Source organism: Caulobacter sp. SRI_014 (assembly GCF_057586315.1).
In genome coordinates this window covers 1-55,868 of sequence record NZ_JBYCZQ010000003.1, presented here as the reverse complement: position 1 = coordinate 55,868, position 55,868 = coordinate 1, and the positions used below count along the sequence as shown (strand labels likewise).

52 protein-coding genes and 1 pseudogene (1 of these 53 running past the window's edge) are annotated in these 55,868 nt (G+C 68.3%); 35 read left to right on the top strand and 18 right to left on the bottom strand.

Going from position 1 to position 55,868, the window contains the following annotated elements; genetic code table 11:
- From AC2YG9_RS08860 to AC2YG9_RS08850, 3 genes are all read left to right on the top strand, one after another.
- A protein-coding gene (locus AC2YG9_RS08860; protein ID WP_487297597.1) for an acyl-CoA dehydrogenase crosses the window boundary here: on the top strand, positions 1-1,032 show its 3' portion. The gene continues 225 nt to the left of window position 1, outside the view; 1,032 of the gene's 1,257 nt are visible here — the last part of the coding sequence; the start codon falls outside the window, past its left edge; the stop codon is at positions 1,030-1,032.
- Positions 1,033-1,202: 170 nt separating this feature from the next.
- A complete protein-coding gene (locus AC2YG9_RS08855; protein WP_487297596.1) occupies positions 1,203-2,303 on the top strand; it encodes an acyl-CoA dehydrogenase family protein in 1,101 nt (366 codons plus the stop codon).
- An 11-nt stretch (positions 2,304-2,314) separates the two neighbouring features.
- Complete coding sequence (locus tag AC2YG9_RS08850; protein ID WP_487297595.1) at positions 2,315-3,508, top strand: acyl-CoA dehydrogenase family protein; 1,194 nt, start codon at positions 2,315-2,317, stop codon at positions 3,506-3,508.
- Between the two features lie 3 nt (positions 3,509-3,511).
- On the opposite strand, the gene AC2YG9_RS08845 is transcribed toward AC2YG9_RS08850, so the two are convergent.
- From AC2YG9_RS08845 to AC2YG9_RS08835, 3 genes are read right to left on the bottom strand one after another with little or no spacing between them, the layout of a single operon-like run.
- Positions 3,512-6,178: a M14 family metallopeptidase gene (locus AC2YG9_RS08845; protein ID WP_487297594.1), complete on the bottom strand. Its 2,667-nt coding sequence runs from the start codon at positions 6,176-6,178 to the stop codon at positions 3,512-3,514.
- Between the two features lie 56 nt (positions 6,179-6,234).
- Positions 6,235-8,784, bottom strand: coding sequence for a hypothetical protein (locus AC2YG9_RS08840; protein WP_487297593.1), 2,550 nt, complete (start codon positions 8,782-8,784; stop codon positions 6,235-6,237).
- Between the two features lie 24 nt (positions 8,785-8,808).
- A complete protein-coding gene (locus tag AC2YG9_RS08835; protein ID WP_487297592.1) occupies positions 8,809-11,343 on the bottom strand; it encodes a beta strand repeat-containing protein in 2,535 nt (844 codons plus the stop codon).
- Between the two features lie 302 nt (positions 11,344-11,645).
- Between AC2YG9_RS08835 and AC2YG9_RS08830 the strand changes: the two genes are divergently transcribed.
- From AC2YG9_RS08830 to AC2YG9_RS08815, 4 genes are all read left to right on the top strand, one after another.
- Positions 11,646-12,560 (top strand): hypothetical protein, encoded by a 915-nt coding sequence (locus tag AC2YG9_RS08830; RefSeq protein ID WP_487297591.1) that lies wholly within the window; start codon positions 11,646-11,648, stop codon positions 12,558-12,560.
- A 92-nt stretch (positions 12,561-12,652) separates the two neighbouring features.
- Positions 12,653-12,838 (top strand): (2Fe-2S)-binding protein, encoded by a 186-nt coding sequence (locus AC2YG9_RS08825; RefSeq protein WP_487297590.1) that lies wholly within the window; start codon positions 12,653-12,655, stop codon positions 12,836-12,838.
- A 132-nt stretch (positions 12,839-12,970) separates the two neighbouring features.
- Positions 12,971-13,459 (top strand): bacterioferritin, encoded by a 489-nt coding sequence (gene bfr / locus AC2YG9_RS08820; protein WP_487297589.1) that lies wholly within the window; start codon positions 12,971-12,973, stop codon positions 13,457-13,459.
- Positions 13,460-13,509: 50 nt separating this feature from the next.
- Positions 13,510-14,373, top strand: coding sequence for a hypothetical protein (locus tag AC2YG9_RS08815; protein ID WP_487297588.1), 864 nt, complete (start codon positions 13,510-13,512; stop codon positions 14,371-14,373).
- A 105-nt stretch (positions 14,374-14,478) separates the two neighbouring features.
- On the opposite strand, the gene AC2YG9_RS08810 is transcribed toward AC2YG9_RS08815, so the two are convergent.
- Positions 14,479-15,084 (bottom strand): TetR/AcrR family transcriptional regulator, encoded by a 606-nt coding sequence (locus tag AC2YG9_RS08810; protein ID WP_487297587.1) that lies wholly within the window; start codon positions 15,082-15,084, stop codon positions 14,479-14,481.
- 204 nt (positions 15,085-15,288) lie between these two features.
- Here AC2YG9_RS08810 and AC2YG9_RS08805 point away from each other — a divergent pair, with 204 nt between their 5' ends.
- Positions 15,289-15,858, top strand: coding sequence for a tryptophan-rich sensory protein (locus tag AC2YG9_RS08805; RefSeq protein WP_487297586.1), 570 nt, complete (start codon positions 15,289-15,291; stop codon positions 15,856-15,858).
- A 110-nt stretch (positions 15,859-15,968) separates the two neighbouring features.
- Here AC2YG9_RS08805 and AC2YG9_RS08800 read toward each other — a convergent pair whose 3' ends face one another.
- The 3 genes from AC2YG9_RS08800 to AC2YG9_RS08790 all read right to left on the bottom strand — a co-directional run bounded on the left by AC2YG9_RS08800 (position 15,969) and on the right by AC2YG9_RS08790 (position 18,917).
- Complete coding sequence (locus AC2YG9_RS08800) at positions 15,969-17,159, bottom strand: molybdopterin molybdotransferase MoeA (RefSeq protein WP_487297585.1); 1,191 nt, start codon at positions 17,157-17,159, stop codon at positions 15,969-15,971.
- A gap of 172 nt (positions 17,160-17,331) precedes the next feature.
- Positions 17,332-18,171, bottom strand: coding sequence for a ferredoxin--NADP reductase (locus tag AC2YG9_RS08795; RefSeq protein WP_487297584.1), 840 nt, complete (start codon positions 18,169-18,171; stop codon positions 17,332-17,334).
- Between the two features lie 119 nt (positions 18,172-18,290).
- A complete protein-coding gene (locus AC2YG9_RS08790) occupies positions 18,291-18,917 on the bottom strand; it encodes an HAD hydrolase-like protein (RefSeq protein ID WP_487297583.1) in 627 nt (208 codons plus the stop codon).
- Between the two features lie 105 nt (positions 18,918-19,022).
- Between AC2YG9_RS08790 and AC2YG9_RS08785 the strand changes: the two genes are divergently transcribed.
- The 6 genes from AC2YG9_RS08785 (at position 19,023) to AC2YG9_RS08760 (ending at position 25,809) form a co-directional block, all read left to right on the top strand.
- On the top strand, positions 19,023-20,633 hold the full coding sequence (locus AC2YG9_RS08785) for a phage tail sheath family protein (protein WP_487297582.1): 1,611 nt from the start codon (positions 19,023-19,025) through the stop codon (positions 20,631-20,633).
- Between the two features lie 69 nt (positions 20,634-20,702).
- Positions 20,703-20,993 (top strand): DUF1330 domain-containing protein, encoded by a 291-nt coding sequence (locus AC2YG9_RS08780; protein ID WP_487297581.1) that lies wholly within the window; start codon positions 20,703-20,705, stop codon positions 20,991-20,993.
- A gap of 288 nt (positions 20,994-21,281) precedes the next feature.
- Positions 21,282-22,055 carry a tyrosine-protein phosphatase gene (locus AC2YG9_RS08775; protein WP_487297580.1) on the top strand — a complete coding sequence of 258 codons (774 nt, stop codon included), beginning with the start codon at positions 21,282-21,284 and terminating at the stop codon, positions 22,053-22,055.
- 132 nt (positions 22,056-22,187) lie between these two features.
- Complete coding sequence (locus tag AC2YG9_RS08770) at positions 22,188-23,681, top strand: MFS transporter (RefSeq protein ID WP_487297579.1); 1,494 nt, start codon at positions 22,188-22,190, stop codon at positions 23,679-23,681.
- A 38-nt stretch (positions 23,682-23,719) separates the two neighbouring features.
- Complete coding sequence (locus AC2YG9_RS08765; RefSeq protein WP_487297578.1) at positions 23,720-25,060, top strand: anthranilate synthase component I family protein; 1,341 nt, start codon at positions 23,720-23,722, stop codon at positions 25,058-25,060.
- On the top strand, positions 25,057-25,809 hold the full coding sequence (locus tag AC2YG9_RS08760) for an aminotransferase class IV (protein WP_487297577.1): 753 nt from the start codon (positions 25,057-25,059) through the stop codon (positions 25,807-25,809). The genes AC2YG9_RS08765 and AC2YG9_RS08760 overlap by 4 nt, the downstream gene beginning before the upstream one ends.
- Here AC2YG9_RS08760 and AC2YG9_RS08755 read toward each other — a convergent pair.
- The 3 genes from AC2YG9_RS08755 to AC2YG9_RS08745 all read right to left on the bottom strand — a co-directional run bounded on the left by AC2YG9_RS08755 (position 25,793) and on the right by AC2YG9_RS08745 (position 27,388).
- Positions 25,793-26,323 (bottom strand): TadE/TadG family type IV pilus assembly protein, encoded by a 531-nt coding sequence (locus AC2YG9_RS08755; protein ID WP_487297576.1) that lies wholly within the window; start codon positions 26,321-26,323, stop codon positions 25,793-25,795. The two genes, AC2YG9_RS08760 and AC2YG9_RS08755, sit on opposite strands and share 17 nt — an antisense overlap.
- A 16-nt stretch (positions 26,324-26,339) precedes the next feature.
- The gene (locus AC2YG9_RS08750) at positions 26,340-26,915 is read right to left on the bottom strand and encodes a TadE/TadG family type IV pilus assembly protein (RefSeq protein ID WP_487297575.1); all 576 of its coding nucleotides are present in this window, start codon (positions 26,913-26,915) and stop codon (positions 26,340-26,342) included.
- Between the two features lie 80 nt (positions 26,916-26,995).
- Positions 26,996-27,388 carry a pilus assembly protein N-terminal domain-containing protein gene (locus tag AC2YG9_RS08745; RefSeq protein ID WP_487297574.1) on the bottom strand — a complete coding sequence of 131 codons (393 nt, stop codon included), beginning with the start codon at positions 27,386-27,388 and terminating at the stop codon, positions 26,996-26,998.
- 268 nt (positions 27,389-27,656) lie between these two features.
- On the opposite strand from AC2YG9_RS08745, the gene AC2YG9_RS08740 reads away from it, so the two are divergent.
- The 12 genes from AC2YG9_RS08740 (at position 27,657) to AC2YG9_RS08685 (ending at position 39,714) form a co-directional block, all read left to right on the top strand.
- Positions 27,657-27,821, top strand: a complete 165-nt coding sequence (locus AC2YG9_RS08740; protein ID WP_487297573.1) for a Flp family type IVb pilin — start codon at positions 27,657-27,659, stop codon at positions 27,819-27,821.
- A 600-nt stretch (positions 27,822-28,421) separates the two neighbouring features.
- On the top strand, positions 28,422-28,586 hold the full coding sequence (locus AC2YG9_RS08735) for a Flp family type IVb pilin (RefSeq protein ID WP_487297572.1): 165 nt from the start codon (positions 28,422-28,424) through the stop codon (positions 28,584-28,586).
- 188 nt (positions 28,587-28,774) lie between these two features.
- A complete protein-coding gene (locus AC2YG9_RS08730) occupies positions 28,775-29,296 on the top strand; it encodes an A24 family peptidase (RefSeq protein WP_487297571.1) in 522 nt (173 codons plus the stop codon).
- A 154-nt stretch (positions 29,297-29,450) separates the two neighbouring features.
- Positions 29,451-30,347, top strand: coding sequence for a Flp pilus assembly protein CpaB (gene cpaB, locus AC2YG9_RS08725; protein WP_487297570.1), 897 nt, complete (start codon positions 29,451-29,453; stop codon positions 30,345-30,347).
- Positions 30,344-31,927, top strand: a complete 1,584-nt coding sequence (locus AC2YG9_RS08720) for a type II and III secretion system protein family protein (protein ID WP_487297569.1) — start codon at positions 30,344-30,346, stop codon at positions 31,925-31,927. The genes cpaB and AC2YG9_RS08720 overlap by 4 nt, the downstream gene beginning before the upstream one ends.
- A gap of 4 nt (positions 31,928-31,931) precedes the next feature.
- A complete protein-coding gene (locus AC2YG9_RS08715) occupies positions 31,932-32,627 on the top strand; it encodes a CpaD family pilus assembly protein (RefSeq protein WP_487297568.1) in 696 nt (231 codons plus the stop codon).
- Between the two features lie 3 nt (positions 32,628-32,630).
- Complete coding sequence (locus tag AC2YG9_RS08710; RefSeq protein ID WP_487297567.1) at positions 32,631-34,178, top strand: CpaE/TadZ family protein; 1,548 nt, start codon at positions 32,631-32,633, stop codon at positions 34,176-34,178.
- The gene (locus AC2YG9_RS08705; protein WP_487297566.1) at positions 34,179-35,708 is read left to right on the top strand and encodes a TadA family conjugal transfer-associated ATPase; all 1,530 of its coding nucleotides are present in this window, start codon (positions 34,179-34,181) and stop codon (positions 35,706-35,708) included.
- Positions 35,709-35,716: 8 nt separating this feature from the next.
- Positions 35,717-36,700 (top strand): type II secretion system F family protein, encoded by a 984-nt coding sequence (locus AC2YG9_RS08700; RefSeq protein ID WP_487297983.1) that lies wholly within the window; start codon positions 35,717-35,719, stop codon positions 36,698-36,700.
- Positions 36,701-36,712: 12 nt separating this feature from the next.
- Positions 36,713-37,696: a type II secretion system F family protein gene (locus AC2YG9_RS08695; RefSeq protein ID WP_487297565.1), complete on the top strand. Its 984-nt coding sequence runs from the start codon at positions 36,713-36,715 to the stop codon at positions 37,694-37,696.
- A 67-nt stretch (positions 37,697-37,763) separates the two neighbouring features.
- On the top strand, positions 37,764-38,552 hold the full coding sequence (locus AC2YG9_RS08690; protein ID WP_487297564.1) for a helix-turn-helix domain-containing protein: 789 nt from the start codon (positions 37,764-37,766) through the stop codon (positions 38,550-38,552).
- A gap of 67 nt (positions 38,553-38,619) precedes the next feature.
- Entirely contained in the window at positions 38,620-39,714 is a 1,095-nt protein-coding gene (locus AC2YG9_RS08685; protein WP_487297563.1) for a serine hydrolase domain-containing protein, read from the top strand.
- A gap of 12 nt (positions 39,715-39,726) precedes the next feature.
- Here the strand turns inward: AC2YG9_RS08685 and AC2YG9_RS08680 are convergent, their stop codons facing one another.
- Positions 39,727-40,605 carry a tetratricopeptide repeat protein gene (locus AC2YG9_RS08680; protein ID WP_487297562.1) on the bottom strand — a complete coding sequence of 293 codons (879 nt, stop codon included), beginning with the start codon at positions 40,603-40,605 and terminating at the stop codon, positions 39,727-39,729.
- Between the two features lie 105 nt (positions 40,606-40,710).
- On the opposite strand from AC2YG9_RS08680, the gene AC2YG9_RS08675 reads away from it, so the two are divergent.
- The gene (locus tag AC2YG9_RS08675) at positions 40,711-42,099 is read left to right on the top strand and encodes a leucyl aminopeptidase family protein (RefSeq protein ID WP_487297561.1); all 1,389 of its coding nucleotides are present in this window, start codon (positions 40,711-40,713) and stop codon (positions 42,097-42,099) included.
- Entirely contained in the window at positions 42,096-42,932 is an 837-nt protein-coding gene (locus AC2YG9_RS08670) for a C40 family peptidase (RefSeq protein ID WP_487297560.1), read from the top strand. The genes AC2YG9_RS08675 and AC2YG9_RS08670 overlap by 4 nt, the downstream gene beginning before the upstream one ends.
- Here AC2YG9_RS08670 and AC2YG9_RS08665 read toward each other — a convergent pair.
- The 3 genes from AC2YG9_RS08665 to AC2YG9_RS08655 form a co-directional block, all read right to left on the bottom strand.
- On the bottom strand, positions 42,917-43,645 hold the full coding sequence (locus AC2YG9_RS08665; protein WP_487297559.1) for a DUF6498-containing protein: 729 nt from the start codon (positions 43,643-43,645) through the stop codon (positions 42,917-42,919). The two genes, AC2YG9_RS08670 and AC2YG9_RS08665, sit on opposite strands and share 16 nt — an antisense overlap.
- Positions 43,646-43,659: 14 nt before the next feature.
- The gene (locus tag AC2YG9_RS08660; RefSeq protein WP_487297558.1) at positions 43,660-44,565 is read right to left on the bottom strand and encodes a DUF4350 domain-containing protein; all 906 of its coding nucleotides are present in this window, start codon (positions 44,563-44,565) and stop codon (positions 43,660-43,662) included.
- A 99-nt stretch (positions 44,566-44,664) separates the two neighbouring features.
- A complete protein-coding gene (locus AC2YG9_RS08655) occupies positions 44,665-45,360 on the bottom strand; it encodes a c-type cytochrome (protein WP_487297557.1) in 696 nt (231 codons plus the stop codon).
- Positions 45,361-45,482: 122 nt separating this feature from the next.
- On the opposite strand from AC2YG9_RS08655, the gene AC2YG9_RS08650 reads away from it, so the two are divergent.
- The 5 genes from AC2YG9_RS08650 to clpB all read left to right on the top strand — a co-directional run bounded on the left by AC2YG9_RS08650 (position 45,483) and on the right by clpB (position 52,297).
- A complete protein-coding gene (locus AC2YG9_RS08650; RefSeq protein ID WP_487297556.1) occupies positions 45,483-46,217 on the top strand; it encodes a 3-deoxy-manno-octulosonate cytidylyltransferase in 735 nt (244 codons plus the stop codon).
- Positions 46,218-47,066 (top strand): prephenate dehydratase, encoded by an 849-nt coding sequence (locus tag AC2YG9_RS08645; protein ID WP_487297982.1) that lies wholly within the window; start codon positions 46,218-46,220, stop codon positions 47,064-47,066.
- A gap of 46 nt (positions 47,067-47,112) precedes the next feature.
- The gene (locus AC2YG9_RS08640; RefSeq protein WP_487297555.1) at positions 47,113-47,853 is read left to right on the top strand and encodes a DUF4893 domain-containing protein; all 741 of its coding nucleotides are present in this window, start codon (positions 47,113-47,115) and stop codon (positions 47,851-47,853) included.
- 62 nt (positions 47,854-47,915) lie between these two features.
- Entirely contained in the window at positions 47,916-49,340 is a 1,425-nt protein-coding gene (locus AC2YG9_RS08635; protein ID WP_487297554.1) for a M20/M25/M40 family metallo-hydrolase, read from the top strand.
- Positions 49,341-49,711: 371 nt separating this feature from the next.
- Complete coding sequence (gene clpB / locus AC2YG9_RS08630; protein ID WP_487297553.1) at positions 49,712-52,297, top strand: ATP-dependent chaperone ClpB; 2,586 nt, start codon at positions 49,712-49,714, stop codon at positions 52,295-52,297.
- A 40-nt stretch (positions 52,298-52,337) separates the two neighbouring features.
- Here the strand turns inward: clpB and AC2YG9_RS08625 are convergent, their stop codons facing one another.
- Genes AC2YG9_RS08625 through AC2YG9_RS08615 form a run of 3 tightly spaced genes read right to left on the bottom strand, consistent with a single transcriptional unit; the run spans position 52,338 to position 54,663 of the window.
- Positions 52,338-53,093 (bottom strand): GIY-YIG nuclease family protein, encoded by a 756-nt coding sequence (locus AC2YG9_RS08625; RefSeq protein ID WP_487297552.1) that lies wholly within the window; start codon positions 53,091-53,093, stop codon positions 52,338-52,340.
- On the bottom strand, positions 53,090-54,253 hold the full coding sequence (locus tag AC2YG9_RS08620) for a DNA cytosine methyltransferase (RefSeq protein ID WP_487297551.1): 1,164 nt from the start codon (positions 54,251-54,253) through the stop codon (positions 53,090-53,092). Before AC2YG9_RS08620 ends, AC2YG9_RS08625 begins: the two co-directional genes overlap by 4 nt.
- On the bottom strand, positions 54,250-54,663 hold the full coding sequence (locus tag AC2YG9_RS08615; protein ID WP_487297550.1) for a very short patch repair endonuclease: 414 nt from the start codon (positions 54,661-54,663) through the stop codon (positions 54,250-54,252). Before AC2YG9_RS08615 ends, AC2YG9_RS08620 begins: the two co-directional genes overlap by 4 nt.
- A 47-nt stretch (positions 54,664-54,710) precedes the next feature.
- Between AC2YG9_RS08615 and AC2YG9_RS08610 the strand changes: the two genes are divergently transcribed.
- Complete coding sequence (locus AC2YG9_RS08610) at positions 54,711-54,977, top strand: protein NO VEIN domain-containing protein (RefSeq protein ID WP_487297549.1); 267 nt, start codon at positions 54,711-54,713, stop codon at positions 54,975-54,977.
- On the opposite strand, the pseudogene AC2YG9_RS08605 reads toward AC2YG9_RS08610, so the two are convergent.
- Positions 54,946-55,050: pseudogene (locus AC2YG9_RS08605) on the bottom strand (hypothetical protein); the annotation flags it as partial. The gene AC2YG9_RS08610 and the pseudogene AC2YG9_RS08605 sit on opposite strands and share 32 nt — an antisense overlap.
- A 222-nt stretch (positions 55,051-55,272) precedes the next feature.
- Between AC2YG9_RS08605 and AC2YG9_RS08600 the strand changes: the two are divergent.
- Positions 55,273-55,845: a hypothetical protein gene (locus tag AC2YG9_RS08600; protein ID WP_487297548.1), complete on the top strand. Its 573-nt coding sequence runs from the start codon at positions 55,273-55,275 to the stop codon at positions 55,843-55,845.
- Positions 55,846-55,868 lie beyond the last annotated feature (23 nt).

The window sequence follows — 55,868 nt, the reverse complement described above, 5'->3', positions numbered from 1 at the left end:
GGCGCCAGCCCGATCGAACGGGTCATCTGGGGCCAGGAAGAAGGCCCCTATGGCGCCCTCAGCGGCACCTTCATCATCGGCCACGGCATGTGCGGCCCGACCCTGATGGCCTGGGCCAGCGAGGAGCACAAACGCCACCTGCTGCCGACCATGGCCAGCGGCGAACACATCTGGTGCCAGCTGTTCAGCGAACCGGCCGGCGGCTCGGACCTCGCCGGCCTGCGCACCCGCGCCGAGAAGGCGACGGATGGCTCCAACGACTGGATCATCAACGGCCAGAAGATCTGGACCAGCGGCGCCCAGCACAGCGACTACGGCATCCTGATCACCCGCACCGACCCCAATGTGCCCAAGCACAAGGGTCTGACCATGTTCTGGCTGGACATGAAGTCGCCTGGCGTCGAGGTGCGCCCTATCAAGCAGGCCAACGGGCAGTCGGGCTTCAACGAGGTCTACTTCACCGACGTCCGCATTCCCGACAACCAGCGCCTGGGCGCCGTCGGCCAGGGCTGGACGGTGTCGCTGACCACCCTGATGAACGAGCGGCTGTCGATCGGTTCGGGGATGCCGACCGGCTTCCCGGAGTTGTTCGACTACTGCATGAACCTGCAGACCATGGACGGCCCGGCTATTGACGACGCCGCCGTCCGTTCGCGCCTGGCCCAGTACGCGGTCAAGGCCAGCGGCCTGAAGTACACCGGCATGCGGGCCATCAGCGCCCTCAGCAAGGGCGAAACCCCCGGGCCGGAAAACAGCATCGGCAAGCTGGTCGCCGGGGCCACCATGCAGGAGCTGGCGATGTTCGCGCTGGACCTGCAGGGCCAGGCCGGGGTGATGAACAACCCGGGCGAGGCCGACGCCGGGGCCCGCTTCCAGCAGATGCTGCTGCGCTCGCCCGCCACCCGCGTCGAGGGCGGCACCGACGAGATCCTGCGCAATATCATCGCCGAGCGGGTGCTGGGCCTGCCCGGCGACATCCGCGTCGACAAGGATGTGGCGTTCAAGGACATCCCGACCAGCGGGCGGGCCTGACGGCTCAACCCTCGCTGGACCGTGCAGGGCGGCGTCTCCGGACGCCGCCCTGTTTCGTTGGGGCGCGAAAGCGCCCTTTCCTGTCGTCGCCGGATGACATCAGTTAGCGCACGAGCCGGCTTGCCTTCCCCGCCGGTCATTCGGTTAGGGTTCGAGTCAGGGAGAGCTGCATGATCGATTTCGACCTGACTGAAGAGCAGGCCATGATCCGCGAAAGCCTGAAGGGCTTCGCGGCCGAGGTTCTGGCGCCGCAGGCGCGGGCCATAGACGAGGCGGGCGAGATGCCGGCCGAGGTGATCCAGGCGGGCTGGGAGCTGGGCCTGATCGCCGCCTCGATCCCCGAGGAATACGGCGGCGCCGGCGGAGAGCGCTCCTGCATGACCAATGCGGTGATCCTCGAGGCGCTGGGCGGCGGCTGCGCCAGCCAGGGTGCGGCGATCATGGCGCCGGGCCAGTTCGTCAATGCCCTGATCGATTTCGGGACCGACGAGCAGAAGGCCGAGCATCTGCCGAAGTTCGCCGGCAATGATCCGGCGGCGGCCAGCCTGGCGATCCAGGAGGGGCAGTTCGGCTTCTCGGCCGAAAAGCTGCGCACGACGGCCAGGCGCAGCGGCAACGGCTTCGTCCTCAACGGCGAGAAGCGCCTCGTGCCGTTCGGCGACCGGGCCAGCCATTTCCTGGTGCTGGCGCAGGAAGAGGACGCCGCCGTCCAGGCCTACATCGTCCCCCGCGAGGCCAAGGGTCTCAGCGTGGCGGCCGAGAGCGGATCGATGGGCCTCAAGCCCGTCCCCCAGTCGAAGGTCACCCTCGACAACGTCGAACTGCCCGGCTCGGCCCGGCTCGGCGGTGACGCCGGCATCGACGCGCAGAAGCTGGTGAACCAGGCCCGCATCGGCGCCTGCGCCCTGGCCGTCGGTCTGGCGCGGCAGGCGACCGACTACGCGATCCCCTACGCCAAGGAGCGCGTCGCCTTCGGCGAGCCGATCGGCAAGAAACAGTCGATCGCCTTCATGCTAGCCGACATGCATATCGAGTGCGAGGCCATGCGCTGGATGGTCTGGAAGGCCGCCAGCCTGCTGGAGCATGACGATCCGGGGGCGGCCAAGGCCGTGGTCCTGGCCCAGGACTTCGTGCGCCGCAAGTCGATCAAGATCGCCGACGACGCCCTGCAGATCTTTGGCGGCCACGGCTTCATCCGTGACCTGCCGCTCGAGATGTGGCTGCGCAACGCCCGCACCCTGACCGTCCTCGACGGTCCGGTCTCGGTTTAGGAGAAACGACGATGGCTGACTTCCGCTTCTCCGACATCGACCAGCAGATCCTCGACAAGGTCGTCGAGGTCGGCAACTCGACCCAAGCCCACATGCGCTACTACGAGGACCACGAGCACGAGACCCCGCCGGCCCGCCTCGAGGGCGAGCGCGGTTTCGAGGAGGTCTTCCCGATGCTGGGCCAGCGCAAGCCCGACGACACCCCGATGATGACCTTCATGATGGCGGTCAGCATGGCGCGCGGCTCGGCGCGCGGCGTGGTGCGGGGCCTCGGCCTGGCCATGCCCATGGGCCGGGCCAGTGGCCTCGGCAACGCCGCCCTGCAATCGGCCGGCACACCCGAGCAGAAGGCCAAGTGGGGCGATCTGTTCCTGGCCATGTCGATCACCGAGCCGAACGTCGGCTCCGACACCAAGGCCATCCAGGCCACGGCCTACCTCGACGGCGACGAGTGGGTGATCAACGGCGACAAGATCTTCGTAACCGACGGGGTCAAGTGCGACGGGGCCATCGTCTGGGCGACCATCGACAAGTCGGCGGGGCGGGCCGGGATCAAGTCGTTCCTGGTGCTGAAGGGCGCGCCCGGCTTCGAGCTGGTGCGCCAGGAGAAGAAGCTCGGCATCCGGGCGTCTGATACGGCCGCGTATTCTTTCCGCGACTGCCGCATTCCCCGCGACAGCCTGCTGGGCGGCGACGAGACCGTGCCCAAGGACGGCGGTTCCGCCGGCTACAAGGGCGTCATGAAGACCTTCAACATGACCCGCCCCGCCGTCGCCTCGGGCGGCGTCGCCAAGGCCAAGGGGGCATTCGAGTTCGCCCGCGAGGCCCTGGCCGCCGAAGGGGTCGAGGTTGATTGGAGCAAGAGCTTCAATCAGCGCTCCGCCGTCGAGCAGAAGCTGATCGAGCTGGAGGCCGATACCGAGGCCGCCGCCCTGACCGTGCTGCACGCCGCCTGGCTCAGCGACAAGCGCCGACCCAACAACCTCGAAAGCTCGATCTGCAAGGCCAAGGGCGGCGACGTCTGCCGGACGGTCACCCAGGGGGCGATGGAGGTGCTGGGCGGCATGTCGATCAGCCACGACCACGTCATCGAGAAGTTCCTGCGCGATGGCCGCATCAGCGACATCTACGAGGGCACCGGCCAGATCCAGCGGCTGATCATCGCCCGCGAGATCCTGGGGTACTCCTCCGAAGAGCTGACCTGACCGCTACCTCATCGGCGAGGCGTGGGCGGCGCCCCGGAAGATGGCGTTGAGGAACAGCACGTCCATGCCCCGCTGGAAGCCCCGGGCGGTCGGATCCTGGGTGAAGGCGATGACCTGGCCGCGGCCCGTCTCCTGGATCATGACCAGCGGCTTGAAGGCCAGTTGCTGGCGCGTCTCCTTCCACAGGTAGCCGGCCACCAGCACATCCTCGGCCGAGGCGAAGCGGGCGACGTTGACCCCCTGGTCGAGGCGCAACGGGGTGTAGATCGTACCGCCGCCGGCCAGCACATTGACGCTCGGCGCCACGCCCGCGCCCAGCCAGTGGTCGCCGTCGACCATCGCCCTGGCGACCACGCCTGGCGAGGAGGGCGGACCGGCCTCGACGGGTCGCAGGGCCGCGTCATAGGCGCTCTCGTCCTTGATCAGGGCGCCGGGCGTGGTCGCCTTCTTGGCGTCGACGCCCTCGGGCGCCTTGCCGTCCACGGCCAGGGTTTCCTGCCGCGCGCCGATCAGGTCGACCTCCGGATCGGCAAGCAGGCCGACGGCGTCGCCGAGCGCGATCAGCACCCCGCCCTTGCGCACCCAGTCCTTGATCGCCGCCACCCCGCCGGCCCCGAGCCGCGCCCGGTAGTTGCCGCCGTCCGGCAGGATCAGCACCTGGTAGCGGGCCAGATCCGCCGCGCCCATGCGGTCGGTGCGGATGACGCTGACCGGATAGTCGAAACCCCGCTCGATCAGATAGCGGGTCGCCCCCGCCGACGGCGCATAGGTCGGCTGGTCCCAGGCCATGGCGATGCGCGGGGCGACGAAGCTGGGCGAAAACTCCGAGCCGAAGCTCGGACCAGACGTGACCCAGCTGTCCTCGATGCCCACCGCGATGGCCCCGGTGCGGGCGGTCAGGGCGTCCAGCCGCTGGCGCAGGTCGGCCGGGTTGCCGGCCACGGGAATGACCAGCGAGCCGGCGGCCCAGTTCCGGCCTCCGACGGTGAACGCCTTTTCCGGTGAGCGCACCCGCAGGTCCTGGCGCAGGGCCCCGGCCAGCAGGGCCATGGCCTGCGAGCCCGGCGCCACCACATAGGCCACCGGCCGCTCGGCCCCGGCGACATAGCCCTTGCCGATCTCGTCGGCGTTCAACATCCGGCCGGCCGCCACGCCCTTGCAGCGTTCGGCGGGGGTGTTGAACAGCGGCGGCAGGGCCCAGCCGGTGACGTCGTACATCTCCGGCGGCAGGCCCTTGGCCCGGCGCCGCTCCTGTTCGGCGATGAACTGCGGGGTCATCGACACCGTGCGGTCGAACAGCACCTGCACCAGACGCCCGTGCGGCTGGCCGCCGTCGATGACATAGGTCCCGGCATCGTATGTCTTGCCGCAGGCCTTCACCGGCGCTTCCAGCCGCCCGACCTCGATCCCCTGCCGGGCCAGCAATTGGGCCAGCCGGTCGGCGGCCCCCGGATCGGCCGCGGTGCGCGGCAGCAGCCAGGTCCCGGCGGCGCGCGCCTGCGCCATCGACGAGACCTGATAGTAGTAGAAGTCGCCCAGCAGCCGCTCGCGGTTGTCGGCGGCGGTCTGGATGGTCGAAAGCGAAATCAGGAAGTGGTTGCGCACCGCGTCGGCCAGGGTCAGCAGTTCGCCGTTCGACCGCCGCGCCGCCAGGCCCCGCACGCTGGCCTGCTCATAGGTCATGGACACCGCGCCGAAATAACTCGGCCAGTTGTCGCCATAGCCCGGATAGAAGGCGTCGTAGCTCTCGCGGGTGAAGTAGTCGACGCCCTCGCGGTCGAAGACGGCGGCGTGGTTGCGGCCGAACAGGGCCCGGCTCTTCACCTGCGCCTCGGGCAGGAGGGGATTCAGCGGATCGGCTTCCGGCGGGAAGAAGTAGGTGGCGTTGGTGCCCATCTCATGGGCGTCGGCCACCACCTGCGGATACCACTGGCGCATCAGGGCGCTGTGGCCGCGGGTCTCGGGCTGGGTCTGGGCGAACCAGTCGCGGTTGAGGTCGAAGAGGTAGTGATTGAAGCGGCCCTGAGGCCACTGCTCGGCCCGCTCGGCGGACGAGGCGTCGGTGTCCGGCTCCAGGCCGAAGGCGGCCTCATAGCCGTTGATGAAGCGGTCGCGGCCGTCGGGGTTCTGGGTCGGGACCAGGATGACGACTGTGCGCTCCAGCCACGGGGCCACCGCCGGATCGCGCGAGGCCAGCAGGTGGCGGGCGGTGGCCATCGCCGCCTCGGCCGGCGAGGTCTCGTTGCCGTGGACGCTGTAGGCCAGCCAGACGATGGCCGGTTGGTCGGCCATGATCGCCCGGGCGCGCGCGGCATCGGTGCGGCGCGGGTCGGCCAGGGCCCGGGCGTTGGCCTGGATTTCGTCCAGCCGGGCCATGTTGCGGGCCGAGGTGATCACCGCATAGGGCAGCACCCGGCCCTCCCAGGTGCGGCCGTAGTCGCCGACCCGCACGCGGTCCGGCGCCTTGGCGGCCAGGGTCTCGAAGTAGCGGCGCACATCTGCCGACAGGGTCAGCCGCTCGCCCAGCTCATGGCCGACGATGGCCTTGGGCTCGGGAATGGCGGCGTCGTAGGCCGCGCCCGCGGTCCATACCGAGCGGGGCTTCTCTTGCGCCGCAACCGGCAAGGCGACCGCCAGCGTCAACGCCAGCGCCAGAAACCCACGAACCATCGAAAGCCACCCCTGAAACCTGAGGCGCGCAATCTGCGTCGAGCCGCCGCCGGCGTCTACAGTATCCAGCCGCCGCTATCGCCGGTGACGTCGCCGTTGATCTTCATCTGGTAGTCGACCTTGGCGTCGCCGTTCACATCGAGGCGCAGGGTGGTGATGCCCGCGGCAAAGGTCAGGGTCATCTGGCCCGTCAGCTCCGGCTGTGCCGCGTCATGCTTGGTGAAGGCGCTGACCAGGCGGAAGGCCTGGTCGCCATCGACCAGGGTGTTGGCGTCGATCTGGCCCAGATTCAGGCGGTCGCCCTCGGCTGTGCTGAAGTCATAGATCTGGTCCGTCTCCAGGGTTGGGCGGGCGATGCTTTCCCCGAAGACATAGAAGACATCCCCGCCCAGGCCACCGCGCAGCAGGTCGTTGCCGCGGCCGCCGACGATCTGATCGTCACCGTCGTTGCCGTTGATGGTGTCGACGCCGTCCATGCCCCACAAGCCGTTGAAGCCGGCGTTGCCCTGCATGTTGTTGGCTCCGGCGTTGCCGAAGGCGCCGGAGTGGGTCGAGCCCTGAAACTCGATCGCCTCGACATTGTCGGCCAGCGTCAGACCGTCGATGCTTGTGCGGATGATGTCGTACCCCTCGCCCGCCAGTTCGATGACCTGATCTGCGGCGTCGTCGACGATGTAGACATCGTTGTCCGCCCCGCCCGACATGATGTCGGCGCCGAGACCCCCATCGAGATAGTCGTTGCCGGCCCCGCCGTTCAGGACATCGACATCGCTTTCGCCGTCCATGCGGTCGTTGCCAGTCCCGCCGTTCAGGAGATCGGCCCCCGTGCCGCCGAACAGCTTGTCAGCCCCGTCGCCGCCGCTCAGCTCATCGGCGCCGGCGTCGCCGTACATGATGTCGCCGCCGCCGCCGCCGATCAGGTCGTCGGCCCCATCACCGCCGAACAGCTGGTCGGAGAGATCGCCGCCGTCGAGGGTGTCGTCACCGGCCATGCCGTTAAGCACATCGTTGCCGCCGCCGCCCGACAGGCTGTCCCCAAGCGAGCCGCCGCTCTGGGTGTCGTTGCCGCCGCCGCCGACGAAGGTCACCGGCGGAGCCTGGCCCCAGATCACATAGCTGATCCCGGCGTTGTCCCGTCCGGTCGGGTCGGCGAACCGGCTGCCGATCAACAGGTCGTCGGCCCCGTCTGCGTTGAAGTCGCCGATGCTGGCGGAGGCCAGCAGCCCGGTGAAGGGCGCCCCCGGCGCGACGCCGTCGATGCGCAGTCCGGTGGCCGCGGTCAAACCCGACAGCTCAATGACGGCGTCGAAATTGCCGACCGTGGCCGTGACCTTGCCATAGACGACATAACCCGCGCCGCCATTGATCCTGCCAATGTTGTCGGCCCCCGAGGCCACGACGATCAGGTCATCGACCCCGTCGCCGTTCAGATCGCCGGCCGCGGAAACATGGGCGGCGTAGTCGTTGGCCGCCGCGCCGCTGAGCCTGAAGCCGTTGGCCCCGTTCAGGCCGGACAGGTTGACCTCGGAGGCGAAGTTCCCGGCCACGGCCGTATTGCGCCCGAACACCACATAGCTGGCGCCAGAGCCGGAACCATGCGGCGCGGCGCTGAAGGCCCCGACGATCAGGTCGCCGATGCCATCGCCGTTGACGTCGCCGGCGTTGCTGATCGTGGTTCCGAGGCGGTCGAAGGCGGCGGCGCCGTTGATCTGGAAGCCGTTGGCCCCGGTCAGGCTGGTCAGTTCGAAGGTCGCGCCGAAGCCAGTGGCCGCGCCGAAGATGACCCAGGCCCCGCCCGCATAGTTGCCGCCGGCGTCTGCGCCGGTGCCCGTCACGGCGATGTCGTCGAAGCCGTCGCCGTTGACGTCGCCGACGCCGGCGACTGCCGTGCCGGTGAAGTCGTTGGTGACCTCGCCGTTGATCTGGAACCCGTCAGCGGCGGTCAGGGTGGCCAGGATGAAGTCGGCCCCGAAGCCGCCGGCCTTGCCGTACAGAAGATAGGCGGCGCCGGATGTGTTGCCGTTGGGATCGGCGCCGGCGGCGGCGATCAGCATGTCGTCATAGCCGTCGTTGTTGAAATCTCCGGCCGAGACAATCTTGCCGGCCCGGTCGAAGTTCGCTTCGCCGCTGATCCGGAAGCCATTGGTTCCATTCAGCGACGACAGGGTTACCGTGGCGTCGAAGCCTGTCGACTTGCCGAACACCACATAGGTGGCCCCGGCGCTGGTGTAGCTGTTCGGGCTGGCCTGCACCGCCCCGATCAGCAGGTCACTGATGCCATCGCCGTTGACGTCGGCCGAAGCGACCGAATAGCCGCTGCGGTCACTCGTGTCCGAGCCCTGTATGCGGAAGCCATTGGTCCCGTTCAGGCTTGCCAGGTCGAAGTCCGCGCCGAACGGCGTGGCGCTTCCGAAGACGACATAGCTCATCCCCCGTGATGAGCCGTTGCCTGGGGCGCCGATGATCAGGTCGGCGATGCCGTCGCCGTTGACGTCGCCGGCCGCCCCGACGCTGAGGCCGCTGTTGTCACTCGCGGCCTCGCCCAGCAGGCGCAGGCCGGTCGTGGCATCGAGCGCAGCGAGGTCGAGTGTGGCTCCAAATGGCATGTGTTGCCCCCCTTTGGCCGGTGTCTAGAGAATCCAGCCGCCGCTATCGCCGGTGACGTCGCCGTTGATCTTCATCTGGTAGTCGACCTTGGCGTCGCCGTTCACATCGAGGCGCAGGGTGGTGATGCCCGCGGCAAAGGTCAGGGTCATCTGGCCCGTCAGCTCCGGGTGCGCCGCGTCATGCTTGGTGAAGGCGCTGACCAGGCGGAAGGCCTGGTCGCCATCGACCAGGGTGTTGGCGTCGATCTCGCTGAAATAGAGGAGGTCGCCCTCGGCGCTACTGAAGTCATATATCTGATCGGTCTCCAGCGTGGGGCGAGCGATGCTCTCGCTGTAGACACGGAACGTGTCAGCGCCCGTGCCCCCGCGCAGCAGATCGTTGCCGATGCCGCCGATGATATAGTCGTCGTCATCGTTGCCATTGATGGTGTCGACCCCATCCTGGCCGTACAGGAAATTGGCGCCGGCGTTGCCCTGGATGTTGTTGGCGCCGGAGTTGCCGATGCCGAGGCTGTTACCCGAACCCGTGAGTTCCAGGGCCTCGATATTGGCGGCAAGCGTCCAGGCGGTGAGGTTGGTGCGAACGATGTCATAACCCTCGGCGACCTGTTCGATGGTCTGATCCGCGGCGTCATCGACGATGTAGATGTCGTTCTCCGTTCCGCCAGACATGATGTCGACCCCCACGCCGCCATCGAGGTAGTCGTTGCCGGCTCCGCCGTTCAGAACATCATCTTCGCTCTCGCCGTTCATACGGTCGTTGCCGGCGCCGCCGTTGAGCAGATCTTCCGCCGTGCCGCCGAACAACTTGTCGGCCCCGTCGCCGCCGCTCAGATCGTCGGCTCCGGCGTCCCCGTACATGATGTCGCCGCCGCCGCCGCCGATCAGGTCGTCCGCCCCGTCGCCGCCGAACAGCTGGTCGGACAGATCGCCGCCGTCGAGGATGTCGTCGCCCCCAAGCCCGTTCAGCGTATCGTTGCCGCCCTGGCCGGAGAGACTGTCGTTCGCCCCGGCTCCGCTCTGAAGGTCGTTGCCCGCCGTGCCGGCGAAGCTGACCGGCGCCGGGCGGCCGAAGATGACATAGCTGGCGCCGGAGAGGGAACCGTTCGGGTCGGCGCCGGTAGCCCCGATGATCAGGTCGTCGATGCCATCGCCATTGACGTCGCCGGCTGAGGCGACGGACTTGCCGCTGATGTCGCCACCCACCTCGCCGTTGATCTGGAAGCCGTTGGTTCCGTCGAGGGCGGACAGGTCCAGGTTGGGCGCAAAGCCGGTGGTGCGTCCGTACACGACGTAGCTGGCCCCGGAGAAAGAGCCGTTCGGGTCAGCCCCGTAGGCTCCGATGATCAGATCATCGATGCCATCGCCGTTGACGTCGCCGGCGGAGGCGACGGAAAAGCCGCTGAAATCGTTGGCCACCTCGCCGTTGATCTGGAATCCCGTGGTTCCGTCCAGGGTGGACAGGTCCAGGCTGGCCGCAAAGCCGGTTGTGCGTCCAAACACAACGTGGCTGGCTCCGGAGTAGTTGTTGCCGTTCGGGTCGGCCCTGGCGGCGCCGATGATCAGATCGCCGATGCCGTCGCCGTTAATGTCGCCGGCCGAGGCCACGGAAATGCCGCTCTGGTCGCCAGCCAGCTCGCCGTTGATCTCGAAGCCGTTGGTTCCGTCGAGGGTGGACAGGTCCAGGTTGGCCGCAAAGCCGGATGTGCCTCCGAACACTACATAGCTGGCCCCGAAGTTGGCGCCGTTCGGGGCGGAACTGGCCCCAATGATCAGATCGTCGACGCCATCGCCATTGACGTCTCCCGCCGAAGCCACTGACCGGGCGCTCCGGTCGTTAGCCATCTCGCCGCTGATCTTGAAGCCGTTGGTTCCGTCGAGGCTGGACAGGTCCAGGTTGGCCGCAAAGCCGGTTGCGCGTCCGAACACAACATAGCTGGCTCCGGATGCGAAGCCGTTCGGGGAGGCGAATATGGCCCCTATGATCAGGTCGTCGAAGCCATCGTCGTTGATGTCCCCGGCCGAGGCGACGGACCTGCCGCTGTAGTCGCCTCCGGCCTCGCCGCTGATCTGGAAGCCGGTGGTCCCGTTGAGGCTGGACAGGTCCAGGTCGGCCGCAAAGCCCGTCGCGCTTCCAAACACAACGTAGCTGGAGCCGGCCCTGGAGCCGTAATAGCCGTGGTCGGCGCCCGGCGCCCCGAAGATCAGGTCGCCGATGCCATCGCCGTTGACGTCCCCCGCCGAGGCGACGGAATAGCCGGCGTAGTCTTCAGCCGCCTCGCCGATGATCCGGAAACCGGTGGTCCCGTCGAGGGTGGACAGGTCCAGGCTGGCCGCAAAGCCGGTTGTGCGTCCGTACACAACGTAGGTGGCTCCGGACCAGGAGCCGTTCGCATTGGCGCGCGAGGCCCCGATGATCAGGTCGTCGATGCCATCGCCGTTGACGTCGCCGGCCGAGGCGACGGAAAGGCCGCTCTGGTTGCCCGCGGCCTCACCATTGATCTGGAAGCCGGTGGTTCCGTTGAGGGCCGAAAGGTCAATCACCGCGGCAAAAGACATGATGTGAACGGGCCTTTCGGCCGCCCCCTGAGCGCATAACGATGTGAGCGAACAGTCTTCCAGAGCGCTTGTGGCGAGGGGACTGTAGTAATCCACCTCGAATCCCCGGGCGGCGCCTCACGCGAATGGCCGGCCGAAAACACCTTCAGGTGTGCAGAAATCCCCTTGGCGGCGACCACGTCACCCGGATTGAGCAATGGCTGCGGGAAATGTCGAACAATGTTCGCCGCGTGGCCTTTCTTCTTCAAAAATCAACTGTAGTAATCGATCTCTATTTTGCCTGAGGGGGGAGGGCGGAACAGATGCTCGATGATCGGTGGCTGGAAAGCGCCGAGGCGGCCGCAGCTGCGTCGAAAGACCCGCTGGCCGTGGCCAGGATCGCCGGTCACCCCGACTTCGGGCGACTGAAGCGGCCCTGGGTCGATACCTGGCGCCTGAGCGACGACGACAGCGCCATGCTGGCCCGTACGCTGCAGGACAGCGGTCGGTTCTTCATCGGTCTCTGGGCGCTCTATCTGCATTCGACGCCCGGCGGCCTGACCCGCGGCCGCCTGGCCGAGACGCTGAAGGAAAGCGGGATGTCGGGGCCGGGCCGCGCGGCCTCGGCGCTGCTGTTCATGCGCTTTATCCAGTACATCGAACCGGCCCCCAGCAGCGGGGACCAGCGCCTGCGGCGCTACGTTCCGACCGACCGCATGCTCGAGGCCTACAAGGCGCGGCTGCATCGACATCTGGCGACCCTCTGGCCGGCCGATCCCCCGCTGTTGCGCATCGCGCCGCAATTCGACCGGGAGGAGGTCCTGAGCGCCTACCTGTCGGCGATCGGCGAGGTCACGCGGTTGGCGCTGCAAGGCTACACGCCCGCGGAGGCGTCGCTGGACACCTTCTCGCACCGCTATGGCGGAATGGCGCTGCTCGCCGAGCTCATGTTCGCGGGCCCCGAGGATGGGGCCTTCCCGTCCACGGCGCCCTTCGCCATCAACCTGGCCGACCTTGCCCGCCGCTGCCGCGTCTCCCGCGCCCAGGTCCGCAGCGCTTTGACCGCAGGCCATGAAGCCGGCTTCCTTGAGCTCCTGCCCGACAACCACTGCCGCCTGCTGCCCCAGCTCGATGAACACCTCGGTGTCTTCATGGCCTCCTCGATCATCGGCTGCGCCTACGCTGGCCGGAAGGCGGCCGAGCGACTGGACGAGATCGAACAGCCGCGCCGGGCCTGACCCATTTCATGGTTACTTGCGAATGCGTTGCATCGTCGCCATTTCTGCGATAGAGAACGCGAATTGTTCGCAATCGAGTTCGGGGCCCCGCCTTGTACGTCTGCAACTGTAACGGCATTCGCGAACGCGACGTGCGCCAGGCCATCGCCGCCGGCGCCTCGCGTCCCGCCGAGGTTTTCAAGAGCCAGGGCTGCCAGGCCCAGTGCGCCAAGTGCGTCTGCGAGATGCGCCAGATGATCGACGAGAGCCGCGAAGCGCTGCGTTACGCGGCCGAATAGGGCCCGTTACTGTAGTCGCGAGGCATTCGCGAAGATTTGTCTGCTAGCGCGAAACGTTCGCACAGATTGCGGTTGCGGCCCGGCCCAAAGCGGGTTCAAGACCTCTTCAACGACACCTTGAGGAGCACCGCCATGAAGGGCGATCCGGCCATCATCCGCATTCTGAACGCGGTCCTGACCAACGAGCTCACGGCCGTGAACCAGTACTTCCTGCATGCGCGGATGTACCAGCACTGGGGCCTCAGCAAGCTGGGCCAGATCACCTACGACGAATCGATCGGCGAGATGAAGCACGCCGACAAGCTGATCAAGCGCATCCTCTTCCTCGACGGCCTGCCCAACCTGCAGGACCTGCACAAGCTGAAGATCGGTGAGACCGTGCCCGAGGGCCTGGCCGCCGACCTGGCCGTCGAGAAGGGCGGCCGCGAGACGCTGATTCCCGGCGTGAAGGCCTGCGAGGAGGCCTTCGACTACGTCTCCCGCGAACTGCTGGTCGAGATCCTGTCGGACACCGAGGACCACATCGACTTCCTCGAGACCCAGCTCGACCTCGTGCGCCAGCTCGGCGAACAGAACTATCTGCAAAGCGCCATGGGTGAGCTGCAGGGCGAGGGCCACTAGCCGCTTTTCGGGCCGGCGGACTATGCTGTCCCCGATCTGAGGGGAGAGCATTGGTCGAATCGGCGACGGACTGGGTGGCGTGGATGGCCGCGGAGGGGCCGGCGAACGTCAAGTCGCGCCCCGGCCACGCCGCCGTCATTCGCCGCCACTACGCCGCCTGGATGATTCCGCAGTCGGAACCGGCGGTCGGCCGCAGCCTGCGCCACATCTCCCACTACATCAGCGCCGTCTGGGTCTTCTATCTCCACGCCAGCCCGGGCGGCATAACCTTCAGCGCTCTCAGCGACCTCCTGGGGGCCTCCGGCATGGCGTCGGCCCGGCGGGCGCGGCCGATGCTGATCTACCTGCAGTTCATCGGCTATATCGAACCGGCGCCGGCCGGCGACGGACGGGTCAAATGCTGGCGGCCGACGGCCAGGATGGAGGCCGCCTTCCGCCGGCGCATGGCCGAGGATCTGGCCGGCATGATCAGCTTCGACGCCGACATCGACGCCCTGGCCCGCCGCTTCGACGAGGATGCGGTCTTTGCCCGCTTCATGCTGGCGATGGGCGAGGTCTCCAAAGCCTCGTTCGCCGCCTACCAGCCCGACGCCAATTCGCTCGACCTGTTCTCGCAACGCACCGCCGGCCTGGCCCTGATGGCCGAACTGCTGCTGGGCGGCGATCCGGCCGGCGAGTTTCCCCCCGTCGGTCCGGTCCGCTACAGCCTGGCGGGCCTGGCCCGGCGCAACCGGGTGTCGCGCATGCATGTCCGCCGCCTGTTGGCCGACGCCGAGAAGGCCGGCTTCCTGCGCCAGACCGGCGAGGGCGAGGCGGTCATCAACGCCAACCTGGCCCGCGCCGCCGAACACCTCTTCGCCTACACCGTGCTCAACTACAGCTATTGCGCCCGCGCCGCGCTTGAGGCCGCCTAGAGCATCCAGTCGCCGCTCTCAGCCGCAACGTCGCCGTTGATCTTCATCTGGTAGTCGGCCTTCCCGTCGCCGGTTGGCCCCGCTGTTTCCCCTGACTGGCCAGGGCTAGCGCGGCCGGTAGGCGGCCAGAAACACCCGCACCGTCTCGGCGCAGTAGGGCTGGGTGGGGTGCAGAGCCGGCGCCTCGCCCTGGACCAGGGGAATGGTCAGCGCCGAATGCTCGACCATTCCCTGGAAAAGCCGGGCGGCGATGGGCACATCGGGGATGACCAGTTCGCCGGCCTCATGGAAGCGGACCAGCAGCCGGCGCAGCGCCGCGCCCAGGGTGCGGTGCACGGTCTCATAGACCTGCCGGGCCATTTCCGGCCGGCGGACAGCCTCCATCACCACGATGCGGTAGAAGGACCGGATCTCGGGTTCGGACAGGAACTGGTAGTAGACCTCGGCCAATCGGATCAGCATCGGCTCAGGGCCGCCGTCCATCCGCTCGATCCCGTCGAACAGCCCTTCGAATGGCGATAGCGCCAGGACCGTCACCGCCTCGAACAGGCGGTCCTTGGTCTCGAAATAGATGTAGACGGTCCCCGTCGAGACCTGCGCCGCCTTGGCCACCTCATCGACCGTCGCACGGTCGAAGCTGCGGGTCAGGAAGACCTGGCGGGCAGCCTGCAGGATTTTGTCCCGCCGTTGCTGGTGAAGTTCGTCTCGCATCGGGTCCAGGCAGGAACAACTCGGATTGAGCTGCCACTTCGCCATGACATGGCCATGTCGGTCCATGATATTCGCAGATGTTCAGCCACTTTCGTTCGGGGTGATCTCTTGCGACGACCAGACCCTTCCACGCCCCGGAACCGCCTGCCGCCGGCCGGCGTTGAGCCGGAGGCTCCGGTGACGGGAGACCGAGGGAGACGACGCATGCGTTACGAGATGGGCCCCGAGGGGATGGTCGAGGTCGAAGCCAGGCCGGTGACCACCGCGGGTCATGTGCTGCTCGGCCTGTTGCTGGCCGGCGGGGCCGTCGCCCTGGCCGAGGTCATCGCCTCGCGCCGCAGCGTCGTCGAGGAACCCGACTACATGAGCGACTTCGCCGAGTCCCAGGGCCCGGTAAGCAACCCTCCCAAGGCCGCCTTCGCGGTCATCTGGCCCTCGATGTTCACCGCCCTGACCATCTCCGGCCTGCGCGTCTGGAACAGTCCGCAGGGCGCGACCCGCACCCGGGCCCTGACTCTCTGGGGCCTGGTGCAGGGCTTCTCGGCCGCCTGGATGGCGCTGGGGCCCAAGCGGGTCGGCGGCCGGGTGGCCGTCGCCGTCGCCTCGGTCGGGGCGGGCGCCGTCTATGCCTACCATGCGGTCAAGGTCCAGCCGCCGCCCGGCGCCGTGGCCGCGCCGACGGCGGGCTGGATGGGCATCGCCAACCTGCTGAAGGACCAATGGGACCGCCGCGGCCATCAAAACGGCCAGGACCGCGGCCCGACCGTCCACTAGAGCATGTCAGGGCGAAGTGTATGCGGTTCGCCCGCCCGGACATGCTCTAAATGTTTGATTCTAGACCCTTTTGATCAGGTTTTGATGCGTACATCAAAACCTGAAAGGGTCTAGCCCCGGTTCAACCGCAGGATTTCCACGACCGCCCCGGCCTCGACCGCCGGGGCGTTCGCACGCCGACGCAGCAGGGCGTCGGCGGCGGCGAACACGGTCACCAGGCTGCTGTCCTGATCGGGCAGGGCGCGCACGCCGTCAGGCCCCAGGACGGCCCGCATCCAGTGCTCGCGCGGGCCGGCGGCGGGCAGGTCTTCCGCGAGGATGGCCGGCTCCATCAGGGGCCCGGCGGCCCCGCCCGACATGGCGGCGATCAGGGGTTTCAGGAACAGTTCGGCGCAGACAAAGGCGCTGGCCGGGTTGCCCGGCAGGCCGAGCACCCGGCGGCCATCGCCCAGTGTCCCGAACCAGGTCGGCTTGCCCGGCCGCACATTGATCGTCTCGACCAGCAGTTCGAGGCCCAGCCGCTTGAGCGCCGGCTTGACCAGGTCGTAGTCGCCCACCGAGGCGCCGCCGACGGTAACAATCAGCTCGGCGTCGGCCTTGGCCACCGCCGCCGCGATGGCGTCCTCATCGTCGCGGGCGGGGCTCAGCCGGTGGGCCAGCCCGCCCCAGCGGGCGATCATCGGCACAAGACCGGCGCTGCCGCTCTCGAAGATCTGGAAGGGGCCGGGATGGCCGCCGGGGGACACCAGCTCCTCGCCGGTGGCCAGAATGGCGATGCGCGGCGGCTCGCTGACCGTCAGCCGGTCGCGCCCGGCGGCGGCGGCCAGCGACAGCCGCCAGGGATCGAGCCGCGTCCCGGCGCCCAGCAACAGGGTCCCGGCCCGGAAATCCCCCCCCGCCGCCCGGATGTTGCGGCCCGGCGACGGCGGCCGGGCGATGCGGACGACGTCGCCGTCCCGCTCGGTATCTTCCTGGATGATGACGCGGGTCGCCCCCGCCGGCACGGCCGCCCCGGTGAAGATGCGCACCGCCTGGCCCGCCTCCAGCGCCCCGTCATAGCCGCGCCCGGCGGCGCTCTCGCCGGCGATGCGCAGCGTCTGCCCTTCCTCGGGATCGCCGATGACCGCCCAGCCATCCATGGCCGAGGCGTCGAACGGCGGCTGGTCGCGCACCGCATGGATGTCCTCGGCCAGGGTCAGGCCATCGGCCTCGGAGAGCGGCAGGCTGTGGACGGCCGTGCGCACGGCGGCCCCCAGCATGCGGGCGCGGGCGTCTTCGACTGTGAGGTTCTTGAGCGACATTGGTTGCGGGTTTCCCACAGTTACCAACGTCCGTCATCCCGGGCGTAGCGCAGCGAAGACCCGGGACCCAGGGGCGCCAGTCGCAAATGCTGGCCACCGCGAGGTCGGCGTTCTGTCACCCCCTGGGTCCCGGATCGGCCTGCGGCCGTCCGGGATGACGGAGAGAGAAAGGCTACCCGACGAACGCCCGCTCCAGCACATAGTCGCCGGGCTCGGCGTTCGAACCCTCGACCAGGCCATGGCTCTCGATCAGCGCCGCCATGTCCTTGATGAAGTCCATCGAGCCGCACAGCATGATGCGGTCCTCGTCGCGGTTGAAGGTCGTGCCCTCCAGCCCGAGGTCCTTGAACATCTGTCCCGACGAAATCAGATCGGTGAACCGGCCCTGGCGCTCGAACGGCTCGCGGGTGACGGTCGGATAGTAGACCAGCTGCTTCTGCGCTTCCTCGCCGACCAGCGGGTCCTCGAAGATGTCCTTGGTGAACAGGTCGCGGTAGGCCAGCTCATTCACCTCGCGCACGCCGTGGCCGACGATGACCTGCTCGAAGTTCGAATAGGCGTCCGGATCGCGGGCCACCGACAGGAAGGGCGCCAGGCCCGTGCCGGTGCCGAACAGGAACAGGCGCTTGCCCGGCCGCACGGCGTCCAGCACCAGGGTGCCGGTCGGCTTCTTGCCCAGCAGGACGTCGTCGCCCGGCTGGATGTGCTGCAGGCGCGAGGTCAGCGGCCCGTCCTGAACCTTGATCGACAGGAACTCCAGCTCCTCGGCGAAGCTGGGCGAGGCGATGGAATAGGCGCGCAGGATCGGCTTGGTCTCACCGGCCGCCGGCGGCAGGCCGATCATCACGAACTCGCCCGAGCGGAAGCGGAAGGTGTCCGGCCGGGTGATGGCGAAGCTGAACAGCCGATCGGTCCAATGTTTGACCCACAGAACCTTCTCCAGGTTCTGGGCGGCGGAGGGTGTCCAGGCCGGAGAAGCGGCGAGTGCGGCCGGGGCGGCGACGTCCGACATGCGGGAGTCCTTGTTGGGCGCGGGGAGGCGCTGAGTGTCGGGTTTCCATGTGGCCCCGGGGGCCGGGATGTCAACGCAGGGATGCTGGGGGCGGGTTCAGGGATGCTGCCCTAAGGCGCCTATGCAGCGAACAACCGCGCGATATCGGTCACCTCTGCAAAGCTGTGCGCCGGCCTGCACCGGGCAAGGCTTTCAGGCGTCGCATAGCCCCAGTCCACGGCCCCGAACGCCGCCCCGACCCTGGCCGCCGCCTCGCCGTCGCGCGGCTCGTCCCCGATGCACAGGGTCTCGGCGGGCGATACACCGGACCGCTTCATCACCCGCCGGAAGTGGGCCGGTTTGCCGAACAGCCCCGCGCCGCACTCGTAGTCGTCGATCCGCGCCGCCAGCGCCGGGCCCAGTACCGCCCGCACATTGGCCTCGTCGTTCGAGCTGACCACGGCCAGCCGCACATCGGTCTCGCCGAGGGCCGCCAGCATCGCCTCCACCCCGTCGAACAGCCTGATGGCGCCGATGTCCCGCGCCATCCGCGCCTTCATGTCGGCGGCGATGAACGGCAGCCGCCAGCGTGACACGCCCAGCCGCTTCATGATCTCCCGGTTACCCAGCCCGCGCAGCATCTCGATCTCCGCCGCCTCGACGCGGCGAAACCGGTGGCGGTCGGCCAGGCTGTTCAGCACGCCGACAAACCAGGGCGCGCTGTCGGCCAGGGTGCCGTCGAAGTCGAAGATGATCAGGCGGTACATGGCGTCTCCCTCGCGCCCGATACCAGAGTTTGACGCCCAACGGAGCCCCGGCCTAGGGTCGCGAACACCGGCCCGGATCGCGCGCAGGTGGTATCGATGGGCGACATGACCAGCTTTGAACACCCCGGCGTTTACGTCCAGGACCTGCCCGGACCGCGGGCGATCCCCTCGGTCTCGACCAACATCACGGCCTTTGTCGGCGCGGCGGAGACCGGCCCCTTCAACACCCCGACCCTGGTGACCAGCTGGAACCAGTATCTCCGGACCTTTGGCGGCCTGGTCTGGAGCGCGCAGACGCCGTTCGCGGTCTACGCCTTCTTCGAGCAGGGCGGCGGGGCCTGTTACGTGGTGCGTGCCGGAGCCGACGCGGGGGCCGTCGCGGCCCGGCTGACCGCCGGACCCCTGCTGATCAGCGCCGCCGGCCCCGGCGTCTGGGGCGACAGCCTGGCCGTGACCATCAGCAACTACCCCTCGTCGACGGGCGACGCGACCCAGCCGATCTTCGCCGTCAACGTGCTCTACCGAATGCCGGAACCGGGCGCATCCCTGACCGTCGCCGACCAGCTGTTCGCCGCCTACGCCCAGGCCAACGCCCTGCCGACCCAGGTCGTCGGTGGCCACACCTTCATCCTGCTCGAGAGCCTGAACGGATTCACCGCCGCGGACCTGCAGCCCGACGGCGCCTCGTCCAGCAACATAGAGCTCCGGATCGCCCAGACCTCGCTCTTCATCCGGGTGACGCCAACGGCGGCGACCCGGCCCGCCAACCTGCCGGCGCCGACAGCGCTGACCGGCGGAGCCGGGGATCCCGTGGCCGGCCAACCCTACCTGGCCACCGCCCTGACCAGCCTGGACATGCTGAACGGCGTCAGCCTGCTGTGCGCGCCCGACACCGTCTGGATCGCCGACCTCGGGCTCCAGCGCGCGGCCGTTCAGCAGGTGCTGGCCTGGTGCGAGGCGCGGCCCCGCCGCGACCTGTTCTACATCGCCGACACCCCCTTCGGCCTGTCGGTCCAGGATGCAATCGCCTTCAAGACCGGCGCCCAGGGCCCGACCGTCCCGGCCGGCGCGGCGCTCCAGTCGGCCTGCGGCGCCCTCTACGACCCCTGGATCACGATCCTCAATCCGCTGTCGAACGCCCTCGCCGCCATCGCGCCCTCCGGGGCCATGGCCGGCCTCTACACGGCGACCGACAACGCCGTCGGACCCTGGCAGGCGCCCGCCGGGATCACCTACGGGGCCCTGAGGCTGGCGACCGGCGTGACCCGGATCGTCACCGACGCCGACCAGGCCCTCCTCAATCCCGCCGGGGTCAACGCCATCCGGAATTTCGTGAACTACGGTGTCTGCGTCTACGGCGCGCGCACGATGTCGGCCGATCCGGGCCAGATCTACATCAGCGTCCGCCGTCTGCTGACGATGATCGAGCTGTCCCTGTACGACGGGCTGCAGTGGGTTGTGTTCGAGCCGAACGGCCCCCAGCTCTGGGCCACGGTGACCCGGGACGTCAGCGCCTTTCTGACCACCGTCTGGCAGGCCGGCGGCCTGTTCGGCGCCAGCGCCGCACAGGCCTTCCAGGTGCGGTGCGACGCAGGCAACAATCCGCCCTTGGATCAGGCCCTGAACCAGCTCAACGTCGACATCAGCGTGGCGCCGACCTACCCGGCCGAATTCGTCGTTATCCGCCTGCAGATGGCGACCCAGGCCAGTTCCTGACGCCACGTCATACTTGGCGCCGCCCCTCCGCCTGCCTAGCGTGCCGCCGAAATCAGCGAGGACACGCCCATGACCGCCTACGTCATCTTCATCCGCGACAGCATCAAGGACGCCGAGGAAATGGCGACCTACGGCAAGAAGGCCGCCGGCGCCCGGGGCGATCATCCGATCACCGCGCTGGCCTTCTACGGCGCCGTCGAGACCCTCGAGGGCCCGGCGGTCGACGGCGTGGTCCTGCTGTCCTTCCCGGACGCCGCCGCCGCTCACGCATGGTACGACAGCCCCGCCTACCAGGACGCCCTGCAGCACCGCCTCAAGGGCGCCGACTACCGCGTCTGCATCGTCGAGGGCCTCGGCTGATTTTACCCGGGCGAAATTATCGGCCCCGGAGTTCGCGACCCTGACGGCCCACCGAAGAGGCCGCCGGAACAGGGGGGTCGAAGGTGGTTTCCGGTGGGTCCAAACCGCGCTTGGCGTAGGTCTGATCGACGGTTTGGGCGGTCCCCTGAGTGGTCCTTTATGTGTCTGTTTTGATTGATAAAATGACTGTTCCTGAGGCCCCGGAAATGCTAAGATCAGCCTCCTCCCACCCAAAACCCAGCGTGCGGCGTCTCGCTTTCGTCACGGCCAACCTTTAGGAGCGCGGCCATGACCCGCAAACTGCCCTTCACCACCATCGAGAACCTGCGCGATTTCGGCGACTACGCCGCTGGCCATCGCCAGATGCGCAAGGGCGTCCTCTACCGCTCGGCCCACCAGGCCGAGGCTTCCGAGGAGGAACTCGAGGCGCTCAGGGACCTGGGCGTCAATCTCATCGTCGACCTGCGCCGGCCCGGGGAGCGCGAGCGCAACCCCTCGCGCCGCTGGAAGGGCTTCGCCGCCGAGCTGATCGAGAATGATCATCCCGAGGAAGGCGACGATCCCTGGCAGACCTTCATGAAGCATGCGGAGATCACCTCCGAGAGCATGCGGGCCTACATGCTGGACTACTATGACGCGGCCCCGCACGAGGCCCGCCACGTCGATCTCTACACCCGCTGGTTCCAACGGCTCGGCGAAACGGAAGGGGCGACCCTGGTCCACTGCGCGGCCGGCAAGGACCGCACCGGCATCCTCTGCGCCCTGACCCACCACATCGCCGGCGTCCACCGTGACGACATCATCGCCGACTACCTGCTGACCAATGACGAGGAACGCTTCGCCCGCCGCATGCCGCTGTTCGCGGCCCATGTGGAAGAGCTGACCGGCAAGCGGCCCAGCGATGACGCCATGCGCACCACCATGGGCGTCGAGGCCGCGTATCTGGAGCGCGCCTTCGCCGCCATGCAGCGCGAGAATGGCGGCCTCGACGGCTATCTGCGCGATGTCCTCGGCGTCGATGCGGAACGGCGGGCGGCGGTGGAACGGCGCATCCTCATCTAGCCCGCGGCTTGCCGTCGCGGCATCGAACACACGTTTAAAATTCCCCTTTCCAGTCGCCGGTTTCCGGCCCACGGTAGGACCAAGGCCGCGCTCTGAGACGGCTTCCTGCATTGCGGAATTGGGAGACGTCGGATGGTTGGAACGCCCGTGCCAGGGCCGCTCGGCGGTCCGTTGCCCGGCAGTTTGGAGCCGGGCGCCACGGCGGGCGCCGATGCGGCGGGTTATCCGCAGGCCAGCTTCAAGGAACTGTCCAAAGGGGCGGTGTCCTGGGCGGTGTTCCAGGGTGGGCGCGACCCCTACGTCATCCTCATCACCATCTATATTTTCGCCGCCTACTTCACGAGCGGCGTGGTCGGTGACGGGGTCAAGGGCCAGGCCATGATTGGCCTGACCAGCACTCTCAACAGCGTCTTCATCGCCATCACCGCGCCGTTCCTGGGCGCCTCGCTCGACCGGTTTGGGGCGCGCAAGCCGCTGCTGGCCCTGATCGTCGCGCTGATGGCCCCGCTGATCTGGATGCTGTGGTTCGCCAAGCCAGGCGGGGAGGGGCTGCCCATCATCGGCACCCTGTGGATCTTCGGTCTTGTCGGGGTGCTGTTCGCCTATGCCGAGGTGATCCACAACAGCCTGCTGATCGGCGCCGCCGGCCCGCGCCTGGCCCCGCACGCCTCGGGGCTGGCCCTGGCGGCAGGCAACTTCTTCAGCGTCATCACCCTGACCTTCTGCCTGTTCGCCTTCGCCTTGCCGGGCAGCCCGGCGGCGGCGGCCTTCCCCTTCCTGCCCGATGCGCCGCTGTTCGGCCTCGACCACGCCACGGCCGAGCCGATGCGCATCTCAGGCCCGATCGCCGCCACCCTGCTGGTGCTGGGCTTCATCCCGCTGCTCCTGTTCACGCCGGACGCGCCGAAGACCGGCGTCAAGCTGCTGACCGGCATCAAGGAAGGCGCGATCAGCCTCTGGCGGACCGTCAAGCTGATGTTCTCCGAGAAGGACCTGGGCATCTATCTGCTGTCGCGGATGCTGTTCAACGACGGCATGACCGCCCTGTTGATCTTCGGCGGCATCTACGCCTCCGGCGTCATGGGCTGGGGGGTCGAGATGTATGTCTACGGCATCCTGCTCAGCATCTTCGCGGTCATCGGCGGCCTGCTGGCCCCGCGCCTCGACAACTGGCTGGGCCCCAAGAAGGCGCTGCTGGTCGAGGTCGGCGGTTCGGTGGTCTGCGTCCTGGCCCAGATCGGCATGAAGCCGGACACCATCCTCTATTTCTGGAGCTGGGACCCGGCCAACACCCTCTGGGACAAGGGCATGTTCAACACCCTGCCGCAGATGCTGTATCTGGTCATCGGCTTCGGCACGGCGATCTTCGTGACCTCGCAATACGCCTCGGCCCGCACCATGCTGACGCGGCTGGCTCCGCCGGACAAACTCTCCGACTTCTTCGGCCTGTTCGCCCTGTCGGGAACGGTGACGGTGTGGCTCGGCTCGTTCCTGGTGACCCTGTTCACCAGCCTCTACAAGAGCCAGCAGGCCGGCTTTATCCCGATCGCCGGTCTGCTGATCATCGGCGGCGTCTGCCTGACCTTCGTCAAGGGCGGCGGCAAGGGACAGTTCCGAACAGCCTGACCCTTCCCCCGGACCCCGGGCGGCGGTATTCGCCGCCCATGCGTCACGTCGCCATAGAGCCGCGTCCCTGGCGGGCGCCGGCCGAGGTCCTGTCCGCCTTCGGGACAGAGCCGGGAACCTGCGCCTTCCTGTCGGGGGGGGAGGGGCCGCGGGCGCGGTGGTCCTATGTGCTGCGCAAGCCGGATGCTGACCTGCGTCTGACGAGGGACGACCGGCGCGATGCCTTCGCGGAGCTGGAGGCGCTGCTCGGCGAGCGCGGCGACCGCCATCCGGACGGCCCGCCGTTCCAGGGCGGCGTGGCGGGGCTGGCGGCCTACGAACTGGGCGACCGGGTCGAGACCCTGGGCCTTGGCGCGCACGCCGACGGCTGGCCCGACCTGGCGGTCTGTCGCTATCCGGCCCTACTGGCCTTCGACCACCATCAGCAACAGGTGCTGGCCATCGGGCGGGGCGTCGATGCCGAGGCCGCGCGTGATCACGCCCTGGCCGCGGCTGACTGGCTGCAGGCGCCCGCCCGCCCGGCCGCCCAAGGCCGGCTGACGGCCCGCTTCGCGCCGGAAACCGAGGGTGGCCTGTACGAGGCGGCGGTCGCCGAGGTCGTCCAGCGCATCCATGACGGTGAAATCTTCCAGGCCAATATCGCCCGCGTCTGGGGCGGGTCGATGGCTCCCGATACCGGGCCGTATGATCTGCTCGCCCGGCTGGTCGGAGAAAGCCCGGCCCCGTTTGCCGGCTGGCTGCATCTGGGCGACCTGGCGCTGGTGTCCAATTCGCCCGAACGGTTCGTCACCGTGGCCGGCGGGACTTTGCGCATCGAGACCCGCCCCATCAAGGGCACCCGCCCGCGCGGGGCCGATCCCGTTGAAGACCGCGCCCTGGCCGCAGAGCTGCTGGCCAGCGACAAGGACCGGGCCGAGAACCTGATGATCGTTGATCTGATGCGCAACGACCTGGCCCGGGTCAGCCCGGCCGGCTCGGTGGTGACGCCCGAGTTGTTCACCGTCGAAACCTTCGCCAACGTCCATCACCTGGTCTCGACCGTGACCGCCCGCCTGGCCCCCGGGCTGACCGCCGTCGACCTGCTCCGCGCCGCCTTTCCGCCGGGGTCGGTAACCGGGGCCCCCAAGGTGCAGGCGATGAAGGTCATCGCCGGTCTCGAGCCGCCGCGCGGCCCCTACTGCGGCTCGCTGTTCTGGGCCGGGGTCGACGGCGCTTTCGATTCCAGCGTCCTGATCCGCACCGCCGCCTTCGCCCGCCGGGGAGAAGGCTGGCGCGTCGAGGCCCGGGCCGGGGCCGGCATCGTCGCCGACAGCGACCCGCACGCCGAGCGGCTGGAGACCGAGGCCAAGATCGCCGCCATCCAGAGGGCGCTGACATGAGTGTTCCGCACGACGATCGGGGCCTGCTGCTCGGCGATGGTCTGTTCGAGACCCTGCTGGCGCGAGGCGGCGCCCTCGAGCACTGGGAGGCCCACCTGGCCAGGCTCGGCGCCGGCTGCGTGACGCTGGGCCTGCCGGCGCCTGACGGCGCCGCGGCGCTGCGGATCTGCGAGCAGGCGGTGGCGGAGGCCGGCCTCAGCCGCGCGGCCGTACGCCTGACCCTGACGGCGGGCTCTGGCGGCCGGGGCCTCGACCGGCCCGCTCAGGCGCAATCGCGGATGTTCGCCACGGCCAGCGCTTCGCCGGCCCCGGCCGGTCCGGTTCAGCTGGTTACCGTCGGCGTGCGGCGCAACGAGCACTCACCCGCCTCACGGCTGAAAACCCTCAGCTACCTGGACAACGTCCTGGCCCGCCGCGAGGCCAATGGCGCCGAGGCCCTGATGCTCAACACGGCGGGAGAGGTCGCCTGCGCGGCGGCGGCCAACATCTTCTGGGTCGAGGACGGCCGGCTGCTGACCCCGGCGCTGGCATGCGGCGTGCTGGACGGGATCATGCGTGGGGCGGTGATCGCCCGGGCCCGATCAAAAGGGATCGCGGTCGAGGAGGTGCGGAGGGGCCGCGGGGCGCTCGACGCCGCCGACGGCCTGTTCCTGACCAACAGCCTGATCGGCGTGCGGGCGGTATCAATGCTGGATGGCAGGCCGGTGGCCGAAAGCCCGCTGGTCGCGCAGATCAGTTCGTCTTGGTGACGGAATCGGACTTGCGCGGGCGCAGGTAGAACTTCTTGTTGAAGACCACCGCGTTGGGCACGAAGTAGTCGACCGGCGAGTCATAGCTGTACTGCACTTCCGACAGGATGACGCTGTCGCCGGCGGCGGTGAGCAGGCCGGTGGGCACGGTCTCGGTGTCGCCGACGCCCTTGGCGGTCAGGCCGTCGCCCTTGCTCCAGGCGACCTTGGGGCTGACCGCGGAGTCGGCGACGATCGAGGTCACCCGCATCTTCAGGGTCGTGGTCGGGAAGGGCGACATCACCGCCCGGGCGATGGTGAAGATGTCGGTGACGGTGCTGTCGCTGATCTGAGTCGACTGGGCGACCAGGTCCCCGATCGAGGAGGCGGCGTGGCTGGCGCGGCGCTCGGCCATCATCGCCTGGGTCAGCTCGGCCAAGCCGAAGTAGAAGGCGATCAGCGCGGGGGCGATCAGGGCGAACTCGACGGCGGAGACGCCGCGCTTGTCGCGCGCCAGGCGGCGGAACAGGCCCATCAAGATCCCCCCATCTCTAAGTACCCCAAGGCTCGTTGCGGAAGGCGACGGTGGTGCTGATCAGCCGCTTGTTGTTGCCGATGTTGGCGAGGCCGGAGTTCAGCAGCGGGGTGAACAGGGTCCAGCTGTAGTAGGCCCGGACCAGGACGATGTCCTCGGCGGCGCCGGGTTCCCACAGGCCTTCCTGGACCACGCCGTTGGTCACGGTGGGTCCGGCCATGACGCGGTTGCCGGAGGCGTCGGTGGTCATCATCGCGTCGAAGTTGGTGTAGGTCCGCACATCGACGGTCAGGTTGTTCGAGCAGTCCGACCCCAGCCAGGCCATGTCGGCGCAGATGGCGGTCTTGAAGCTGGCGCGGGTGCCGCCGGTGTTCTGCAGCTCGCCGGTGCGGATTTTGCGGCCGGCCGAGTCGGCGGCGTTCTGCAGGGTCGTCGAGACCAGGAACACCATCCCCAGCTCCAGCACCGCGAACAGCAGCGTCAGGAAGGGCAGGGCGACGAAGGCGAACTCGACGGCCGTCGCTCCGCGCCTGGCCGAGCCAAAGCGGGCGAGGAATTTGCGAGCTCGCAGAAAGGGGTTGGTCGCGTTCACGAGACGACCCTAGCGCCACAGGCTTAAGGGGTGGTTTAGGGCGATCGGCCCCTTACGTGCGCGCGGAGTCTATAATGACTCTAGGGGACAGGCTTGGCCGGAGCGGCTCCGGCGGTGGTGTCGGTCACTTCGCATCGAGGAGAGCAGGCGTACTGCGAGACGCTGGTCCCCTTGTACACGGTGACCTTGCCCGCGTCGGCGGCGGAGACCACCACCACCCGGTCGAGGATCAGCCGGCCGTTGCGGTCGAGCGCGATGACGTTGGTCGTGCCGTAGCCCTTGCCGAGCACCAGGATGTTGCGCTCGTCCAGCACCATGACGTCGGCGATGGCCGGGTTGCCGACGGCCACGTCCTTGGCCGGAGCCGACAGGGCGATGCGCACGGCCTGGTCGGCGCGAACCGACAGGGTCTGCGCCAACGCCGGGGTGGCGAGGAGGGCGGTGGCGGCGAAGGCCAGAAGCAGGCGGCGCATGGGCGGGGGTCCGGAGACGTGAATCAGAGCTTAAGGATCGGGCCAATTGGTCAAGAAAGCCTTTAAGGACAGGCGTTTGGCTAACGGGCGATTCATCGGTCTGAATCGGAATTTAAGTATAGCCGAAAATAAACCCGAACTAGGCGCTGGTTTGCTTTGGAACTTTACTGGCTATTAAGCGCGAGGCGACATTCTGTCCATGCATCTGGGGGCAGCGGGCGATGGGCCTGACAAAACCCCGCCTCGACCCGCTATCAGGAGAAAAGACATGACCAAGTTCGTTTCGCGCTTCGCCAAGGACGAGTCCGGCGCCACCGCCATCGAGTATGGCCTGATCGTCGCCCTCATCGCCGTCGTGATCATCACGGCCGTGACGACCCTCGGCACCAAGCTCAACACCGCCTTCGGCGACATCAACACCAAGCTTCCCTAATCCCAGGGGGCCGCAAGGCCCAGCAAGCCTAGGAAACGGAAGGGCCCCGGCGCAAGCCGGGGCCCTTTTCGCATGCGAGGGCAGCTTTTCGCGGCCCCGGGGTCCTTTCGCGCCGGGAAGGTCCGGGGCCGGCTCGCTCTCCAAACAGGCGCGGATCTTCTGCACCCCCGGCCTGTCGCTGGGCCGGGAGGCCGGCTATCCCGGCCCAGGCCGGCAGGCCCCGTCGGTCCTTGCCGGCCCACCGCGAAAAGTCTCTGACCAGGTCTGGCGAGCGGCCTCGGGATTCCGTTCCATTCTGGAACAGAGTCCGGGAAGGGCCCTTTCCAGCTCCCGGTTCGCCGAGCGTTGCTCTAAAAAAACTTCGCGATCCCAAAGGTTAGCGTGACATTCAGGAGTCGGATAACGCACGGAAAAATAACGAGATTTTTGCTATGGTTAACCGATGCTAATAGTAAACAACAATAAACCAAAAGAAAAATCTGATCTGTACTTCGATGTTTACTGGCAATTAAGCGCGGTCCCCCAAAGTGGCCTTGTTTTCGGGGGAGCAGGCCACAGCGGCTTGAAAAACCCGCCAGGCTTGCAACAGGAGAAAAAGCCATGACCAAGTTCGTTTCGCGCTTCGCCAAGGACGAGTCCGGCGCCACCGCCATCGAGTATGGCCTGATCGTCGCCCTCATCGCCGTTGTGATCATCACGGCCGTGACGACCCTCGGCACCAAGCTGAACACCGCCTTCGGCAGCATCAACACCAAGCTGCCGTAAGCGAAAAGCAAAGCTCACAAAGCTTCGCTTGAAAACGGGGGGCCCGCGGAGAAATCCGCGGGCCCTTCCGCTTTGGGGGGGCGGTCGCGCCACCCGCTGTCGGTGCCACGCAATCTTCTCGATCCCGGCGGGGCAATGATGTCCCGCCTCAACCTTCCATTCACCCTCCCGCGCCATTCTCGCGGTCAATGTTCCAGACCCTGCAACTGCTGCTGCTGAGCGTCTTCCCGGCCATGGTCATCGTGGGCGGTCTGAAGGACATCACCAGCTTCACCATTCCCAACTGGATCTCGCTGGTCCTGATCGGCGGCTTTGGTCTGGCCGCGGTCGCCCTGGGCTTGCCCTGGCAGACCGCGCTCATGTGTCTCGGCATCGGTCTTGGCGCCCTGTTCCTCTCCATGGGCATGTTCGCGCTCGGCTGGATCGGCGGGGGAGACGCCAAGCTGTTCGCGGCCGCCGCCCTGTGGCTGGGCTGGCCCGCCTCGCTCACCTTCATTCTGGTCACCGGCCTGGCCGGCGGGGCGCTGGCCCTCTCGCTGCTGGGTCTGCGGTCGGTGTGGCTGCGTCCCCTGGCGGTGCGCGGCCCCGACTGGGTCGGCCGTCTTGCCAAGCCGGGCGGCGATGCGCCCTACGGCGTGGCCATCGCTATCGGCGCCCTGGCGGCGTTTCCGGAAAGCCCCCTGGCTCTCGCGTTCGCGGCCCTTTCCTAAAAAGGATTTAGGTCCGCGTTAACCATGGCCGGTCGATGGTGCATCCGCCGCCAGAAGGGCGCGACGCGAATCGCCCGTGCGCTGGGCCCAAGGTCCGACGCGCACACAAGTTCTCCCCGGTTCTCTTTTCCGCCGGGACAGCAGTTCGAGCCGCATGAGCCCCGTCCGCCTCTTCATCCTCGTGATCGCCGCCCTGGCCGCCATCGTGCTGGCCTTCGTGGTCCGCGGCGCCTTCGCGCCGAAGAAGGCCGCCGCCCCGGTCGCCGTGGCCGCCGCGCCCGCCGCTGAGGCCAAGCCGACCGTCCAGGTCCTGGTCGCCAAGCGAGACCTGCCGATCGGCACGCGCCTGGTCGCCGCCGACATGGGCTGGCAGCAATGGCCGGCCGACGGCATGAACCCCAGCTTCATCACCGACGGTGCGGGCGCCAAGGTCGAGAAGACCGGCGCAGCCGGCGCGGCCGAGGGCGCCGCCCGTACGGCCGGCAACCTGTTCACCAACGGCGACATGGGCGGCATGGTCGGCGTCATCGTCAAGGAGCCGTTCGTCGTTGGAGAACCCATCGTCGCCCGCAAGGTCGTGCGCGGCGGTGAGGGCAGCTTCATGTCCGTGGTCCTGACCCCCGGCATGCGGGCCATCGCCGCGCCGGTCACCGTCGACAGCGCCGCCGCCGGCTTCATCCTGCCGGGGGACCGGGTCGACATCATCTACAGCCGCGACGCCCAGAGCGAAGACGTGAAGGGCTATGTCACCCGCACGGTAATGCGCAACGTCCGGGTCCTGGCCATCGACCAGAAGCCCCAGCCCGACAAGGACGCCCAGACCATGGTCGGGGCCGTCGCAACCCTCGAGATTCCCGCCGCTGATGCCGAGGCCATGGTCAGCGCCGTCGCTCAGGCCAAGCAGACCGGCGTCCTCATGCTGGTCCTGCGCGGGGTGACCGACACCGCCGGCGGCCCGAGCCGCGGCGGCGGCGCCAGCGGCAGTGAACAATCCCATACCGTCCGCGTGCACCGCGCCGGCGTGGTTACGGAAGTGAAGGTGTCCCCATGAGCCGGCTGAGGATCATTCCCGCCTTCCTCGCCGCCTGGTGCCTTGCGCTGGGCGGCCCGATCGCTTCGGCCCAGACCCTGTCTGGCGGGCCCGCCCCCGTGCAGGCCTATGACGCGCCCGGCGCGCTGCGGGTCGACCTGGCGGCCGGCGGGGCGCAAACCCTCAGCCTGCCGCGCGGCAAGTCGGCCATCGTTGAGCTGCCGGTCGATGTGCGGGATGTGCTGGTCACCAACCCGGCCGTGGCCGACGCCATGATGCGCACCCCGCGCCGCATCTACATCATGGGCACCGCTTCGGGTCAGACCGACGCCGTCTTCTTCGACGCCCAGGGTCGCCGCATCCTGTCGCTCAACGTCCGCGTCGATCAGGACATCAGCGCGCTCGCCGACACCATCAACCGGGTGCTGCCGGGCTCCAAGGTCACCATCGAACCGATCGGCGACTCCATCATCCTGTCGGGCCTGGTCCTGACCCCCTCGGACGCCAACAAGGCCGGCGAGATCGCCAAACGCTTCGTGGCCAAGCCCGAGCAGGTGATGAACATGGTCCAGGTCGCCGGCAGCGACCAGGTCATGCTCAAGGTCCGCGTCGTCGAGGTGAACCGCAACGTCGTCAAGCAGCTGGGCTTCGACCTCAACGCCGTGCTCGGCCAGGTCGGTCTCGACCAGCTGACCTGGGCCACCGCCGCCACCTTCGGCATCAACGGCTCGCTGCTCGGCGGCCTGTCGGGCGGCTACAGCCTCGACACCACCAAGGCGCCGGTCATGCAGGCGCCCTGCGTCGGCGCCGGCTGGACCGCCGGTTCGCTCTGCGACTACGTGGTCCGCGGCCCGGCCGATGCGGCCAACTACGACACCGCCACGGCCCAGGACGTCATCGGCTCCGACGGCGTCAACAAGGCCAACGCCACCATCAAGGCCTTCGAACGCGTCGGCCTGGTCCGCACCCTGGCCGAGCCCTATCTCTCGTCAGTCAACGGCGAACCGGCCAACTTCCTGGCCGGCGGCGAGTTCCCGGTCCCGGTCGGCCAGGACAACACCGGCAAGGTGACCATCGAATTCAAGAAGTACGGCGTGGGCCTGGGCTTCACCCCCGTGGTGATGAGCAGCGGCCGTATCAACATCAAACTGTCGGTCGAAGTGTCCGAGCTCAGCAACGCCGGCGCCTTCACGGTCGGCACGGGCTCCAGCGCCCTGACCATCCCCGGACTGCAGGTCCGCCGCGCCGAGAACGTCGTCGAACTGCCTTCGGGCGGCACCATGATGATCGCCGGTCTCCTGCAGGAACGCTCGGCCCAGAACCTCGACAGCCTGCCCGGGCTGATGAACGCGCCGATCCTCGGGACCCTGTTCCGCAGCCGTGACTTCACCTCGGGCCAGACCGAACTGGTGATCATCGTCACGCCCTACATCGTCGACTCCAAGAGCCCCAAGAGCTTCCAGACCCCGGCCGACGGCCTGCAGTTCGCCTCGGATCCCGAGACCGTCCTGCTCGGCAAGCTGAACCGGGTGGTCAAGGCGCCGCCGAACGCCAACGCCGGCCGCCGCTACCAGGGCCCCATCGGATACGTGATCGAGTAACGCCATGACCTCGCAAACCCCGCGCATCCTTCTCCTCACCGCTCTTTCCGCAGCCGCGCTTCTCGCCGGCTGCGCCACCGCGTCCGGTCCCCAGGCCGATCCGACCACGCCCACGGCGCTCGACGCCTGGGCGCGGGAGGTCAAGATCGTGTCGGCGCCCCAGGACATCCGCCTGGCCCCGCACGAGACGGGTCTTTCGGTCACCCAATCCGACGCGCTCGAAGGCTTTGTCGGCGCCTGGATGAAGGCCGAGGGACGGGGCATCACGGTCCGCGCCAGCGACACCGGCCCCGCCGCCCGCGGCGCCAACCGCACCGCCTGGGACGCCCGCGACCGGCTGATCAGCCTCGGCGTGCCGGCCGGCAGCATCAAGATGATGGCCTACGACGGCGCCGACGACCCCAAGGCGCCGGTGATCATCAGCTTCAACCAGTCCGTCGCCGAGGTCCCGCAGTGCGGCGGCTGGCGCAACCTCAGCCACAGCAACGACAACCGGGCCTATGACAACTTCGGCTGCGCGGTGACCGCCAACCTGGCGTCTCAGCTGGCCAATCCGGAAGACTTCAACAGCCCGCGCGACCAGCAGCCGGCCGAGGGCGGCAGCCGCGACGCCATGTACGAGAAGTTCCGCAAGGGCGAGGCCACCGGCTCCAAACGTGATGACAAGGCCAGCGGCGCCGTCTCCCAGGTGGTGAATTGATCCATGAACGCGCGTCCCGCTGACGATCCTTTCGACCTGGGCTTCGACGCCGACGACGACTTCGCCACGCCGTCCGTGGCGCCGGCCGCCGATCCGTGGGCCGATCTCGGCTCACCGGCCGGCTCCATCGCGCCCCAGGCGTCCGACCCGTTCGCCGCCGATCCCTTCGCGCCCGACCCGTTCGCGGCCTCCGCCGCGGCCGGCCCTTCGAAGGGGTTCGAGCCCGATCCGTTTGCCGACTTCCCACCCGCCCGTCCGAACGACGAGCCCGAGTACCCGAGAATGGCGTCAGCTTCCGCGTCCCCCGCCCACAATCCCGTCCATGACATGATCGCCGGCGCCGAGTCGTCGCTGGGCGAAGCGCCGATCCCGCGCATCACGATCAACGTCTTCTGCGCCCGAACCGACACCGCCGAGCTGATCGAGCGGGCCAGCGCCGACCGGCGCCTGTCGCGGGCCTCGACCGTCGTGCGGGCCGGCGGCTTGGCCGCCGCGGTCGAGCACTACCAGAACCAGCCGACCCCCAGCCTGGTGGTCGTCGAGAGCCTCGACCCCGCCCCGCAGATGATCGCCCTGCTCGACCGCCTGGCCGAGGTCTGCGATCCGGGCACCAAGGTCATGGTCATCGGCTCGGCCAACGACATCGCCCTCTACCGCGAGCTGATGCGCCGGGGCGTCAGTGAATACCTGGTGCCGCCGCTGCAGCCGCTGCAGATCATCCGCGCCATCGGCGGCCTCTACGCCGACCCCAGCACCCCCTTCCTCGGCCGCCAGATCGCCTTCGTCGGCGCGCGCGGCGGTTCGGGCGCCTCGACCCTGGCCCACAACATCGCCTGGACCATCTCCGAGCGCATGCAGGCCGGCACGGTCCTGGTCGACTACGACCTCGCCTTCGGCACCGCCGGCCTGAACTTCAACCATGACCCGCTGCAGGGCGTGATGGATGCGCTCGGCCAGCCCGACCGCCTCGATCCCGTCCTGATGGACCGGATGATGGCCCGCTGCACCGACCGGCTCAGCCTGTTCGCGGCCCCGGCGACCCTCGACAACGACTACGACATCGCCGGTGACGCCTATGAGGAGGTGACGCAGAAGATCCGCGCCGCCGCCCCCTTCGTGGTCCTCGACATCCCGCACGGCTGGAACGCCTGGACCCGCAAGATGCTGATCGCGTCGGACGACCTGGTCATCGTCGCCACGCCCGATCTGGCGTCCCTGCGCAACGCCAAGAACATGGTCGATCTGGTCCGCCAGGCCCGCCCGAACGACAACCCGCCGCGCCTGGTGCTCAACCAGGTGGGCCTGCCCGGCCGCCCGGAAATTCCGGCCAAGGATTTCGGCGATGCGCTCGGCATCGCCCCCTCCATGGTCGTCGGCTTCGACGCCAAGACCTTCGGTCTGGCGGCCAACAACGGCCAGATGATCATCGAGAGCGCGCCCAAGTCCAAGGCCGCCGCCGATATCGAGGCCCTGGCCCAGCTGATCAGCCGGCGTGAACCGCCGGCCCCCAAGAAGACCTCGGCGCTCTCGGGCCTGTTCAGGAAGAAATAGGTGTTCGGAAAGCGCGCATCCGACGGCGCTCCGCCGCCCGCCAGACCGGCCCCGCCGCCGGCGCCCACCGGCGCGCCCGCCGCCACGCGTCCGCAGGCGGCGTCCGGCCCGGCCCCGACCACCCGTCCGGGCGGTCCGCCCGTCAATCCGCCCCCGCCGCCCGGCAAGCCTCAGTCCGCCGCTGCCCTGCGCAGCAACGACGTGATGAACAAGCTGAAGGAGGCGCAGGCGCCGGCGACCGAGATCGTCCGTGAGCAGAGCGACTACTATCACGCCACCAAGACGACGATCTTCAACGCCCTGTTGAACACCATCGACCTGAGCCAGCTGGCCCAGCTCGACACCACCGCGGCGGCGGCCGAGATCAAGGATATCGTCGCCGAGCTGGTGGCGATCAAGAACGTCTCGATGTCGATCGCCGAGACCGAGCACCTGGTCCAGGACATCATCAACGATGTCCTCGGTTACGGCCCGCTCGAGCCGCTGCTGGCCCGCGACGACATCGCCGATATCATGGTCAACGGCGCCGGCCGGGTGTTCATCGAAGTCGGCGGCAAGGTGCAGCTGACCAACGTCCGCTTCCGCGACAATGCCCAGCTGATGAATATCTGCCAGCGGATCGTCAGCCAGGTCGGCCGCCGTGTCGACGAAAGCAGCCCCATCTGTGACGCCCGCCTGCCCGACGGCAGCCGCGTCAACGTCATTGCCCCACCCTTGGCGCTCGATGGTCCGACCCTGACCATCCGGAAGTTCAAGAAGGACAAGCTGACGATGAAGGACCTGGTGGACTGGAAGTCCGTCAGTCCTGAAGGGGCCCGCGTGCTCGGCGTCATCGGCGCCTGCCGCTGCAACGTCCTCATTTCCGGCGGTACGGGCTCGGGCAAGACCACCCTGCTTAACACCATGACCGCCTTCATCGACCCGACCGAACGGGTCATCACCTGTGAAGACGCGGCCGAACTGCAGCTGCAGCAGCCGCACGTGGTGCGTCTCGAAACCCGCCCGCCCAACCTCGAGGGCAGTGGCCAGATCACCATGCGGGACCTGGTCAAGAACTGTCTGCGGATGCGCCCCGAACGGATCATCGTCGGCGAAGTCCGTGGCCCCGAGGCGTTCGACCTCCTGCAGGCCATGAACACCGGCCACGACGGCTCGATGGGCACCCTGCACAGCAACAGCCCCCGCGAGGCCATCAGCCGTCTCGAGAGCATGATCACCATGGGCGGCTACGGCCTGCCCTCGAAGACCATCCGTGAAATGATCGTCGGCTCGGTCGACGTCATCATCCAGGCCGCCCGCCTGCGCGATGGCAGCCGCCGTATTACCCACGTCACCGAGGTGGTCGGACTGGAAGGCGAGGTCATCGTCACCCAGGACCTGCTGGTCTACGAGATGACCGGCGAAGACGCCGACGGCAAGATCATCGGCAAGCACCGCTCGACCGGCATCGCCCGGCCGCGTTTCTGGGACCGCGCCCGCTACTACGGCCTGGAGCGCGAGCTGGCCGAGGCCCTGGACGCATCGGAATAACGGCGATGCTGATCACCATCCTCATCGCCTTCCTGGCCTTCGTGACCATCGCCGGCCTCGGCTTCGTGTTCGCCGGCGCCGGCGGCTCGAACAAGGCGACCAAGCGGGCCCAGGCCATCGTCTCGGGCGGCCCGCGCACCACCGCTGACCGCAAGGCCATCGCCCGCGCCGCCGCCAACACGCCGGAAGCCCGCCGCAAGCAGATCCTCAAGACCCTGAAGGATCAGGAGAAGCAGCAGAAGAAGGCGACCTTCAACCTGCAGTCCAAGCTTCTGCAGGCGGGCCTGAAGGGCAATGTCCGCAACTTCTGGATCGTCAGCGGCGTGGTCGGGGTGCTGGTCTTCACCGCCGTGCTGCTGTTCCAGCGCAACCCGCTGATCGCACTGCCGGCCGGCTTCGCGGCCGGCTTCGGCCTGCCGCGCTGGGTGGTCGGCTTCCTGTCCAAGCGCCGCATCAAGAAGTTCACCGAGAACTTCAGCGACGCCATCGACATCATCGTGCGCGGCATCAAGTCCGGCCTGCCGGTCCATGACTGTCTGAAGATCATCGGCCGCGAAACCCCCGAGCCGCTGGCCGGCGAGTTCCGCACCCTGGTCGACAATGTCGGCGTCGGCATCGCCATCGGCGACGCCCTGGAGAAGATGTTCCAGCGCATGCCGACCAGCGAGCTGCGCTTCTTCGCCATCGTGCTGGCCATCCAGCAGAAGACCGGCGGCAACCTCGCCGAGGCCCTCAACAACCTGTCGCAGGTGCTCCGCGCCCGGAAGCTGATGCGCGAGAAGATCAAGGCCCTGTCGTCGGAAGCCATCGCCTCCAGCTTCATCATCGGCGCCCTGCCGCCCGGCGTGGTCGTGCTGATCACGGTGACGACGCCCAGCTACATGGCCCCGATGTTCTCCGATCCGCGCGGCCATCTGATGCTGATGGGCGCCGCCTTCTGGATGAGCTGCGGCATCTTCGTGATGCGCAAGATGATCAACTTCAAGTTCTGACGGGGAGCACGCATGAGCCTCGTCAACACCCTGACCAATCCGGACAACATCCTGACCGCCTTCGTGGCGGCGGTGACTTTCGCCACCATCGTCACGCTCGTTTCGCCCATGCTGAAGGGCGACAAGCTGGAGAGCCGGCTGAAAAGCGTCGCCAACCGGCGCGAGGAGCTGCGAAAGCGAAACCGGGAGGCCCTGGCCAAGAAGGGACCGGCCTCGACCAGCCTGCGCCACACCGACGAGGGCCTGTACAAGAACGTGGTCGATCGGCTGCAGCTGTCCAAGCTGCTGGAAGACCCCAAGGTGGTGGAAAAGCTGGCCCAGGCCGGCTTCCGCGGCCCGCGCCCGATCTCGACCTTCTACTTCTTCCGCTTCGTGATGCCGTTCGTCTTCGCGCTGCTGGTCGCCTTCTACCTGTTCGTGGTCAACGACTTCGGCCTGCAGCCGATGCAGAAGTTCGCCGCCTGCTTCGCGGCCCTGCTGATCGGCTACTACGCGCCCAACATCTACATCTCCAACATCGCCTCCAAGCGCCGCGAGAGCATCGTCGCCGCCTTCCCCGACAGCCTCGACCTGCTGCTGATCTGCGTAGAGAGCGGCATGTCCATCGAGGCGGCGATCATGAAGGTCAGCCAGGAGGTCGGCTCGAGCTCCATCGAACTGGCCGAGGAACTGAGCCTGCTGACCGCCGAGCTCAGCTACCTGCCCGAACGCCGCATGGCCTATGAGGGCCTGGCCAAGCGGACCAACCATCCCGGCGTGAAATCGGTGGTCACCGCCATGATCCAGGCCGAACGCTACGGCACCCCGCTCGGCGCCGCCCTGCGGGTCATGGCCAAGGAGAACCGCGAACTGCGCCTCTCCGCTGCCGAGAAGAAGGCCGCCGCCCTGCCGGCCAAGCTGACCGTGCCGATGATCCTGTTCTTTCTGCCCGTGCTGTTCGTGGTCATCCTGGGTCCCGCGATCATCAAGGTGCAGGACATCATGGCCAAACAGTAGGCGTCAGGCCTCGCCAACTTCTTGCCGCAACGCCCAGGTTAGGGTTCGAGGGCAGCAGGGGAATCGCGTGTTCGAGGAACGGTTGGCCTTTGGCGTCTTCTTCGGCGCCGCGTCGCGGACCGTTGGGGCCGGCGGCTTCCAGATCGACCTGCGCACCGCCAACATTCCACCCGAGGCGGTGGTGGAGCACCACCACGATGAAGGCCACTTCATCTTCACCCTCGCCGACGGCTACCACAGCCTGGCGGACCCTGGCGCCTTGCGCCGCGGGGCGCTGATCTACAACCCGCCGGGTACCGAACACCGCGACTGCTTCGAGGAGGCCGGCGGCGCCTTCCTGGCCATCAGCACCCCGACGCTCCCCGGCCCGTCCGCCGCCGCGCCCCGGCTGCTGACTTCGGCCGTCGCCGGCAGCCTTGTCCGCCGGCTGGTCGGAACCTGCATCGGCGTGGGCGACCCGCTGGCCGCCGAGTCCCTGTCTCTGGGCCTCGCCGTCTTTGTGACCGAGGACGACGAGCGCTCGGCTCACGCCCCCGACTGGCTGCTGCGCGCCGACGAAGCCATCGGCGACCTCGCCTGCACGGCAGGGCTCGAGGTGCGGGCCATCGCCGCCCTGGCCGGGGTGCATCCGGTGCATCTGGCCCGCCGCTACCAGCGCCACTTCGGCTGCTCGCCGGGCGCGGCCATCCGCCGGCGCCGGGCGGACGCCGCCGCCGCCCTGCTGGCCGCCGGAACCGACCCGGCCGAGACGGCCCAGGCGGCAGGCTATGCCGACCAGAGCCACCTGACCCGCGCCTTCGCCGAGGCCTTCGCCGTCACGCCGGCCCGTTACCGCGAGGCCTTCGGGCGGGCCTGAAGTTTCATCCGTTCAAGACGGCCTCTCCGGCGCATGGCATCAACGCGCCTTGTTCCAAGGAGACCTTATGTCCCGACTGTTGATCATCGCCCTGAGTGTGGCCGCCCTGACGGGTCCCGCGCAGGCCGCGCCGCCCGCTGACTGGCCGACCGCAACCCCCGAGGCCGCGTCGGTCTCCGCCGAAGGGCTGGTGGCGATGGACAAGGCTGTCGAGGCCGGGACCTTCCAGAAGATCACCAGCGTCCTGATCGCCCGCGACGGCAAGCTGGTCCATGAACGCTACTACGACAACGGCGGGCCGGAGGCGCGCCGCAACACCCGCTCGGCGACCAAGACGGTCACCGCCATGCTGGCCGGCGCCGCCATCGCGCAGGGCAAGCTCAAGGTCGATGCGCCGGTCATGCCGCTGGTCGCGTCCTACGGCCCCTTCGAAAACCCCGACCCGCGCAAGGCCGCCATCACCGTCGAAGACCTGCTGACCATGAGCTCGATCCTGGAGTGCGATGATGACAACAGCTTCTCGCGCGGCAACGAGGAGCGGATGTACCTCATCGAGAATTGGGTGAAGTTCACCCTGGACCTGCCGGTGAAGGGCTATCCCGCCTGGGTCCCCCGGCCCGAGGCCTCACCCTACGGCCGCTCTTTCAGCTATTGCACCGCCGGGGTGGCGACCCTCGGCGCCGCCGTGCAGTCGGCCACCGGCCGACCCCTGCCGCAATTCGCCCATGACGCCCTGTTCGCCCCGCTCGGCATCGAGGGTGAGCAATGGCAGTTCTCACCGACCGGCCTGGCTCAGGGCGGCGGCGGCCTCGGCCTTCGCAGCCGCGATCTTCTGAAGCTTGGCCAACTCCTCCTCGACGGCGGCAAATGGCAGGGCCGCCAGGTGCTGCCCGCCGCCTGGGTCAAGGCCATGACCACGCCCCACACCAACGTCGGCGACGGCCGTGGCGAGTACGGCTACCTGACCTGGCTGATCAGCTACGACGTGGCGGGCAAACCGCACGCCGCCTTCGCCATGGCCGGCAGCGGCGGCAACAAGGTCGTGGTCGTACCGGACCTGAGGGCCGTGGTGGTGGTCACCACCACCAACTTCGGCGTCCGCAATCCGCACGGCCTGACCGACAGTCTGATCGCCCAGCACGCCCTGGCGGCGATGCGGTAGCGGCGTGCTGGATCAGCCGCCGCCGCCGGTCACCGACTGGTAGCTGCGGCCCGTCGCCGGGGCAGGGGACCCTTGCGCCAGGGCCGCCTTCAGCCAGGCCAGGTTGCTGGCCACCATCTCGGGCGGCAGGTCCTGGCGGGCCAGGCGTTCGGCTTCCGGCAGGCGGCCTTGCAGGCCGACCACCAGGGCCAGGTTCTGGCGGATCTTGGCGGTGGCGCGCGGGCTGGCGACGGCGCGGCGCAGCAGGCTCTCGGCGCCGGGCAGGTCGCCGCGAGCCGCCTGGAACATGGCGTAGTTGCTCAGCGCGCCCGGCTCGTCGGGGGCCAGGGCCACGGCTTGACGGTGGGCGGCCAGGGCCTCGTCGTCGCGCTGGGCCTGTTCGTAGGCGACGGCCAGAAGGCCGACCGGGCGCCAGTCGCGCGGGGCCAGGGACGCGGCCTTGCGGGCCGGCTCGATGGCGTAGAAGCCCTGGTTCATGCCGATCCAGGCGCGGGACACCTCCAGCAGGGCGTTGAGGTTGTTGGGATCGACGACCAGGGCGCCCTGGATGCTCTCGGCGGCGTCCTTGTAGCGGCCCATCGCCCGCAGCGATTGCGACAGGGCCACGCTGGCCTCGACATCGCGCGGATCGAGCTCGACCTCGCGGCCCCAGAAGGCGGCGGCGGCCAGGGGCTCATAGCGGCGGGCCTCTGCGCGCTGGGCGGCGGTGGCCTTGGCCGGGGCGACGGCCTTCGGGGCGGCCGGCTGCACAGGGGCGGGCGCGGCGGGGGCCGCGGCGGCCGGAGCCGGCGCTTCCTTCTTGCCGCCGAACGGCCAGGCGGCGGCGGGGCTGGCCATCAGGACGACGGCGGGGATCAGAACGGTTGCGGCGAGGACGCGCTTGGGACACATGGGAAGCAGACCCTTGGCCAGAGTTTCAGAGGCTCAGTCTCGCCGCCCCGGCTCAAGGAATCGTTAAGCATGTTCCTTAAGGTCTAGCGCCGCAGTGAGCACCCAATGACCGACCCTGTGATCGCCACCACCGATGGCCGCGCCATCCCCGTTCTGGCCGTGACGGCGGAGGGCTGGCCGGGCCTGCTCAGCGACCGCCCGGCGGCCCTCGCGCGGCTGGCCGAGATCGGCGGCTTCAAGGCCAAGGCCGGCCAGCTGCTGCTGGTCCATGACGCCGAGGGCGAAATCGCCGAGGTGCTGTTCGGCCTCGGCGCCGGCGGCGACGCCACCCTGTTCCGTGGCCTTTCGGCCCGGCTGCCGGCCGGGGACTATGTCCTGCAACCGGCGCCCGAGGGCCTCGACGCCACTGACGTCGCCCTGGCCTTCGCCATGGGCGGCTACCGCTTCGACCGCTACCGCGCCGCCCGTGAGCCCGGCCCCCGTCTGGTCGCCGCCGAGGCCGACCTGGCGACCGTCAGATCCATCGCCCACGCCTGCGCCCTGGCCCGGGATATGGTCAATACCCCCGCCGGCGACATGGGCCCGCTGCAGATCGAGACCATCGCCCGCGAGATCGCCGAGCAGCATGGCGCCAACATCACCGTTTCGACCGGCGACGAACTGCTGACCGACGGCTATCCCTCCGTCCACGCCGTCGGCCGCGCGGCCGGTCCGGGGCGTGACCCGCGCATCATCGAGATCAGCTGGAACGGCGGCGGCGAAAGCGCCCCGCTGGTCGCGATCGTCGGCAAGGGCGTCACCTTCGACACCGGCGGGCTCGACATCAAACCCAGCGCCGGCATGCGCAACATGAAGAAGGACATGGGCGGCGCCGCCCACGCGCTGGCGCTCGGCCGCATGGTGATGGATGCCAAACTGCCTGTCCGCCTGGCCATCATCGTCCCGGCCGTCGAGAACGCCATCAGCGGCGACGCCATGCGCCCGGGCGACGTCCTCAACACCCGCAAGGGCCTGACCGTCGAGGTCGGCAACACCGACGCCGAGGGCCGGCTGATCCTGTCAGACGCCCTGACCCGGGCCCAGGAGCTGTCGCCCGCCCTGACCATCGACATGGCCACCCTGACCGGCGCCGCCCGCATCGCGCTGGGGCCGCAGGTCATCCCCTTCTACACCGACGATGACGCCCTGGCCGATGAGCTGGCCGCCGCCGCGGTGGCCACCCGTGACCCCCTGTGGCGCATGCCGCTGTGGGCAGGCTACGAAGAGGCCCTCGATGGCGATGTGGCCGACCTGAAGAACGATCCCGACGGCTGGGCCCAGGCCGGCTCCGTGACGGCGGCGCTGTTCCTCAAGCGTTTCGCCCCGACCACGGGCAGCTGGGTGCATTTCGACATCTTCGCCTGGAACCCCAAGGGCCGCCCCGGCTGGCCGACCGGCGCCGAGGCCCAGGCCATCCGCGCCCTGTTCAAGGTTCTCAAGGACCGCTTCGGATGAGCTTCGACCGGCGCACGACCCTGATCCATGACGGCGTCGCCGCCCGCGTCCTCGAAGGCGTGGCGCCGGCAAGCTCGTACGTCGATCCGGCGGCCATGCAGGTCAGCGCCCCGGCGGCCCCGCTGCGCCGCCACCCGGACGACGACGCCGAGCAGGAAAGCCGCCTGCTGTTCGGGGAGCGGTTCGATGTCCTGCTGGAGAAGGACGGCTACGCCTTTGGCCAGGCCGCCCGCGACGGCTATGTCGGCTGGGCGCGGGCCGAGACCCTGAGCGGCCCGCCGCTTACCCCGACCCACCGGGTCAAGGTCCTGCGCACCTATGCCTTCAGCCACGCCAACATCAAGACGACTCCGGTCGGACTCTATTCCCTGAACGCCCTGGTCACCGTCGAGGAGACCGACGGACGGTTCGCCCGCGCCGCAAGGTCCGGCTGGTTCATGGCCGAGCATCTGGCTCCCATTGGCGGAGGCTTCGAAACCGACGCCGCCGGTGTGGCGCTGGGCTTCGTTGGCGCACCCTATCTGTGGGGCGGCCGCGAGAGCCTCGGCCTCGACTGCTCGGGCCTGGTCCAGCAGGCCCTCAACGCCTGCGGCGTCGCCTGCCCGCGGGACACCGACATGCAGGCGAAAATCGGCCGCGCCGTCGAGCCGGCCGACCTGACGCGTGGCGACCTAGTCTTCTGGAAGGGCCATGTCGGCATGATGCTGGACGCCGAGCGCATGGTGCATGCCAACGGCCACCACATGGCCACCGTCGTCGAGCCGCTGGCCGGGGCCGTGGCCCGCATCGAGGCCGCCGGCTACGGCCCGCCGACCGCCTATCGCCGGCTCTGAAGCTTCTGGCGTAGCAAATCGAAGGCCTCGTTGGATTTGGCGATGCTTTCCTCGGTGGTTCCGAACTGGCCCAGCCGGCCGAGCTCGAACAGGGTCTTCATGATCGCCAGCCCGACCAGGGCCCAGACCGGCCCGCCGAGGATCAGCACCGGGATCATCCCGACCATGATCGTCAGATGCAGCACGACGACCCGGCCATAGGGCTCGAACATCTGGGTCATCGGGTTGGTGTCGCGGTATTTGCCCTTGGCCAGCCATTCGGTGACGAAGCTGAACAGTTGCAGCCCGGCGATGGCCGCCAAGCTCCAGAAGAAGCCCTGCTCGTGCCGGGCCAGGTTTTCGACAACTTGGAACAGGCCGATAGGGGAGGGGGCGACGTCGGGAACCCTGCGCTCGCCGATGGCCCCGATGACCAGCACGAAGACACCGTGCACGAAGCAGAACATCCCGTAGTGGAAAACATAGAAGGGCAGCAGGAAGGCGCTGGCGATCCAGCCCGCCGGCCCCATCACCGCTCCGCTGACCGCCATCTTCAGCCCGTTGACCAGACCGATGATGACGTTTTCGCACCAGTAGAGCAGCAACAGCACCCCGGCCGGCCAACCGAACAGGATGACGCAAACGATCGGCACGGCGTTGGTCAGCACGATGCGCAGCGTCGACAACCGCTTGAGGCCGGCGATGAAGGCGCGGATGCGGTCGGCTCCCCCCATCCTTTGAGACCCGGTCATGCCGCGGGCAGGGCCCCGGCCAGCCAGCGGACAAGGTTGAGCAGGAAGGGCTTGTTGTTCGGGGCGTCCGGTGCGTTGAAGCCCATCCGCTTCTTCTCCGGCCCGGCCACCTGGGCGCTGAACATCGCGCCCTCGCCGAAGATGGCGATGCGGCCCTTGCCGACCGTCATCACCGCCCCCTGCAGGCGGCCCTCGACGTCGACGACGGTGGTGCCGTGGTCGAACTCCCAGGCGACCCTGGTCTCCCTGGAGACATAGCCCTTGGGCAACAACAGGATCGGCCGGGCGCCCGCCGGGGCCGTGAAGGCCGAACCGGTGAAGGTGCGCAGGGCCGGGATGCCCTGCGTGACCACGTCTTCCTTCAGCGTCCCGTCGGCCTTGCTGAAGATGTCCGGCCCCTGCGGCGGGTCGCGCTGCACGAAGCCGTTGGAGAAGGAGAAGCCGAAAGCCCGGGCCAGGTCCTGCGCCGCCCCCGCGAAGGGCATGTGGTCGGCGATCAGCAGCAGGCCGCCACCGCCCTCGACCCAGGCCTTCACGGCGGCGATCTCCTCGGGTTTCAGGGCCGAGGGGTTGGGCAGGGTCCAGGCGCCCTTGTCATTGCTGGCGTCCAGCGCGTTGGCGATGACCAGGACCTTGACGTCCTTCAGGCTCTCCGCCGTCAGCGGCGTCGTGCTGCCCGAGACCTGGAAGCCGTCGTTGCGGACCACGGCCGCGAAGGGGGCGAAGCGGCCATCGACAGTGTGGAAGTTGTGGTGCCCGCCATCAATGACCAGGCGCGGCCCGGCCCCCGCCGCGAAGGCCGGCTTGGCCACCGTCAGGTCGGCGTCGGCGTCGGCCAGCTGCTGGGCGTGGGCGGGCAGGGCGAGTGTTGCCGCCAGGGCGGTGACTAGGAACAGGCGCATGCGATCTCCCCGATTGGGAGGGAGACTAGCCCTGCTTTGGCGCAAAGAAAAACGGGCCCCGCCGAAGCGGAGCCCGTCGATCTGTTTCGTCGCTTCGGCCTAGTGGGCCGGGGCGGGGGCCGGCTTGGCCGGCTCGGCGGTGGCCGGCGGTTGGGTCACGCCGCCCGGGGCGGTCTTGGGATCGGGGGTCGTGCCGGTGGCGGTCGGGGCGCCTTCAGCGGCCGGAGCGGCTTCGGCGGGCGCGGCGGCCGGCTTCGGCGCCGGGACCGGCAGGGTCGAGCCCAGGGTGTGCAGATAGGACAGCATGGCGATGCGGTCTTCCTGCTTCTTCAGGCCGACGAAGGTCATCTTGGTGCCCGCGACGTGCTTTTGCGGGGATTTCAGGAAGGCGTCCATCTCGTCCCAGGTCCAGGTCTTGCCGGCCCCGAAGGTCTTCATGCCGTCGCTGTAGGCGAAGCCCGGATGGGTGCCGGGAACCTTGCCCAGGGTTCCGTACAGGTTCGGGCCGGTGCCGTTGGCGCCGCCGGCGGTGAAGGTGTGGCAGCTGGTGCACTTGGCCGAGATGGCGGCGCCCAGGGCCGGGTCGGTGGCCGGGATCACGGTGCCCCAGTCGGGAGCGACCTCGGCGGCCGCGCCTTCTTCGCCGGTGTCGGCGACGGCGACCGCGTAGCCGTACTTGTCTTTCTCGAGTTCATGGCCCTCGAAGACGATGCCGCTGACTTCCCGCAGGCCGAAGATAGCCAGGCCAGCCACCAGCACACCGGCGGCGATTTTGTTGAACGTCAGGTCGCTCATGTCGGCTCGAACTCGTAGGTTTGTGGTTCGTCGGGACTCAGCGGAATCCCGGCGCTTGTTGCGCCCGGCTCTCTTACACGCTACCGCCGCCTTCGCAAGCGCAAGGCCCCTCAAGAACCGCCATGAAGCCCATCGTTCTGATCCCCGCCCGGATGGCCGCCACCCGGCTGCCGAACAAGCCGCTGGCCGATATCGGCGGCGTGGCGATGATCGTGCGGGTGCTGCGCCAGGCCGAGAAGGCCGATATCGGCCCGGTCGCCGTCGCCGCCGGTGACGCCGAGATCGTCGAGGCCGTGCGCGCCGCCGGCGGTACGGCGGTGCTGACCGACCCGGCCCTGCCCAGCGGTTCGGACCGCATCCAGGCCGCCCTCCATGCCCTCGACCCCGACGGCAAGCATGACGCGGTCATCAACCTGCAGGGCGACATGCCCTTCGTCGAACCCAGCGTGCTCAGCGCCTGCGCCGGCCTGATGGCCGCCCAGCCGAGCTGCGATGTCGCCACCGTCGTCGCCGCCGAGGCCTCGGAAGCGGACCGGTGCAACGCCGACGTGGTCAAGGCCATCCTCGCTCTCGAACCGGACGGCAAGTCGGGCCGCGCCCTCTACTTCACCCGCTCCACCCTTTATGGCGACGGCCCCGTCTGGCGCCACATCGGCATCTACGGCTACCGCCGCGCCGCGCTCGAGCGATTTAACAGCGCGCCGCCTTCGGCCCTGGAGCGGCGCGAGAAGCTCGAACAACTGCGAGGCCTCGAAATGGGGCTGAGCTACTGGGCGTCCATCGCAGAGGCCGCGCCCATCTCCGTCGACAACCCGGCCGACCTCGAAGCCGCCCGGGCTCACGCAAAGACTGTCTGAATCACGATGCTCAAGAAGATCGCCTTCCAGGGCGCCCCCGGCGCCAACAGCCACGAGGCCTGCCGCGACTATTTCCCCGCTTTCGAAGCCGCCCCCTACGCCACCTTCGAGGAAGCCTTCGAGGCGGTGAGCAGCGGCGTCTGCGAACTGGGCATGATCCCGGTCGAGAACTCCATCGCCGGCCGCGTCGCCGACGTGCACCACCTCCTGCCCTCCAGCGGCCTGAAGATCATCGGCGAGCGCTTCAAGCCGATCCGTTTTCAGTTGATGGCCAACAAGGGCGTCAAGCTGGACGAGGTGAAGACGGTCAGCAGCATGGCCATCGCCCTGCACCAGTGCCGCAAGTCGCTGAAGAAGCTCGGCGTCGAGACCGAGGCCGTCGGCGACACCGCCGGCGCCGCTCGCGCCCTGGCCCTGCATCCCGATCCGACCAAGGCCGCCATTGCGCCTGCCCTGGCCGCCGAGATCTACGGCCTCGATATTCTCGCGAAAGACATCGAGGACGAGCGCCACAACACCACCCGCTTCCTGGTCATGACCGCCGACAAGGCCCCGCCCGCCCCGGCCTTCACCCAGCGCTGCATCACCAGCTTCTGCTTCCGGGTGAAGAACCTGCCGGCCGCCCTCTACAAGGCGATGGGCGGGTTCGCGACCAACGGCGTCAACATGACCAAGCTGGAAAGCTACATGGAGGGCGGCGCCTTCACCGCCACCTTCTTCTACGCCGAGGTCGATGGCCGTCCCGAAGACCGGGGCCTGGCCCTGGCCCTGGAGGAGCTGGCCTTCTTCACCGACCGCATCGAGATCCTCGGCGTCTTCCCGGCCGATCCGTTCCGGGATCGGGTGTAGCGCGAGCGCCTTTGACGAAACCGGCGGGGCGCCTCACCGTTAGCCCATGATGCGCTCCGCCCTTATCCCGTCGCTGGCCGTTCTGGCCCTGACCCTGGCCGCCTGCGACCGCAAGGCCGAGCAGCCGCCGGTTCCGGACAACATCCCCGAAGCCAAGGGCAACCCTTCGGACGCCGCCATGGCCTCGGCCGGCGCCGCCGTCGACGCAGTCACCACCCCTGCGCCCGGCGAACAGGGCGGCACGGATCAGTGGCGAAAGGTGGCCAGCGCCGCCGACCAGGAGCGGATCGGCCGCCTCGATGCCGCCTGGCGCACGGCGCTCGGGCAGGCGAACGCCGAGCACGGCGCGGTGATCGACGCCCAGGGCATGCTGCTGGTGCCCAAGGCGGGCCTGGCCGGAAACCTGCAGCCGCCTCCGGGGACCTACCGCTGCCGGACCATCAAGCTGGGCTCGCAGCTGGCGCAGGGCGCCCTGCAATACATCGAGTACCCGCCGTTCAAATGCACCATCGAGCTGACCCCCGGCGGCGACCTGATCCTGACCAAGACCACCGGCAGCCAGCGCACGCGCGGCCTGCTCTATCCCGACGCCGAGAACCCCAACCGCCTGATCTTCGTCGGCGCCCAGGCCTGGGGCATGGATGAGAAGGGCTTCCCCACCTACGGCCAGATGCCCGAGCGGGACCAGGTCGGGGTGTTCGAGCGCATCGGCGTCGACCGCTGGCGCCTGGCCCTGCCGTACCCCAAGCAGGAATCGAACCTCGATGTGCTGGAGCTGAAGAAGTAGCGGACGGTTGCCGCCGGTTCCCGGCGCCCATAGGCTCCCCCATCCGCTTCCGGGGAGCCACCATGCCGTTCAAGATCGTTGCCGCCGCTATCGCCCTCACGCTTGCTGTCGGGGGCGCCGCCGGGGCGGTTCAGGCGCAGGAGACGCTTGCCCCCGACCTCGTCCGCTTCAAGGGGCTCTACAAGGAGCTGGTCGAGACCAACACCACCCTGTCGGTCGGCAGCTGCACCCTGGCCGCCGAGCGCATGGCCGCTCGCCTCAAGGCCGCCGGCTATCCCGACGCCGACGTCCAGATCCTCATCCCCCCGGACCGGCCCAAGGACGGCAACCTGATCGCCACCCTCCATGGCAAGGACCCCAAGGCCAAGGCCATCCTGCTGCTGGCCCACATCGACGTGGTCGAGGCCAACCGGGCCGACTGGGAGCGCGACCCGTTCACGCTCATCGAGGAAGGAGAGTATTTCTACGCCCGCGGCGCCAGCGACGACAAAGCCATGGCCTCGATCTTCACCGACAGCATGATCCGCTATCGTGAGGCCGGCTACAAACCCCGCCGCGACATCAAGCTGGCCCTGACCTGCGGCGAGGAGACCGCCGACACCTTCAACGGCGTCGACTGGCTGCTGAAGACCCACCCGGGCGCGCTCGACGCCGGCATGGTCCTCAACGAGGGCGCCGCAGCCCGCCTCGACGACGGCAAGCCGGTCTACCTGGCCATCCAGGCCGGCGAGAAGGTCTACCAGGACTACACCCTGGAGATCACCAACCCCGGCGGCCACTCCAGCCGCCCGTTCAAGGACAACGCCCTGGTTCGCCTCAGCAAGGTGCTGGCCAACATCGGCGACTATGACTTCCCCATCGCCATCAACGAGAGCGTGCGCCTGAACTTCGAAGGCTCGGCCAAACTGGAGAAGGACCCCGCCGTCGCCGCCGCCCTGCTGGCCATCCTCAAGGACCCGAACGACAAGGCCGCCGAGGCCATCATCGTCAAGGACCGTGGCCGCAACAGCATGATGCGCACCACCTGCGTGCCGACCATGGCCAGCGCCGGCCATGCGCCGAACGCGCTGCCCCAGCGGGCGACGGCCAACGTCAACTGCCGCATCCTGCCGGGCAACGATCCGCTGGAGGTGATGAAGGCGCTCGAACAAGTCGGCGGTGACCCCGGCGTGAAGTTCAAGCTGGCCGCCGCGCCCAGCCCCAAGGCCGTCGCCCCGCCGCTAGACGAAAAGGTCCTCGGCCCCGCCCGCAAGGTCGCCGCCACCATCTGGCCGGGCGTGCCGATCATTCCGACCATGACCACCGGCGCCACGGACAGCCGCTTCACCTCCGCCGCCGGCATCCCCAGCTACGGCCTCTCGGGCCTGTTCTTCGATCCCGACGGCGGTGGCACCCACGGCCTGAACGAGCGCGTACGGGTCAAGAGCCTGTATGACAGCCGGACCTTCCTGTTCGAGGTCGTGAAGCTGTACGCGGACCAGAAGTAAGCGAAGCGGACGACGATGCGGCAATTCCTCCTTCGGCAGGCCGCAGGCCTGACGGGGGAGGGGGACCGCCGGCCCGACTTAGGGCCGGTGGTGGAGGGGGCAGTGCCGGCTTCAGACAATTGCCATGAACGCCGTCGCCCACGACTGCGCCAGAACGCGGCCAATCCCATCCGCCGGCGCAGCCCCCTCCACCACCGCCTTCGGCGGCGGTCCCCCTCCCCCGTCGCTTCGCGCCGAAGGAGGAACTGCCCCGCCACCCAACAATTTGATCCATGTCCTTGTGTGGCCCATCCGCCACACCTATCTCCGTCCCATGCCGGTTGCGCTCCGATGAGGCATCCGGCCAACTCCGCCTCCTGAGGGGACTCACCGTGAACATCGACCTCTACTCCGACCGCGCCAAACAGGCCGTCCAATCGGCCCAGTCGCTGGCCCTGGCGCGCCGCCACCAGCACCTCACCCCCGACCACATCCTCAAGGTCCTGCTCGAGGAAAAGGACGGCCTTTCCCGCGCCCTGATCCAGTCGGCCGGCGGCCGTCCCGACGTCGCCGACCAGGCCGTCGAGGCCAACCTCGCCCGCATGCCCAAGATCGAAGGCGGCAGCGGCCAGCTCTACATGAAGCCGGAAACCGCCCGCGTCTTCGCCGCCGCCGAGGAAGGCGCCAAAGCCGCCGGCGACAGCTTCGTCACCACCGAACGCATGCTGATCGCCATCGCCAGGGAAGGCGCTGACGCCGCCACCGCCCTGAAGGCCGCCGGCGCCACCGAGAAACAGCTGATCACCGCCGCCGAGGAGATCCGCAAGGGCCGCACCGCCGACAGCGCCAGCGCCGAAGACGGCTACGACGCCCTCAAGCGCTATGCCCGCGACCTGACCCAGGCCGCCCGCGACCAGAAGCTCGACCCGGTCATCGGCCGCGACGAGGAGATCCGCCGCACCATCCAGGTGCTGGCCCGCCGCACCAAGAACAACCCCGTCCTCATCGGCGAACCCGGCGTCGGCAAGACCGCCATCGTCGAGGGCCTGGCCATCCGCATGGTCAACGGCGACGTCCCCGAAAGCCTCAAGGACAAGAAGCTCCTCAGCCTCGACATGGGCGCCCTGATCGCCGGCGCGAAATACCGCGGCGAGTTCGAGGAACGGCTGAAAGCCGTGCTCAACGAGGTGACCGCGGCCGAGGGCGGCATCGTCCTCTTCATCGACGAGATGCACACCCTGGTCGGCGCCGGCAAGGCCGACGGCGCCACGGACGCCTCCAACCTCCTCAAACCCGCCCTGGCGCGGGGCGAACTGCACTGCGTCGGCGCCACCACGCTCGACGAATACCGCAAGCACGTCGAGAAGGACGCGGCCCTGGCCCGCCGCTTCCAGCCGGTGTTCGTGGAGGAGCCAACGGTCGAGGACACCGTCTCCATCCTGCGCGGCCTGAAGGAGAAGTACGAGCTGCACCACGGCGTGCGCATCACCGACGGGGCCATCGTCGCCGCCGCCACCCTGTCGAACCGCTACATCACCGACCGCTTCCTGCCCGACAAGGCCATCGACCTGATGGACGAGGCCGGCAGCCGCGTGCGCATGGCCGTCGACAGCAAGCCCGAGGAACTGGACGAGATCGACCGCCGCCTGGTGCAGCTGAAGATCGAGCGTGTCGCCCTGCAGAAGGAAACCGATAACGCCTCCAAGGCCCGTCTGGAGAACCTGGAGGTCGAGATCGACGACCTGCAACACCGCTCCGACGAGATGACCGCCAAGTGGAAGGCCGAGAAGGACATGCGCGGGGCCGAGGCCCAGTCGCGTGAAGCCCTCGAACGCCTGAAGGCCGAGTTGATCGCCGCCCAGCGCCGGGGCGACCTGCAACGCGCCTCAGAGATCGCCTATGGCGAAATCCCCGCCCTCGAAAAGCGCCTGGCCGAGGAAGAGGCCAAGGACGCGGCCCAGCCCGACGTCGCCCCCGAGGTGGTCGACGACGCCCAGATCGCCGCCGTGGTCAGCCGCTGGACCGGCGTCCCGGTCGAGAAGATGCTGGAGGGCGAGCGCGAAAAGCTGCTGAAGATGGAGGACGGCCTGCGCGGCCGCGTCGTCGGCCAGGAGGAGGCCCTGGTCGCCGTCTCCGACGCCGTCCGCCGGGCCCGCGCCGGCCTCAAGGACCCGCAACGGCCGATCGGCAGCTTCCTGTTCCTCGGCCCGACCGGCGTCGGCAAGACCGAGCTGACCAAGGCCCTGGCCGAATACCTGTTCACCGACGAGGCGGCGGTCACCCGCCTCGACATGAGCGAGTACATGGAAAAGCACAGCGTCAGCCGCATGATCGGCGCGCCTCCCGGCTACGTCGGCTACGACGAGGGCGGCGCCCTGACCGAGGCCGTGCGCCGCCGGCCCTACCAGGTCGTGCTGTTCGACGAGATCGAGAAGGCCCACCCGGACGTCTTCAACGTGCTGTTGCAGGTGCTGGACGACGGCCGCCTGACCGACGGCCAGGGCCGCACGGTCGACTTCCGCAACACCCTGATCATCATGACCTCGAACATGGGCGCCGAATACCTGGCGAACCAGGCCGAGGGCGAGGACACCGAAGCGGTGCGCCCGCAGGTGATGGACGTGGTCCGCAAGAACTTCCGCCCCGAGTTCCTCAACCGCATCGACGAGATCATCCTCTTCAAGCGGCTGGCGCGGGCCGACATGGGCAGCATCGTCCGCATCCAGCTGGCCCGGGTGGAAAAGCTCCTGGCCGATCGGCGGATGGCCATCGCGCTCGACGACGGCGCGCTGCACTGGCTGGCGGAAAAGGGGTACGACCCGGTGTACGGGGCGCGGCCGCTGAAGCGGGTCATCCAGAAGGACCTGGTGGACCCGATTGCGAAGAAGCTCCTGGCCGGCGACCTGGAGGACGGCAGCGTCATCCAGGTGTCGGCCGGGGAGGGCGCGCTGGAGATCGGCAAGGCGCGGGTGCACTAAGTCGAATCGACGGGAGGGTGCTCCCCACCCTCCCGTTCTCTCAGGAGCGTCCGATGATTTCGGCGTCCGGATAGGTGTCGTCCCGCTCCTTATAGAACAGGATATGGCTCCGCAGAGCTGTAGCCTGCCACCCACTTGGGAGAGCGGCCACTACGGTCTGCAGAACTGAACGGGGAGTCTGGGGCGTGGACGGGAAAGCGACCGCTGTATTCGCCAGGTCGTCGTGAGGCTTGCGGCCCGTCGCTTCGAACCTGAGCAGATAGTTTAGGTGGGACTTCAGAGCTTGGAGCGCGGCAGCCGCGGTGGCGTGCTGTGAGAAGTCGACCTCGAGTGTTTGATCCAGATCGATCGGGAAGCGCGCGTCGAAATTGGTCGCCTTGATCCGCGTATGATCCCGTCGACGCCCTGGGTCGTTTGCGCCGAAGCCGCTGTTGTTCCAAGCGGTTCCGCTGGTGCCGGCAAAATGCTTGATCAACTGCGTCTCAAGGTCGACGGCCGTAAAAACGAAAATCCGGACAGCCTTGTAAGTCACGTCGGTGGGCGCGAGCCCTCGGCGAGACAAAATCTTGCTGGCATGCCGACTGAGCCGATGCCTCAGGCCCGCCTCGGCATCCGTCTTGCCGATGTAGACCAAGGTTCCTTGGTGAAAGAGCTGGTAGACGCCTTGAGCATCGGGGACGCCGTCCAAGCCTTCCCGAGTTAGCGGCGCCGTCTCAAGCTCAGCCAAAACGTCAATGAGTCGGACGAGCAAAGCGCCCGGAAGGTCGAATTCGAATTCGCGATAGGCCTGATTCACGCCGCGAAGCGTAGCTTCCGCGCAACGTCTTTGCCAATGACCTCCGCCAAGCGGACCGGAACAGCATTTCCGAGCTGACGCATCGTCTCGGTCCAGGACCCGTGGAAGACGTAGTTGTCAGGAAAGGTCTGGAGGCGAGCGCTTTCGCGAACCGTGAAGTATCGAACCCGGCCGTCAGGCCGCGCGAGCATGTTTTCGCCTCCAGGAACACCATGCACGCCCGCCTTCAAGGTCTTCGCCGGTTCGTCCAGGGGGCTCCCCGTGTGGCCGGGGTAGGAGCGAGCGCCGGGCTGGAAGCGATGGTTGGGAACATGCCTTGAGGCTTCGCGGTCATTTTCGGGATCGGGCAGATCATGGATCGCGTCGCGCACCGTTTTCCATGCGCACTCGGTGGGTCGATCAGAAAGCTTGGCTGCGCGGGCGGTGAGTAGCGGATTCGTGGGACGGTCCTTCATCCCGACCTTGTGTCGATCCCAGTATGTCCCGTCGCGGAATTGATCCCAGAGCAACCGCTCCGAGCTGTGGGTTTCCTTGGGAAAGTTCCAGTCGATGTCGAGATCGTCGCGAAAGCCGACGAACACCACGCGTTCCCGCTTCTGGGGGACGCCGTGATCCGCGGCGTTGAGTACGCGGCTTACCAGCCGATAGTGCAGGCCGTGCCGCGATCCCTGCGTATGATGCTGTTCCAGACGAGCGAGATGATCGCTCCAATCCTCGTCGGGCTTCGCCGTGACCTCGGGATGTTGGAGCTGCAGCCGGACGTATTCGAAGTAGTTTCGGAAGGACGCGCGGGTCAGTCCTTTGACGTTCTCAAACACAAAGGCCTTGGGCCGTGTTTCGCGTACCGCTCGGATAGCTTGGGGGAACATGTCGCGGGTGTCGTTGTAGGCTTGGTGGCGTCCACCCAACGAGAATGGCTGACAGGGTGGTCCCCCGGAAACCAGGTCGATTTCCCCCTCCAACGGCCGGAAATCCACCGCTCGAACATCGCCTTCAGTCAAGGGCCAGCTACGGACGGGCGAATAGTCAAATCCCTGATTTTCGCGGATCGTGTCGCAGGCATAGCGATCCCACTCCACGACTTTCGCGGGCTCGAATCCCGCGTTGTGCAGTCCGATGCCCAGGCCGCCAGCGCCCGCGAAGAGTTCGATCGACTTCATGAGTCTAAGAATGTTCTAATTTCGTTCTCTAGGGAAGTCGCGTCTCGCAATTGGCATTCCCAAAGCACCAAGGCCTTCCAGCCCATGGCCTCTAGAGACGCTAAGTTACGGAGGTCGCGGTTCCGATTTCCCTCCAGTTTCGGAACCCAAAAATCTTGCCGCGATTTGGGTAGCCGCGCCAAGCGACAGTTTGGGGCGGGATGCCGATGCCAGAAACACCCATGGACGAGTATGACCTTTCGCCGGCCGGGAAACACCAGGTCTGGCGTGCCGGGTAGCTTTCCGCCGTGCAGACGAAATCGATATCCAAGCCGGTGAGCAGTCGACCGCACCAATCGCTCTGCCGCGCTGCCCTTTGATCTAACGCGAGACATCCGCTCGCTTCGCTCGCTCGGGCTTAGGCTATCCATTCTATTGAGAGTCACCCCTGAGCCGATGGTTCCCCGGCATTGTAGGTGTGGGTGACAGGGCCGGCTACGACATCCTGTCGTTCGAGCCGGACGGACGCCGCCGTCTCATCGAGGTCAAGACCACCACCGGCGTCGCCACCACCCCCTTCTTCCTGACCCGCAACGAAGAGGCCTTCGCCCGCGAGAAGGCCGACGAGTTCCGGCTGGCCCGGGTCTATGACTTCAAGCGCGGGCCGCGCCTGTTCGAACTGACGCCGCCCCTGGAGGGCGCCGTGCGGCTGGAGACCGAGACCTGGCGCGCCAGTTTCGGCTAGGCGCAGGGTCCAGTGAGGTCGCCTCTGGGCGTCCTTCTCCCCTCGCGGGAGAAGGTGGCGCGGAGCGCCGGATGAGGGGGCTCCCAGGGCGTTCAACTGCGAGCCGCCGTGAGGGCGGGCGGGGTTGCGGGCCGGTGGACCCCCTCATCCGAGCCCTTCGGGCCCACCTTCTCCCGCGAGGGGAGAAGGGACACTCACGGCGGCTGATCCGGTCATGGCCTCCTGCCGCTAACAGGGATGCTGGTGTTCGCCCGCCTGTCGGGGCAACCTCACCGCGCAACATCGCGAGCACACCATGCCCAGCCGCCTGATCCCCACCGCCCTCGTGCTCTCCGCCCTCGCCCTCGCCGCCTTCGCGCCGGCCGGGCAGCCGGACCCGAAGCGGCGGCCGAACCTCCTCACCCCCGACATCGACTTCGCCATGAAGGAGCTCTGCTTTCCCTGGATCCGGGGCGAGGGGACCGTCGAGGCGCTGACCGACCGGCAAGGCATCGTCGAGGACAAGGCAAGGCGCGGCAGCCTGATGCCGGGGCGGGTCTGGTGGGTGGGCAGCCCCAGGCTCGACGTCGTCCTGGGCGAGACCATGAGCGGCCGCCGCAGCTGCACGGTGCCCGCCACCTCCGGCGATCCGGTCAAGCTGCGGGCGGCGCTGGACGGGGCGATGGCCGGCTGGCGGGTTCCGCTGACCCCCTCGGTCCACCGCTTCCCGTCCGGCGCCTACGCCAGCCGCGACGTGCTGTGCGCGCCGAAGGACGGGCCGCAGGACAGCCTGATGGTCAGCACCGGCGGACCCCGCGCCCCGGTCCCCCTGATGCTCACCCTGATGACCGGCGAGGCCCGCGACCGGCGCTGCGACACGGCCGAATGAGGGCGGCCCCCGGCCCCCGATGA

Excerpts from the sequence above, each read along its gene's own strand:
- AC2YG9_RS08600 (WP_487297548.1), top strand. The coding sequence starts at position 55,273 with ATGCCCAGCCGCCTGATCCCCACCGCCCTCGTGCTCTCCGCCCTCGCC.
- AC2YG9_RS08710 (WP_487297567.1), top strand. The coding sequence starts at position 32,631 with ATGAACGCGCGTCCCGCTGACGATCCTTTCGACCTGGGCTTCGACGCC.
- AC2YG9_RS08770 (WP_487297579.1), top strand. The coding sequence starts at position 22,188 with ATGGTTGGAACGCCCGTGCCAGGGCCGCTCGGCGGTCCGTTGCCCGGC.
- AC2YG9_RS08640 (WP_487297555.1), top strand. The coding sequence starts at position 47,113 with ATGATGCGCTCCGCCCTTATCCCGTCGCTGGCCGTTCTGGCCCTGACC.
- AC2YG9_RS08660 (WP_487297558.1), bottom strand. The coding sequence starts at position 44,565 with ATGCGCCTGTTCCTAGTCACCGCCCTGGCGGCAACACTCGCCCTGCCC.
- AC2YG9_RS08745 (WP_487297574.1), bottom strand. The coding sequence starts at position 27,388 with ATGCGCCGCCTGCTTCTGGCCTTCGCCGCCACCGCCCTCCTCGCCACC.
- AC2YG9_RS08650 (WP_487297556.1), top strand. The coding sequence starts at position 45,483 with ATGAAGCCCATCGTTCTGATCCCCGCCCGGATGGCCGCCACCCGGCTG.
- AC2YG9_RS08850 (WP_487297595.1), top strand. The coding sequence starts at position 2,315 with ATGGCTGACTTCCGCTTCTCCGACATCGACCAGCAGATCCTCGACAAG.
- AC2YG9_RS08775 (WP_487297580.1), top strand. The coding sequence starts at position 21,282 with ATGACCCGCAAACTGCCCTTCACCACCATCGAGAACCTGCGCGATTTC.
- AC2YG9_RS08740 (WP_487297573.1), top strand. The coding sequence starts at position 27,657 with ATGACCAAGTTCGTTTCGCGCTTCGCCAAGGACGAGTCCGGCGCCACC.
- AC2YG9_RS08735 (WP_487297572.1), top strand. The coding sequence starts at position 28,422 with ATGACCAAGTTCGTTTCGCGCTTCGCCAAGGACGAGTCCGGCGCCACC.
- AC2YG9_RS08805 (WP_487297586.1), top strand. The coding sequence starts at position 15,289 with ATGCGTTACGAGATGGGCCCCGAGGGGATGGTCGAGGTCGAAGCCAGG.
- AC2YG9_RS08830 (WP_487297591.1), top strand. The coding sequence starts at position 11,646 with ATGCTCGATGATCGGTGGCTGGAAAGCGCCGAGGCGGCCGCAGCTGCG.
- AC2YG9_RS08685 (WP_487297563.1), top strand. The coding sequence starts at position 38,620 with ATGTCCCGACTGTTGATCATCGCCCTGAGTGTGGCCGCCCTGACGGGT.
- AC2YG9_RS08835 (WP_487297592.1), bottom strand. The coding sequence starts at position 11,343 with ATGTCTTTTGCCGCGGTGATTGACCTTTCGGCCCTCAACGGAACCACC.
- AC2YG9_RS08785 (WP_487297582.1), top strand. The coding sequence starts at position 19,023 with ATGACCAGCTTTGAACACCCCGGCGTTTACGTCCAGGACCTGCCCGGA.
- AC2YG9_RS08620 (WP_487297551.1), bottom strand. The coding sequence starts at position 54,253 with ATGAAGTCGATCGAACTCTTCGCGGGCGCTGGCGGCCTGGGCATCGGA.
- AC2YG9_RS08780 (WP_487297581.1), top strand. The coding sequence starts at position 20,703 with ATGACCGCCTACGTCATCTTCATCCGCGACAGCATCAAGGACGCCGAG.
- AC2YG9_RS08695 (WP_487297565.1), top strand. The coding sequence starts at position 36,713 with ATGAGCCTCGTCAACACCCTGACCAATCCGGACAACATCCTGACCGCC.
- AC2YG9_RS08840 (WP_487297593.1), bottom strand. The coding sequence starts at position 8,784 with ATGCCATTTGGAGCCACACTCGACCTCGCTGCGCTCGATGCCACGACC.
- AC2YG9_RS08730 (WP_487297571.1), top strand. The coding sequence starts at position 28,775 with ATGTTCCAGACCCTGCAACTGCTGCTGCTGAGCGTCTTCCCGGCCATG.
- cpaB (WP_487297570.1), top strand. The coding sequence starts at position 29,451 with ATGAGCCCCGTCCGCCTCTTCATCCTCGTGATCGCCGCCCTGGCCGCC.
- AC2YG9_RS08670 (WP_487297560.1), top strand. The coding sequence starts at position 42,096 with ATGAGCTTCGACCGGCGCACGACCCTGATCCATGACGGCGTCGCCGCC.
- AC2YG9_RS08795 (WP_487297584.1), bottom strand. The coding sequence starts at position 18,171 with ATGTCGGACGTCGCCGCCCCGGCCGCACTCGCCGCTTCTCCGGCCTGG.
- AC2YG9_RS08655 (WP_487297557.1), bottom strand. The coding sequence starts at position 45,360 with ATGAGCGACCTGACGTTCAACAAAATCGCCGCCGGTGTGCTGGTGGCT.
- AC2YG9_RS08810 (WP_487297587.1), bottom strand. The coding sequence starts at position 15,084 with ATGCGAGACGAACTTCACCAGCAACGGCGGGACAAAATCCTGCAGGCT.
- AC2YG9_RS08765 (WP_487297578.1), top strand. The coding sequence starts at position 23,720 with ATGCGTCACGTCGCCATAGAGCCGCGTCCCTGGCGGGCGCCGGCCGAG.
- AC2YG9_RS08675 (WP_487297561.1), top strand. The coding sequence starts at position 40,711 with ATGACCGACCCTGTGATCGCCACCACCGATGGCCGCGCCATCCCCGTT.
- AC2YG9_RS08845 (WP_487297594.1), bottom strand. The coding sequence starts at position 6,178 with ATGGTTCGTGGGTTTCTGGCGCTGGCGTTGACGCTGGCGGTCGCCTTG.
- AC2YG9_RS08680 (WP_487297562.1), bottom strand. The coding sequence starts at position 40,605 with ATGTGTCCCAAGCGCGTCCTCGCCGCAACCGTTCTGATCCCCGCCGTC.
- AC2YG9_RS08665 (WP_487297559.1), bottom strand. The coding sequence starts at position 43,645 with ATGGGGGGAGCCGACCGCATCCGCGCCTTCATCGCCGGCCTCAAGCGG.
- AC2YG9_RS08855 (WP_487297596.1), top strand. The coding sequence starts at position 1,203 with ATGATCGATTTCGACCTGACTGAAGAGCAGGCCATGATCCGCGAAAGC.
- AC2YG9_RS08800 (WP_487297585.1), bottom strand. The coding sequence starts at position 17,159 with ATGTCGCTCAAGAACCTCACAGTCGAAGACGCCCGCGCCCGCATGCTG.
- AC2YG9_RS08635 (WP_487297554.1), top strand. The coding sequence starts at position 47,916 with ATGCCGTTCAAGATCGTTGCCGCCGCTATCGCCCTCACGCTTGCTGTC.
- AC2YG9_RS08720 (WP_487297569.1), top strand. The coding sequence starts at position 30,344 with ATGAGCCGGCTGAGGATCATTCCCGCCTTCCTCGCCGCCTGGTGCCTT.
- AC2YG9_RS08715 (WP_487297568.1), top strand. The coding sequence starts at position 31,932 with ATGACCTCGCAAACCCCGCGCATCCTTCTCCTCACCGCTCTTTCCGCA.
- AC2YG9_RS08760 (WP_487297577.1), top strand. The coding sequence starts at position 25,057 with ATGAGTGTTCCGCACGACGATCGGGGCCTGCTGCTCGGCGATGGTCTG.
- AC2YG9_RS08755 (WP_487297576.1), bottom strand. The coding sequence starts at position 26,323 with ATGGGCCTGTTCCGCCGCCTGGCGCGCGACAAGCGCGGCGTCTCCGCC.
- bfr (WP_487297589.1), top strand. The coding sequence starts at position 12,971 with ATGAAGGGCGATCCGGCCATCATCCGCATTCTGAACGCGGTCCTGACC.
- AC2YG9_RS08790 (WP_487297583.1), bottom strand. The coding sequence starts at position 18,917 with ATGTACCGCCTGATCATCTTCGACTTCGACGGCACCCTGGCCGACAGC.
- AC2YG9_RS08615 (WP_487297550.1), bottom strand. The coding sequence starts at position 54,663 with ATGGATAGCCTAAGCCCGAGCGAGCGAAGCGAGCGGATGTCTCGCGTT.